The following is a 57,671-nucleotide window of genomic DNA, read 5'->3' on the forward strand; positions in this document are numbered from 1 at the left end:
GCCCGCCTTTCATCATAAGCGTATCGCGGCCTTTGCGGAGCTGATGGTTGAGGAAACTGTCAAGATGCTTGCGGCGTGGGCGCAAAAAGATCAAGAGGAAGAGGAAGCGGCGTTTGATGTGGCAGCGGAAATGGGACACTTGACAGCCCGCACTGTCAGCACAACCCTCTTTGGGGTAGACGTTGAAGAGCAAGCCGAGGCGATTTATCGCCAAACCTTGCTCATTAATTCTGAGATTGGCGAACGATTCCGGGCACTTTTGCCCTTGCCGCCCGTGCTGCCCACGCCGCGTGACCGTCGTTTCCGAGCGGCACAAAAAAAACTGAATGACGCCGTGGAACAAATGATCAGCAGGCATCGCCAAGACAATACAGAGCGCGGCAACTTGCTCTCGATGCTGATGCACGCCCGTGATGAAGAGACGAACGAACAGATGACCGATCAGCAACTACGCGACGAAGTGCTGATTTTTTTTACCGCTGGGACTGAGACGACAGCCAATGCCCTGGCGTGGTGCTTCTATCTGCTTTCAACACATCCCATCGTGCGCCGCCGTCTTTGGGCTGAGATAGATGAAGTTTTAGGGGGGCGACGTGCCACGATGGATGATTTGCCGAAGCTTAGTTACACGCGCATGGTCTTTCTCGAAGCGATGCGCCTCTTTCCACCCGCCTGGCTCATCTCGCGCCGCGCCGTCGCCGATGATGAAATCGCGGGCTACCACATCCCCGCCGACACGATGATCTTCACCAGTCCCTACGTGACGCACCGCCATGCCAGCTTTTGGCCAAACCCTGAAGGCTTTGAGCCAGAGCGCTTTGAAAAAGAACGCGAAATCAAACGCTTTGCTTACTTTCCCTTTGGCGGCGGCCCACGTCAGTGCATTGGCAACCAGATGGCCATGATGGAAGGCAGCCTCATCCTCGCCACCCTCTGCCAACAATACCGCCTTGACCTCGTAGCTGGCCATCCCATTGCTCTCGAGCCCCTGATCACCCTCGCCCCACGGCATGGCATTATGATGACGCGCCATCGACGGTAAAGATGACGCGAATCCCTGACCACAAATCAAGAGTATGACGGGAATCTTTGACCACCAATGAATATGCCAGATCGATTACCTACTCTATTAATGGCCAGTCTGCTGTTTTTTTCTGTCCAGGTTTTTAGCGGGCAATTCGCACCCGGCTACTCGTCGGCATACCGCTACTTCCCGGAGCTGGCAGGCGCACTTGATAAAGACTCTGATGGTCTGCTCTCCTACGATGAACTGATTGAGGGCTACCATGCCCCGTATCTGCACAAAGACCTTTACCAAACCATCAGGCTTTACCTTGTTAATTTCGAGTCATGGCAAAACCCTGTTACTGCTTCATTAAGCAGGAAGAGCATTGAACTGGCTGAACTGTCGGGGCAAGTCGCAAAGTATCATCACGAGCAGGACAACACCTTCTGGGATACCTGGCTAGCAAAGCCGAAACAAAAAGCGTTTGCAGACGTTTATAGACGACTTTTCCCCCATGGTCTTACCAGTATCACCCCGGATAACCTCCTGCAGAATGATTTTCCAGATTGTGTTCTGATCGCTACGCTGGCCTCAATAGCCAGCTCTGAAACCGGAAAAAGGTTAATATTCAATTACTTCTATCCCATTAATGAACAGACATTTAGTATTCTTTTTGAAGGTATTAGTGAGAGCATCCAGATTGAATTCAGAGAATTTAAGCACCACTCATACTTTGCCAAAACACGAGATGGTGGTATCTGGCTGGCTGTGCTGGAAGCCGCATACGCTGGCCTGTCGAAAAGTTTCATTAATAAAAATCGACATAATGACCGGGCACAATCCAAGTATCAACAATATTCAGAACTGGACGGAATCAAGGAGTCAGATGCTTTTCACACACTAATGGGATCGCATAGCAATTTAATCAACCCGCAATCTGTGACTCAGGGGCGATTAAAGGAACTACTCAACTCGTTTGTCGATAATGAAAAAGCAGCAACTGTTGCTATTAGCCCATGTAATTCAGCTCCCCTCGGGCTAAAGCCGTTCGCAAAAATTGAAAACGATCATTCCTACAGCCTGATTGGCTATGTCAAGGAAAAAGATGTTGTTTATATTCGTGACCCTTTTGGTAAGTCTGCTGCGGTTGTAAATCTCATTACCATTATTCCACATAATCAGCATCTTTCCGAAGGAGATAGCGTAATATTTGAAGCCATGGTGAACGATCCCAACCACCCTGACTACGGAGTCGCCCATATAATGACGGAGTCTGGAGTAAACAACCTCCTTAATCGACTTGACCAAAGGATTATTCACATGGAGAAAGAGACAATCAATATTAATGTTGAAAGATTCAGGCCTGCTTCTGAAAGAAGCCCTGCCAATACCGGCATCATCGAAATGAGCGTAGAGCAGCTCATTAGCACCTTTAATACCATGCATATTAGTCAGGACGGGCCGTATCAATGCCCTATAAACAATAACTAAGTACCTGGCCAGTTGGTCATTCTGCTAACAGGGATCTCCATTTCTCTGACCTGTAAATGAACTTTTTGAACTTCCTGTCATCTAAGTACCTAACCAGTTGGTTTCGCATATTCTGGTCGGCGGCTTTTTCCACCCTTCTGCGTTCCAACTCTGGTTGCGTAGCTATGGCTACGCGCCCGTCGTTGCGCCTTGAAGGATGAAAAAATCCACTCGCCAGAATATGCGAAACCAACTGGCCAGGTACTTAATGGTTAAGAAGCCGTGTCACAACCCATGACAAAACCAGAGGGCATGGCTTAACAGCAGGATGCTTATTACAGGAATTAACAGGATGGACCATTTACGTACTTTATTACTAACCAGTCTGCTCTTTTTTACTGTCCAGGTATTTAGTGGCGAATTTTCACCCGGTTACCCGTCGGCGTACCACCACTTCCCGGAGCTGGCAGGCGCACTTGATAAAGACTCTGATGGCCTGCTCTCCCACGATGAGCTGATTGAGGGCTATCATGCTCCCTATTTGAACAAAGACCTTTACCAGACCATCAGGCTTTACCTTGTTAATTTCGAGCCATGGCAAAACCCTGTTACCGCTTTATTAAGCAGGGATAGTATTGAGCTGGCTGAACTGTCAGGGCAGGTCGCAAAATATCACTACGAGCAGGACAACGGATTCTGGAACGCCTGGCTTGCCAGGCCCGAACGGCAAGCGTTTGCCAATGCCTATAGACGGCTTTTCCCCCACAGCCTGACCAGTATTACTCCCGACAATCTCCTGCAGAAACATTTTCCAGATTGTGTTCTGATTGCCTCACTGGCCTCAATTGCCAGTTCTGAAACCGGAAAAAGACTAATATTCAATTACTTCCATACGACGACGGATGAACGAACATTTGACATTGTTTTTCCGGGGATTGATGATGGCACGCTGATCCAATTCAGAGAAGTTGAGCGCTACTCACACTTTGCCGAAACACGTGATGGTGGTGTTTGGCTGGCTATGCTGGAAGCCGCTTACGCCCACCTGTCGAAACGTTTCATTAATGCAAATCGATATAATCGCCCGGCAAGATTCAAGTATCATCAATACTCAGAACTGGACGGGTTAGATGAAGAATCAGTTTTGACTGTACTGATGGGATCGCTTACCGATTTCGTCAACCCGCAACTTCAAACTCAGGAGCGATTGAAGAAGCAACTTAATTCTTTTGTCGATAATGAAAAAGCAGCCACTGTTTCCATTAGCCCACCCCATTCAGCTCCCTTGGGGCTGAGACCGTTCGCAGAAATTAGAACCGAACACGCCTACAGCCTGATTGGCTATGACAAAGAAAAAGATATTGTTTACATCCGAGACCCTGAAGGTGAGTCTGATGCAGTTGAAAATCTGATTACCATTAATCAACATACTCAGCCTCTTTCCTCAGAAAATAGCGTAATATTTGAAGTCATGAGGAGTAATCCGAGGCATTTCAGCTATGGAGTCGCTTATGGCCTGACAAAGCCGCAAGTAAAGGACCTCCTGAAACATGCTGTACCGTACATATTCGACATAACCAAAGACACAATCCCACTTAACATCGAAGGATTCAGGTCTACTTCTGAGAGAAGCCCTGCCAGTACCGGCATCATTGAAATGAACATAGGGCAGTTCATTGAAACGTTTAATGACATGTTCATTAGCCAGTGCGGGCCGTACCATTGCCCAAACAACGACAATTGACATTCCGTCTGCAGCCTTCCTGGTTCTGCCCGTCACTTCCTGACTAGAATGTCAAAGGTATCTGAAGAAACCAAGGCGTTGGAGTCTCCGCAGGGCGTTGCAAATGATGTTTTACAGACTTTGCCCTCCTTAAAATACTGGCCGAAGGTTTTGAAACCGTTATTCATAAAACGACAAAAATATACCGGTACCCTGTCTATTCTTCTGCTAAAACCTGCAACGCTGTAACCGGCAATAATAGCCTCGTCAGGCAGATTATCCTCAAAAGCCTTCCAGCCAATCCTACCATTAATCACAGGTTTCAGGTAATCAGTAGCAATACTGCCATCCTGATTGGTAGCGACGTAGCCATTTTTTCCACTGGTACCTATATATCCACAATACTTATTAGATCCCTGCCCAGCCAGTGAGCCCAGGATAAACTCTTTGTAAGGCCTTCTGGGGGAGCAAAAGTATTCATAAACATCAAGGTTGTCTCCTCTGATATCTTGTTCTGATTCCATTGCTTGCCATACAACAGGAGACTGCTTGACTGGATGGGCCTTCTTTCGTATAGGGACAAAATGGAGCATAGAGCCTGATGGGTTAGCGCCAGCTATCAGTCCTGCACATCCATATCCGCTTTTACGAACCCCATCGCTGTAATCGCTGTACCATTGGGTTCCGGGGCTGGCATCATTTTTACACAAAGCTTCATGACGCAGACGCCCAGACAGGAGTACTGTCGATGCAAAGAGTACCGGATGCCTGAGCTCTTTCCGAAATCGGTAGGAGACTCTGCCATAAGCAACATTGATCTGATAATATTTTTCGTCAGTGACCAGAATGTCTCTAGGTAGCAGAGCTTGGTCCCCCAAAGATTCCAGGAAATAATCTTTTTCTCGACTCGATAAAAGACATCCGCTGAAATTATCGTGTGTGTTGGCCAGCATACCAACGAGGGTATAGACCCCTCCGTCCCGCTCTAACTTGACTCGACAGAATCCGGTCGCTTGCCGATCATTGCAGCGGCGCTTTTTGGTTAAAGGTGCTGGCAGTGGGGAACCACACTCTACGACCGCAGTCCCGAAGGGATTGGCCCGGTTATAGGCAGTGTTTAATGGAAATAGTGCCGGCCGGAGATCACCTTCTTTAAGGTGATGGGGGTGCTTTTTTTTAAGAAAAGTCGCCCTTGCCCAAAGAAGCGTTGGCTTTTTCTTAGCGTCAGTGTAGTCATCCTCATCAACACCAAAAGGAATCAGGTTGTTCTCATCGATGATCGCTTTCTGATAATCCACTGGATCCTGTGTGCCCTGCAATGGCGCACCGGAGCTGTTGTTAATATCACTTTGACTTGATGAGGAATCCACAGGACTGCTTCTCCCAGCTTTTGACTCGCCCGACGGAAATGTCGGAGCCAAAACGGATGGAAGAAGCGTTTCATTTTTTGATTGCTTTGAATCTGAGTGCGCAAGCCCTCCCTGGCGCTGCTCAACGGCAAAAGCAATTGCACCGTGAGTCACAGCGATGGATAAGACCAGCACGGGTAGAGCCCCTAAAACTCGTTTCATGCTTAAGCTCCTCGACCATAGTTACGGTAAAACCCAGTTAAAAGCCTGTTCGTAACACTCAACAAGACGACAGTATAGTTTTTATTTCAATGATAAATAGAATATAAATGACTTATAAAAACCGATTCTTATGAGATCTGGCTCTGAGTTTGTGGGTTTAATAGCAAATTATATAAATGATTTATAAAAACTGGTTCTAATGAAGTCTGGCTTACAGCTTGGGAGTTCAGCGATTTAGCGGTGTGATAGGGAGATAATAAAACAGGGGCCACTGGCTCCTGTTTTATTAGAAAGTTACGCACTCAAGATCAGCCCTGCTGTTCTCTCGCACGCTCAACTTCTTTAATGCTCAGCTTAATACGACCACGGGAGTCAATATCCAGCACCACAACGTCGACAGCCTGGCCAACTTTCAAGTAGTCGGTCACATTCTCAACACGCTCATTGGCGATTTGAGAAATGTGCACAAGACCGTCTTTACCGGGCAAAACACTGACGAATGCACCAAAGTCAAGAATACGAGTTACTTCACCGGTGTAGATCTTGCCAATCTCGGCTTCGGCAGTAATGCCATAGACCATGTCATAAGCAGCCTTGGCTTTCTCGCTGTTCTCAGCAAAGATCTGTACCATACCGCTGTCGTCGATATCAACGGACGCACCCGTTTTATCACAGATGCTGCGAATAGTAGAACCCCCTTTACCGATCACGTCACGAATCTTGTCCGGGTCAATTTTCAGAGACATGGTCATAGGCGCATTCGGGTTCAGTTCCGTACGAGCAGAACTGATGACCTTGTTCATCTCGCCCAGGATGTGCAGGCGGGCGTGCATCGCCTGTTCCAGGGCAATCTCCATGATCTCTTCGGTAATACCGGCAATCTTGATATCCATCTGCAGGGCAGTGATACCTTCAGAAGTACCCGCTACTTTAAAGTCCATGTCACCCAGGTGGTCTTCATCACCCAGGATGTCGGTCAGAACAGCGAACTGATCACCCTCTTTAACCAGACCCATGGCGATACCGGCTACCGGCGCTTTAAGAGGCACACCTGCATCCATCAGAGCCAGGGAAGAACCACAGACTGAAGCCATGGAGCTGGAACCGTTGGATTCCGTGATCTCGGAAACAACACGGATGGTGTAAGGGAACTCTTCCTGAGCAGGCAGAACCGCCTGAACACCACGACGAGCAAGACGACCATGACCAATTTCACGACGACCAGGCGCTCCCATACGACCACACTCGCCTACAGAGTAGGAAGGAAAGTTGTAGTGCAGCATGAATGGATCTTTGACTTCACCTTCCAGATTGTCAACGATCTGAGCGTCGCGAGTCGTCCCCAGAGTGGCGGTAACGATGGCCTGGGTTTCACCGCGGGTGAACAGGGAAGAACCATGAGTCTTCTGCAGAACGCCGATCTCGACACCAATGTTACGAACCGTCCTGGTATCACGGCCATCGATACGAGGCATACCGCTGATGATGTTGCCACGTACAACATTTTTCTCCAGCTTGCCGAAGGCTTTTTCAACATCAGAAGCGTCGAAAGCACTGTTTTCTCCAGCAATCGCTTCCAGCACTTCCTGGCGCAGCGATTTAACGGCAGCAGTACGATCCTGCTTGATGGTGATCTGGTAAGCTTCACGCATTTTGCCTTCGAAGGACGCTACTTTTTCTTTCAGCTCAATGTTCTCAGCTGGCGCTTCCCACTCCCAGCGAGGCTTGCCAGCTTCCGCAGCCAGCTCTTTAACGGCCTGGATGACGGTCTGGTATTCCTGATGAGCAAATAAGACTGCTCCCAGCATTTCGTCTTCTGTCAGCTCCTGGGCTTCAGATTCAACCATCAGAACAGCGTCGTTGGTACCCGCTACTACCATGTCCAGCTCTGAAGTTTTTAGTTCTTCATAGCTTGGGTTCAGCAGATAACCTTTTTCTTCGTTGAAACCAACACGGGCAGCGCCGATAGGGCCATCGAAAGGAATACCTGATACAGCCAGAGCCGCAGAGGTAGCGACCATGGCCAGAATGTCCGGGTCGTTCTTTTTGTCAGTAGACATGACAGTACAGACAACCTGCACTTCATTCATGAACCCCTTAGGGAACAGAGGACGAATAGGACGATCGATCAAACGGGAGGTCAGAGTTTCTTTTTCGCTTGGACGGGATTCGCGCTTCAGGAAACCACCCGGTATTTTACCAGCAGCGTATGTTTTTTCCTGATAGTGCACAGAAAGCGGAAAGAAATCCTGACCTTCGTTTGCCTGCTTGGCACCCACTACGGTTGCCAAAACAGCAATATCGCCCATCTTGGCCAGGACGGCACCTGAAGCCTGACGAGCAACACGGCCAGTTTCCAGAGTGATGGTCTGATCACCGAACTGAAATGTTTTAATTACCGGATTCACAACGTTTTCCTATTGAGTGTGAATGAACCAATACAGTACCCGGTCATAGTGGCGTGACAGATGCAATTCTAAACCTTCTGGATAATGTACAGACCCCGCCTATCCAGACAGACTTGGAATTGCACCCTCTACTGACGACCAGAGTGCTGACATGCAATACCAATCGAACTTTCTAACTCCCTATTGCGCTGAAGATTTGAGCCTTAATCCTGCGTTGGCGATCGTCGCCATAGCTAAGGCTATGACTCCTCACGCCGCCTTGTCTTAAGGCTCAAATCTCCATGCTCATTGCGGGAGTTAGAAAATACGATTGGTATAAGTACCTGGTCAGGCACTTGAGAGGGGTAATCCCTCTCTTTAAAACCGTAAAAGCAATGTCGTCTTTATGGTTTTTTTAACCACAAGAAAAGTCAGAACCTTATTATACACTTATTTGCAATAAAGATTTCACAGCTTATCAGCAACACCTTGCTGCTTTTTACAACACACTGATTTTTCTTTTTTCCTGTGATCAAAAATGCAAAAACACCGCCTGCCTCACAACGGAAGCCGGCGGTGCTTTAGCTGCACAGAAATACATTTATCAGACACAAAACTGTTCAATGTATCCTGTTCAACCCTGAGTTGAACATGACAGAACAACCCAAAGTAGAATCCCGAATCCAGGTCAATAGCGAGACAGGCGCTATTAGCGACGCAGACCCAGACGCTCGATCAGGGAACGGTAACGCTCAACGTCTTTACCCTTCAGATAGTTCAGCATGCTGCGACGCTGGTTTACCATGCGAATCAGACCACGACGGGAGTGGTGATCCTTGTGGTTTGCCTTGAAGTGCCCCTGCAGACCTTCGATGTTTGCAGTCAGCAGAGCAACCTGAACTTCAGGGCTACCGCTGTCGCCTTCAGTGCGACCGAATTTCTTGATGATTTCCGCTTTCTTTTTGGCAGTCAAAGCCATTGTTTTGTACTCCAGTTAATATGCATTCACAATCAGGCAAGACCGTGCATATTTACAGCCAGCCTTCAAAGTTTAACAGCACCTGCTGTCAACCAAGCGGGGCATTCTAACACCAACTTCCAACCGGAAGCCAGTCTGTTAAAACCACCACGCCAGAAAATCTGCCTCAGTTTCCAGAATTGATCAGCCGCCTGGGAGCGACACGACCGTCTTCATCAATCTCACCAATCCCCAGGAATCGAAAGACTTCCTGCCCTTCAACCTCTTCCTGGCCATAAATACGGACATTCCCTTTGGTTGGTGCCTGAGGTACCTGAACAGGCTGCCCCTGACTGATGTAGTAGCTGCTGGTTGCCCCCAGACGGATCTGAGGCCAGTCACTGACGGAAGTATCCAACGGTAATAAGAGCTCATCCAGAGCCCTGTGACCACCGCCGTCACGAATGTCTTCGAGCTCTTCCAAAGTGTGAGACTGGTGTTCAGTATATGGACCGGCTTTAATTCTGTGAAGTTCGGCAACATGCCCCAGACAACCAAGAGCCGCACCAACATCTTCAGCCAGTGTACGGATATAGGTGCCCTTGGAACAGTCCACTTCAAGGATTAACCTGTCACCTTCAAAATCCAGCAGTTCAAGACGATAGATAGTGATTCGGCGAGACGGACGCTCAACAACAATCCCCTGACGAGCCAGCTTATAAAGGGGCTCACCATTGTACTTCAACGCTGAATACATACTGGGAACCTGATCAACCTCACCACGGAAACGATCAAGGACAGTCTCGATATCAGAGCGGGTAACATTCACCGCACGCTGCTCAACAATCTCACCTTCACGGTCACCGGTCTCCGTCTGGATACCCAGCTTTACTTCCGTCCTGTAGGACTTATCGGACTCCAGCAGATACTGTGAAAACTTGGTCGCCTCACCCAGACAGATCGGCAAAACGCCTGTGGCCAGAGGGTCAAGACTGCCGGTATGACCGGCCTTGGCTGCACCATAAAGCCGCTTGACGCGTTGCAGAACGTCATTGGAACTGGCACCTTTGGGCTTATTCACAACAACAATACCGTCCACCCTGCGGCCACGGCTACGTCTGCGTTTAGACATCCATTACTCCTCAGACTCACCCTGATGATCACTGTCACCAGAACGAGCTTTTGCAATCAGCTCACTCATATACGCCCCACGCCTCAGGCTATTGTCATAGCGGAAACGCAACTGGGGAATGCTACGTAACTTGATGGAACGGGCCAGCTGGCTGCGCAGGAATCCGGCAGCACTCTGCAGCACCTCAAGGTCCTCATCAGCGCTTTTCTGGTTACTGACGCTTTTCTGGTCGTCTACACCCAGGAAAGAAACAAAAACATCGGCAAAGGCCAGGTCGCGGGAAACTTCTACCGCACTGACAGTGACCATACCCAGACGGGGATCTTTCATCTCCAGCTGGATCAGCTGTGCCAGTTCTTTCTGAATCTGGTCCGCCACCCGCTGGGTTCGACTGTATTCTTTAGCCATTGGGGATTCAATCCTGCTGATATGAGAAAGCCCGCAATCATTTCTGCGGGCTTCTTTGACGGGCAACCGAATGAGATCGGCCGAGCCTGATTAAAGAGTACGCTTGACCTCAACAGTCTTGTACACTTCGATCTTATCGCCTGGCTTAACGTCGTTGTAGGACTTAACCGCGATACCACACTCCATGCCTTCGCGCACATCCTGCACGTCATCCTTGAAGCGACGCAGGGATTCCAGTTCGCCTTCAAAGATAACCACGTTGTCACGCAGAACACGGATACGGTCGTTGCGGTAAACAGTACCTTCAATAACCATACAGCCAGCCACCGCACCGAACTTCGGAGAACGGAAGACGTCACGCACTTCTGCGGTACCAACAATCTGCTCACGGGTGTCGGAGCCCAGCATACCGCCCAGAGCCTTCTTAACATCTTCGATGATGTCGTAGATGACGCTGTAGTAGCGGAGATCCAGTTCTTCTGCCTCAATCACCCTGCGGGCAGAGGCATCAGCACGAACATTAAAGCCGACAATAACAGCGTTGGAAGCCAGAGCGAGGTTAGCGTCGGTTTCAGTGATACCACCTACGCCGCCAGAAATAACCTTAACCTGTACTTCATCGTTACCCTGCTCTTCCAGAGAAGTCGTCAGAGCTTCCAGAGAACCTCGTACGTCTGCTTTCAGAACGATATTGAGAGTTTTCTTCTCTTCAGAGCCCATGCTGGAGAAGATATTTTCCAGCTTGGAAGCCTGCTGACGAGCCAGTTTGACTTCACGGTATTTACCCTGACGGAACAGTGCGATTTCACGAGCCTTACGCTCATCCTTAACCACAATCAGCTCATCACCGGCATCAGGCGTACCGTCCAAGCCCAGAATTTCAACCGGGATGGAAGGACCTGCATCCTTGATCGCCTTACCGTCTTCATCCAGCATCGCACGAACACGACCGTACTGCTGACCTACCAGAATGTTGTCACCCTGTTGCAGGTTACCGGACTGAACCAGAACCGTAGCGACAGGGCCACGACCTTTATCCAGACGGGATTCAACCACCACGCCTTTAGCCGGACCTTCGTCAGCAGCAGAAAGCTCAAGAACCTCAGCCTGAAGAAGCACCGCTTCCAGCAGCTCGTCAATACCCTGACCGGTCAGAGCCGATACATGAATAAACTGGGTGTCACCACCCCACTCTTCAGGAATGACTTCCCTCGCAGCCAGTTCATTCTTCACACGATCAGGATCTGCAGCTTCCTTATCGATCTTGTTCACAGCAACAACCACAGGAACACCGGCAGCCTTGGCGTGCTGAACCGCTTCTTCGGTCTGAGGCATAACACCATCGTCAGCTGCAACCACCAGAATGACGATATCCGTTGCCTTGGCACCACGAGCACGCATAGCGGTAAAGGCCGCGTGTCCAGGAGTATCCAGGAAGGACACCATACCGCGTGGAGTATCTACATGATAAGCACCAATGTGTTGAGTAATACCACCGGCCTCGCCAGCTTGCACACGACTCTTGCGGATATAGTCCAGCAGGGAGGTCTTACCGTGGTCAACGTGACCCATTACCGTGACAACCGGTGCACGAGGCCTCTCTTCAAACTCGGTTACGCTACCTTCCTGATTTTCAGTCAGGGAGTCTTCAATGCTGTCAGCCTTAGCCAACTTGAAGGTGTGACCCATCTCTTCAACCACGATGGACGCTGTATCCTGGTCGATCACCTGGTTGATGGTCACCATGGAGCCCATCTTGAACATTGCCTTGATGACGTCAGCGGCCTTCACGGCCATTTTTTGCGCCAGTTCAGCAACAGTGATGGTCTCAGGAATTGAGACTTCACGTATCACCGGAGCGGTTGGCTTGGTGAAGCCGTGAGCGGCCATGGATTCAGGCGTGATAGTTCGAGCTGCCTTACGGCCGCCACGACGATCGTCTTTACGACCGGCGCTACGTCCGCCACGCTTCTCACCACGACGACCGCGCTCTTCACGGGGCTCATCACGGCGATCTTTGGCTTTACGATTACGACCTCGCTTATCACCTTCCGGAGTCGGCATTGGCGCTGCTGCTGGATCAAAGCCAGGTGCAGAAGGACCATCACGACGAGCCGGACGATCTCCGTCACGGCGCGGTGGGCGGTCGCCATCACGACGTGGTGGGCGATCACCATCACGACGTGGTGGGCGATCACCATCACGACGCTGAGGACGATCACCATCACGACGCGGTGGGCGATCGCCGTCACGACGCTGCTGAGGACGATCGCCGTCACGACGCTGAGGACGGTCACCATCACGGCGTGAGTCACCACGAGCCCGCTTTTCTTCCGGCTTCTGCTCTTCCGCTTTTTCGTTCTTGACGTAGGTACGCTTCTTGCGAACTTCTACATTGACAACTTTTTTCTTACCAGCGCCACCACCGCCAGATACTTTCATCTGACTGACAGTTTTGCGCTTGAGGGTGATCTTGGTTGGCTCAGCAGTACCTGTATGATCACCGTGAATGCTTTTCAGGTGAGCCAGCAACTGCTTCTTTTCTGCATCCGACACGGCTTCCGAAGCCTTTGTCTGCTTCAGGCCCGCATCCTGCATCTGCTGCAGCAACCTTTCGACCGGAGCGCCGACCACCTTCGCGAGTTGTTCTACGGTTACTTCTGCCATTAACACTTCTCCTCTCAGTGGCCCGCTCAGTTACCAGCTTCCTCGAACCAGGGAGCACGCGCCGTCATAATCAATTCACCCGCACGCGTCTCGTCCATACCTTCAATTTCGAGAAGGTCGTCAATGGACTGCTCCGCCAGATCTTCCATAGTAATGACACCCAGGCTGGCCAGCTCCAGTGCCAGCTCCTCATCCATACCGTCCATAGTCAGAAGGTCTTCAGCTGGCTGTGCGCCATCTAGCTTTTCTTCTCGAGCAATGGCCTGGGTCAGCAGCTTGTCTTTCGCACGAGTGCGAAGCTCTTCCACGATGTCTTCATCCATGCCTTCAATTGCCACCATCTCTTCCAGTGGGACATAGGCAATTTCTTCAACGGTGGTGAATCCTTCGTCGACCAGCAGCTGCGCCAGTTCTTCATCAATGTCGAGCAGATCAATAAAACTCTGTTTAAACCTGTCCGCTTCCTTTTCCTGTTTGGCAGCGGCTTCAGCTTCTGTCATAACGTTCAATTTCCAGCCAGTCAGCTCACTGGCCAGTCGAACATTCTGACCACTACGACCAATGGCCTGGGCCAGATTATCTTCACTGACTGCGATATCCATAGTTCCGGAATCTTCGTCAACGATGATGGAGGCAACCTCTGCAGGCTGCATTGCATTAATCACATACTGGACAGGGTTTTCGTCGAACAGAACAATGTCGATACGTTCATTACCCAACTCGCCGGATACCGCCTGTACACGAGCACCGCGCATACCTACGCAAGCACCTACCGGATCAATGCGACCGTCATTGGTTTTAACGGCAATCTTTGCCCTTGAGCCCGGGTCACGGGCAGCCGCCCTGATCTCCAGAACCTCTTCAGCAATTTCTGGCACTTCAATGCGGAACAATTCAATCAGCATTTCAGGCGCAGTTCGGGACAGCATCAGCTGCGGTCCACGACCTTCCGTGGAAATTTCACTGAGCAGTGCCCTTACATGACTTCCCATACGGAAGTTCTCACGTGGCAAGACGCTATCCTTACGCATGACTGCTTCAGCATTGTTGCCAAGGTCAACAATAATACTGTCACGAGTCGTTTTCTTTACGGTTCCATTAATCAGATCGCCCAGCTTGTCACGATATTGCTCAACCATTTGGGCACGTTCAGCTTCACGCACTTTCTGAACAATAACCTGTTTGGCAGTCTGGGCTGCTATCCGTCCAAATGCTACAGACTCAACCTGCTCTTCCCAGACACCACCGATTTCCAGTGACTCATCCTTTTCCTTACCCTCATCCAGGGTAAAGTGCATGCCAGGAAACTCGAAATCTTCGTCAGCAACTACAGTCCAACGACGGAAGGTATCGTATTCACCACTGCTGCGGTCAATCGCCACCCGGATATCAACTTCGGTTTCGTAACGCTTTTTGGTCGCGGTCGCCAGAGCAATTTCCATAGCCTCGAAGATCACTTCGGGTGGAACGCCCTTCTCGTTGGAAACGGACTCAACGACCAACAGAATTTCTTTACTCATGCTCTGCCTCGCCTATGCTGAACCAGTCCATGCCTTTGCCAACACTTCCCTGGCCGTTAACCGGGAAGACCCCTGCCTGTAATCAACTTTGTTATTGCAGACAACGGCTAACAACCCGGCCTGAACCTTGTTCTCAATCTTTTATCTGGTCATTACCAGTTTTGAGTCTGAAGTTAGTTGAATCTCGGTATCACCTGAGCCTTGTCTATGCTCTCAATGGGAAGAAGCAGTTCGTGATCATCGACAACTAACACCACGTCCTGATCTTCAACCCCTCTTACAATACCCCTGTACTTGCGACGCCCTTCAAAAGGCACCCTCAAACGCACATTAACTTCTGCCCCCGCCCAGGCTACAAAGTGCTCAAGAGTAAACAGCTGCCTGTCCACTCCGGGCGATGAGACTTCGAGGGTATATTCTTCCGTAATGGGATCTTCCACATCGAGAACCCCACTGACCTGGCGACTGACGACCTCACAGTCATCCAGTTGAATTCCCTTTTCTTTATCAAGGGAATCAATATAAATGCGAAGCATTGACTGCTTACCCTGAGATTTGAACTCAACTCCCCAAAGCTGATAGCCAAGGGATTCAACCACGGGTCCAATCAATGCTTCCAGCTGCGACTGCTTGCCTGCCACGTTGGAAACACCTGTCTGCAAAAACAAAAAAAGGGCTTAAAAGCCCTGTCTCTTCTATGCACCCAGTTTTCCAGCTGGACGCAACTAATTAGCCTACCAAAGTCACGCCATCAGACATGAATTCAATAGACTCCCAGAGCCCTGTCGAGACCGACACCTCAAGCCCAACAAAAGACTCTGACGCACCTAATAAAAAACCCCATAATGGGGTTTAATTATTTGGTAGCGGGGGCCAGATTCGAACTGACGACCTTCGGGTTATGAGCCCGACGAGCTACCAGGCTGCTCCACCCCGCATCAAACCTACTCCAGTATACTGCCAGCTAAAAACCTGCTTCACAAGCCATAACTGTAGATACGCCTTTTAATCATTACAACACTAAACCAAATTCTTTTCTTCCATTTACTGAAAAAGTTAATGGCAATTTGGTGCCCAGGGCGGGACTTGAACCCGCACGACCGTTAGGCCACCGCCCCCTCAAGACGGCGTGTCTACCAATTCCACCACCTGGGCAAACACCACCACTACATCCTGCTTAAAGCTAGTCCTTACTGGACTGGAGGCAGAGACAGCTCTTTATTCTGCTCGTCGCTTTCGACGGGTTGTGATTCTATCACAGGAGCATCGCTCTCGACACTCTTTTCTGAGCCTATACCTGAGCTCGTTTCTGAAGCGGCTTCCGGAGCGATCGGTGCATCACCGGCCGGAACGGACTCCTCAACAACTACAGCTGACACACCTGCATCACCGATACTATCTGCCTTTTGCCTGGCCACCATAGCCAGAGCAAAACTGGTCACAAAAAACACCGTTGCCAGAATCGCCGTAGTACGACTCATAAAGTTGCCAGTACCCTGACTACCAAACACTGTTTGTGACGCACCGGACCCAAAACTGGCACCGGCTTCCGCACCCTTACCCTGCTGCAACAAAATCAGACCGACTACGGCAGCAGAGGCAAGAACATGAACAATAAGAATTATGGTTTCCATCACTATCCTGCAGCGCGACAGATCGCCTGGAACTCTTCAGCAACCAATGAGGCTCCCCCCACAAGACCACCGTCAACATCCGGCAAAGCGATCAGGTCTGCAGCATTAGCTGCTTTCATGCTACCACCGTACAGAATACGAGTTCTGTCAGCCATAGCCTGATCATGTTCTGCCAGCAAGCTGCGAATCACAGCATGCACTTCCTGCGCCTGTTCCGGTGTTGCAGTCAGCCCGGTTCCAATAGCCCATACGGGCTCATAAGCGATCACAAAATTTGCCAAACGCTCCGGACCAGCAGTCCGCAGCACAGCTTCGACCTGAGCTGTCACCACCTTCATGGTGCTGCCAGCTTCTCGCTCTTGCAGAGTTTCACCCACACAAAGGATAGGCACCAAACCCTGATCAGCCAGAGCACAGAATTTCGCAGCAACTTCCTCATCACCCTCTCCGAACAGAGAGCGACGCTCAGAATGACCAATGATCACGTATTCAATACCAAGATCTTTGACCATCAGAGGCGAAACCTCGCCAGTATAAGCGCCAGATGTCTTGTCAGAGACATTCTGCAAGCCAACTTTTATAGCACTAACAGCCAATATTTCGCAAATGCCTTGAGCATAAATCGAAGGAGGACAAACCAGGACTTCAGCTTTAGTATCAAGACCGGAAACAAGTTTACCCAGTAACTGACGGTTCTCTTCGAGAGATCCATTCATCTTCCAATTACCGGCAACCAGTGGCTGGCGCATACTGCTCACCTCAACATTCGCGAGGTCGGCATACTAACCCAAGTTCCTTTGTTATACAACTGTGCTGACACCTTTCACTGGCAATTTTCCAACAGCGGATGAAAATCAATAAACTCATAACCAGTCAAGCACTTAGAGAATCACTCCTGCTCATTCAAGGCCAGTGCATGAATAGCCTTCAAGAACGTTAACTTTATATCAGAGTACTGCACATTAGCTGATGAATGAGAGCGCGACCGGCCCATATCACTCAACTCGAATGAGAACGCAACACAGCCCCAATTGCTCGCCACTGCATTAACAACAGCATCATTACAAGAAAAATACCCAAAAAGCCTAAACCCGCAGGATTAAACAGTAGAACTGGTAAACTGCTGAAGGCCAAACCTCTTTCCAACAGGCTTAATCTTCTAATCAGGTAACCTTCGACAACAACAGCCATGCTAATAATGATGGCTATTGTCCGGGCAACCGCGATAACCAATCCGGCAAAATCCTCTCCAGTATTAATTAAACCGGTATAGGCCATCATAATCGGAATCAAAAATAAGCCCGCCGCCAACTTGAACGCCTCAACGGAAGATTTAATTGGACTGGCATTAGCAACCCCCGCTCCCGCAAACGCTGCCAGAGCGATAGGAGGCGTTACATTGGAAGTCTGAGACAACCAGAAAACCATCAGATGCGATGTCAACAGAGGCAATCCAAAATCACCCAACAAAGGTACAGCCATTACCGCCAATACTATATAGGCAGCAGTGACAGGCAATCCCATTCCAAGCACCAGGGCAACAAGACTGATGAGAATCAGCGCAGTAAACATATACCCGCCGGAAAGCGCCATAACGAACTGCGTAAACTGCAACCCAATACCGGTCTGCCCTACTACACCAACAATAATTCCTGCCGCTGCACAGGCAACAGAGATAGGCAAGGCCAGCAGCGCACCCGACTTGAGCCCTTCAATGATCTTTCTGACACCTATACGACTATGACTTCTCAGTGACGCTGCCACCAGAATAGCCGCACAACCTGCCACCCCAACCAGGAGCGGCGAGTACCCGATCATCAGTAGAGCAGTAATCAGGGCCAGAGGAAGAAGGAAGTGGGCCCCCTGTTTCATGACACTCCGTACCGCTTCAGTCCGACTGACTGTTGGCAATTCCAGCTTGCAGGCCATAATATGGACATACAACAGTGTACAGAAGAAGTAGAGCAGTGCAGGCGCAATGGAGGCAATCATAATGTCGCTATAGGGCACACCGGTAAATTGCGCCATCACAAAAGCACCTGCCCCCATAATAGGTGGCATTACTTGCCCACCGGTTGATGCGGCGGCTTCAATACCTGCAGCCTGTTCTGGCTTGTAACCCAGTTTTTTCATCATCGGTATGGTGATGGCGCCAGTGGTCACCGTATTGGCAATGGCAGATCCGGAAATAGAACCCAGACCAGCGGAAGCAATAACGGCAGCCTTGGCAGGCCCTCCCCGGTATTTACCGGCAATAGCAAAAGCCAGATCAATAAAAAACTTGCCTGCGCCCGTTACCTCGAGGAAAGCTCCAAACAGAACAAAGATAAAGACAGTGGTGGCGGCAATACCCAGCGCAGAACCAAACACACCATTACTGGAAAAGATCTGAAACTGCACCCATTCCTGAACACTGTAACTCTTGGTTGCCAGAGCACCTGGCAGCATATCGCCAAAACCACTATAAGCCAGAAACAACAATGCTATAAACACCATCACACAGCCTACAGCCCGACGACAGGCCTCCATCATCAGCACCACATAGACGACACCAGCATAAAGGTCATAATCGGAAAGACCGTACAGAAGATAGTTAATATCGTTGTAGTCAAAGTTAACGATTCGAAAGCCCGCCACCACAGTAGCCAGGGCCAGAATCAAATCAAACAGCCTGACTGGTACAAAAAAACGACTCTCTTCGTTTTTCAGCAAAGGATAATGAAGAAATATCAGCACCATGACCCAGGCCAGATGAACTGGCCTGAAATAGGTGGCAGAAATCGTCGAGGTAATCCCCTGCCAGACCTGAAACACAGACAAAAGAACCGCACAGACAAGAACCAGATAACCCAGCGTTTTGATCACGACTTTATTCATTCAGCCACCCGAAAACTCAATTAATGGAATTCAGGTATTTTTCAGCACCCGGATGCAACGGCACGCCGGACAGGCGAGTGGCATTGCCTTTGGTAGTGGCTTCGGCCACTTTTACCACCTTGCGAACATCATCCATGTTTTCAAAAGCTGCTTTAGTAAGGCTGAAAGCCATGTCGTCAGACATATCAGCTCGCACGACGAGGACATTCCAGATACTCAGGGTATCAACCGCCTCAACGCCGTTGTATACATCACCCGGAATGGTATAACTGCTGTAAGCAGGGTTTTCAGCAATGAATTTCTCACGCTCTTTTTCAGAGACTGGCAGGACACGAATCGGGTGAGTCAGAGCGACCTGGGTTACAGCGCCTACTCCCTGACCACCGACAATAAAGCCCGCATCAACCTGACCATTAGCCAGTGCATTGGTGGTTTCAGAATAATTCAGGTAAACAGCGCGGATATCTTTTTTGGGATCAACACCCACACTCTCCAACAGTGCAGCAGAGGTAACGGCGGTCCCGGAACCCGGTGCACCCAGGGAAACCCGCTTGCCTTTGAGGTCAGACAGTTTGGCGATGTCCGAGCTTTGAAGGGTCAAAGCATGAACCAGATTTGGATAGAGGGCAAACAACACTTTTACCGGCATCTCACCGGGAAACTTGCCTTCACCCCTGTATGCATCGAGAACAACATTCCCCATGGCAATGCCAGCCAGCATATCGCCCCGAACAACCTTGATAGTATTTTCAACGGAAGCGGCAGTAACTTCTGCTTTTACATTAACCCCATGAACCTTATCAGACCAAACTTTTGCCAGTGCACCACCGAGCGGATAATAAATACCACTTTGACCACCGGTACCAATGGAGTAGTTCTGTGCAAAAGAGAACGCTGGCAGGATCAGCATAAAGAGGGCAGCGACAAAACGCATGATATTTCCCCTGTAAAATATTTTTTATTTTTCTTTCGAGCAACAGCAGTCAAGTCCGGGTAGACTGACCCGTACAAATTTGACACGCCGGTTTTTTATCCTACCTAAGGAAAGTAATTCAGAGAAGCAAGAGGTTGCTTAAAACTGTCGTAGATCAATAATAAACTTCAAAAGCAACAGACTGACTGGAAATCATCCAGCCAGCCTGTAAAATGAGAATCAGGACATTTCCCGTTCAACCACCATGGCCAGTCTTTCGGTGTGAGCACGAACTTCTTCGGCATTCTCACCCTCTACCATGACACGGATAACAGGCTCAGTGCCGGAAGGCCTCAAGAGCACACGACCACGACCTGTCAGTTCAGTTTCAGACTGTTGCACAGCGGCAACAATACCCGGTACTTTATCAGTGTCTTTTTTCTCTTTTACCCGGACATTAATCATGGTCTGCGGGTACTTGCTCATTCCTCTACGCAGCTCAGACAGTTTTTTACCTGAACGAACTACGGCCTTCAAAACTTGCAGCGCAGAGACAATACCATCACCGGTGGTGGACACATCTCTACAGATGATATGACCGGAGGACTCACCACCTATCTGCCAATCATGCTCCAGCAGTAACTCATTGACATAACGATCGCCGACTTTGGCTCGGGCAAAAGGAATATTGTTAGCTTCCAGAGCTTTCTCCATTCCCAGGTTTGTCATCAGAGTGCCGACAACCCCTCCCTTCAGCTCATTATGTTGAAGACGATCCAGAGCAATAGCGAACAGCAGCTCATCACCATCAACAATCTCACCATTGTCATCCACCATGATGACTCGATCGCCATCACCATCAAAAGCAATTCCCAGATCAGCTTCACGTTCTTTGACAATTTCAGCCAGATTGTCAGGCTGGGTAGAACCACAACCCTCATTGATATTCAAACCGTTCGGGTTAATTCCAATGGCTTGAACATTGGCACCCAGCTCTCTGAAAACAGCAGGACCCACCTGATAGGTAGCACCATGACCGGCATCAATCACGATATTCATGCCACGCAAGTCGAGAGGGTAGACAGTACTGGCTTTGCAATATTCGATATAACGACCGGAAGCATCATCCAGTCGGGTCACTTTACCCAGCTCACCAGAGTCAACGACCTCAATAACACCTTCTATCAGAGCCTCGATTTTTGCTTCAACATCGTCTGGCAATTTGCTGCCATTACCGGTAAAGAACTTGATACCGTTGTCGTAGAAAGGATTATGAGAGGCACTGATTACAATTCCGGCCTGACCATTAAAAGTGCGGGTCAGATAAGCGATAGCAGGTGTCGGCATAGGGCCGGTCAAACATACGTCAATACCCGCCGCAGACAGACCGGCCTCCAGAGCAGACTCAAACATGTAGCCGGAGATACGGGTATCCTTACCAATAACGACTTTACCCTCACCCTCTGCTGCCAGAACCTTACCCGCAGCCCAGCCCAGCTTGAGAACAAAATCCGGGGTAATAGGAAACTCACCCACCTTGCCACGAATACCATCGGTGCCGAAAAATTTGCGACCCATAAAGCAACCCTTATGCAATAATCTGGCGCCTGAATCCGCTGTCAGACAGCACTCTCAAATGGCTAGACAAAAAGGAGTGACAGGTGAAAACAGGCGATATTCTGCTTTGCCATGATGGCGTCGCAGAACAAAAAATACTGAAGATATACTCTGAATTATGACATGACTGTCATACAGACTTAATAGAAATGATTGTCTTACAAATGACAAAATTCCCCCTACCTGCGCTCAGAGCAAACGCCAGGCAAAAAGGAAGAAATAAAAAAAGAACCAGAGCCAATGCCTGCCCAAAAGAACAGGCGATTTAAACACCTCAGGCGTTCCTGACTGCATCCACCATGCGAACAGCATCAACGGTCTCAGCAACATCATGAACTCGAATAATTTGAGCCCCTGCCCGGGCAGCCAGAGTAGCAACGGCCAGACTTGCACTTAACCTCTGCTCTGTAGGCTTATTCAACACAGCACCAAGGAATGACTTTCTGGACATTCCTGCCAACACCGGGAAGCCAAGAGCAAGCACACGATCCAGATGTTTGAGTAACTGCAGATCATGGGCAGGTGTTTTTCCAAACATGCCCCCACCAAATCCCGGATCAAGTATCAGTCGATCTCTGGTAATACCGGCCGTTTCACAGGCACTGACACGCTGAAGCAGATACTCATTAACTTTGCTGACCACATCATCGTATTGAGGCACAAACCCCGTTTCTGGCTGTTCAACCAGCGAGTGCATCAAAACGACAGGAAGACTGGTTGCCGCTGCCGCCTCAAGAGCTCCGGGCCTCAGCAAAGCACGCACATCATTAATCATCCCTGCACCGGCTTTGCTGGCTTCAGAAATAACCAGGGCAGAACTGGTATCCACAGAGACCACTTGATCAAAGTTCGTTCTCAAAGCCTCTACAACAGGCACAACCCTCTCAAGCTCCTGCTCACTGGAGACCATCCCGTCAGCTCCCGGCCTTGTGGATTCACCACCCACATCCAGAATATCGACCCCATCGCGAACCATTTGCTCAGCAGTACTCAGCACCTGATCCAGACTCTGATAACGACTGCTTTCATAAAAGGAATCCGGGGTAATATTCAATACTCCCATGACCAGCGTTCGGTCAAAAGTCAGAGACTTTCCGGCACAATTTAACGTCTTCATTTTTTTCATATACCCAATCTACGAATACCACTAAAAATCATCCAGACTCAGCTACTGCCTGATTTTACAGGCCAATTGTTGAGACTCTCTTTCATTCTGCCCATCAATCAGGCTTTACAGCGCCCGTCTGGAAACCCTCAAACACCTGAGAATAGAAGCTTATAGCCGAAGCGAAGATTTTCCACAACAGACCGTTTCCACACTCAAACCTCAGGCCATTAATCCACAAATACAGCCTGGCAAGGTTAATATTTCCACCACTGCATTCAACCTCCAGGCCAAGGGTGGCGCAGATGTGGTATTCACCATAACCGGAGGGGATCCCTGCACACTGGGCAGCTTCTCACTCCATTTTGAATCATCGCCTCGATGCATTCCGTATGGACTCTGTGGGAGCAGGGCAGTATCTGGCAGCCGCCGAAAGAGTCTTCCAGACAGATACAGCATTCATCGTGCCCTGAATCGGGTCGGCATATGTGATCACCTTTTAACTTTTTATTCAGGCAGATGTTGCAAACATCACAGTGATAGTTTTTCTCCTCATATACTCGACAAATGCCGCATTTATCACAGTGGTACGGATTTAGTTCTGCACTGATGAAGTGTTTACACTTTGCACAGAAAAAGTCAGACATCCGCTCGTTGCATCCCGGGCATGTCTGGGAACCATCCGTAATTTCACCTTCATATTCACAGACTGTACATTGAAGGTGTGTTGCGTCAGAAGCCTTGCAATTTTCAGCTTGACAGCGGGGGCTTGCGTTATGACATCTATGGCAGGGGAAATAAAGGCCACAGCACTTGAATTTCACAAGGCAGCGCCTGTGGTAATGTTCGCACATTGGCTTTATGGTTTCTTGTTGAGATAGCGGCAACACCTCAACCGAACGATTTGCCTTCACATCAGGTAGGCTCGACTGCTGGCAAGAAGCAGAACTCTTCGGGTCACTGGCTGACATCGCCGGGCTGGCCGCTGCCGCCTGTTGGAGGGCTTGCTGGATCATTAAGTCTGTTAATTCTTGTTGTTTCCCGAGCTCAGCCTCCAACTTTTCGATATTTTCCCTCAAGCGTTGGTTTTCAGTGTCTGAATGGGTCACCCGTTCCCAGAGCCTTTGAGCTACTGCAGTAAGATTTTGATTCTTTATAGCCAACTCCTGATTCTCTGCTCTTACCCCCTGAACCTCCTGTGTTAATTCTTGATTTTCTACTGTTAACCTTTGAAACTCTACCGTTAACTTTTCAGTCTGTTCTCTTTCTATCTGTTGTCTTTTTTGCTCTTCTTTTTCCTTAGCGATTCTTTTCAGATCAATTTCTTTTCTAAGCCTGAGGTAATTCCATACAACACTTTCTAACTTTTTCAAATCACGTTTCAAATTTTCAGACCGTTGATCGTTGGAGCTATTGTCAGCATTCACTGCATTTACCGGAGTAATCGTCGGGAGGTCTGAAGGTTGTCCAAGGCTGGCTCTCTTTCGGGAAGAGTCATTTTGCTGATCAGCAAACCCGGGCTGTTTTGGCCTTGCTCCCTGCTGTAAGTATTTGTCAGCTGTCAGATTAGAGGAACTGCCCGCAAAGCCAGAGGCACTCGCGTAGCTAACAATCTGCTGGATGGGATCTGTGAATGTATTTGCATTGCTGGCAATTATTTCGTTGGCAATATTATCACTGCTACAGATCACAGGCTCTTGTGCTGAAGAGCAAGATTGCAACTGCATGTACAGTTTCTCTGAAAGGCGTATTAATTCACGGGATGATGGGTGCTGATCAAATCGTATAAGGGTATCCAGAAAAGAGGTGGAAAATGTAAATGATTGTGCATAAATCATGATATCGTGACTTATAGCGACATCTGATATTTTCCCTAACAGATTACGAATAAGTTCAATGGGGTTTGAATAGATCAGGAACAAATGAACGAAGTACTCAGTAAAGCAACATTTTTCAAATTGTCCTATAGGTGGCTGTTGATCAGGTTGATTGACCCTATGAATCACGTCCTGAACAATCTTATGCAAAATCATCAGGTTGTTTTCGCCGACTTTGAGCAGTGTCTCGTCAGTTGGAATGATCGGTTGCAGTGAAGACAGAATACCAAGGTCATTCAAAGTCTGTTTTGTATCGCTCGTGGCTTCTATCAGATGCTCGATAAAACGGTTGCGCAATGAATTCTCTTTGCAAGAACGCCGCAGTTCCAGTACCGCCTCAAGAGGAGTGACAGTATTCCCCCTGATGTTCGTGCCTTTTGTTTCCAAAACCTGTAAACGTTGAGGCCTGTCCAGTTCATCCAGTATTTGTCTCAGCTTATAAACTGCATTGCGATCGCTGCCTTCAATAATGGCAATAAGCTGGTCAGCAAGTTCCTGAAGGTCTTGAGTCGTCGCATTTTTTTCACTCTTGTCACCATCATCGTCTTTTCTGTTATTTTCATTTCCGCTACCATCACTGTCTTCTCCAGATGATTGGCCCTCCTGATCTTCAGGTTCTTCTCTTTCCTCCTCTTGATGGTCGTTATTTCCGTTCTCAGGTCCTGCATCGGATACGCTATAAGAGGGTTGTCCATCCCCATTACCAGCCTTCAAGACAGCACTCTCAAGAAATAGTTTGAAACAGCCAAGCTGCCACTGAAGACTTTCGCTGGCAGGACAGGTATTGGCTGCACGCCGGAGAAGAGTATTCCAGAAATCAACATCGATCAATTGTTCAATATCGAGAAAGTCAAGCCAGCTAACGGGTATAGCGACTTCGCTGGAAGTACCATCGCTATTAACGCGTGTAATTTTCAGGTGTGCCGGGGATGACTGCTGGTCAAACGAAATAGAATCCTTGCCAATGGACATCAACCATGTGATGACGGGTTTCAGGATAAGCAGGTCTATTTCGAATAATCCCGACGGCCTGCCGCCGCCTCCGGGCGGAGGCGGGGGTGGGAGCGAATAGAAAAAGCCACCACCCCCGTCACTGGAAAAATCAGCAGTGCCAGTGAGCTTGCCTCCTGTCAATGTCATTGTGTTATTCAGAGCTTGCTGCGTTTCCAGCTCACTGACAGTCATGTTGTCGGAATAGGCCAGAAGAATAAGTGAGGTAGCATGGGGTTTGTTATTCAGAAGCGGATCGGTGTTTACAGAAGTAAGCTCAGGTCTGTCTGCCGTCGTGGATTTTAAACGAACAGTTATGCCATTTTCCGAGACACCTTTTGATACATGCTGGAAAATGGATATTTGCCCCTCTGACAGTATCAGTAGCTGATAGCAATAGTTGCTCAAGTCGTTCGTGATTGATATTGCGATACTGTTCGAATTTGCTGGCGCCACAGGTGCATTAAAGCAAAGAATACTGTTTCGGTCATTGAAACCCTCCGGGAGCAGCAAAATCAATTGCCACTGAATCTTATCCTGCGGATCTGCATCATCATTGATTTCAATCCGAAGCTTGTAACCATCAGGAGTATGCCGATCAATGACGGTTGAGGAATAGCATAACTGCACAACCACCGTTGTTATTAATGAAAAAACAAACGCTATTAAGGCTACCAATGAGCGGTAAAAATGCACTAAAGTCTCTCTGTACAATTTGGTCAATAATACCAACTCCGCCCTCTTTGTCTGATAGAAAACCAATTCAATCTATGTTGACTTTCTGCTCTGGAAAAATAAAGGAACGCCATTGGCCAATTTCATTATTCGAAGTACAGAGAGAGAATAGCCAAGAATTTCTGAATCGCTATATGGACTGGTTGTCTTGTGCCACAGAGCTTTCCACAGGATCAACCTCTTCACCGGAAAAGTACTTATCCATTACAAACCAGCCCAACAAACTTAGCCTCTTCTCAAGCCATACAAAAAAGGCAGGATAACAATCCTGCCTTTTTTGTTTCATAAGAAGGGATCAATGTTCGCCAGCCGGCCCACCAATAGGTCCTTTCTTATCATCATTGTCGCTGTTGGCATTATTATCACCGTCAGCACCTTTTGACTTGGATGCTTCAGGAGTCTCTTCTGCCTTGATACCCGCACCACCATCACCGTTGGATGAAGAGCCGGAAGATTCCTTGGGTGGCCGAGGCTTCTTGCCTTCCATAATGTCATCAATCTGATCAGTATCAATGGTTTCGTATTGCATCAATGCATCAGACATCAGATCCAGCTTGTCGCGGTTTTCCTTTAGAAGTCTCTCAGCAGTGTCATAGCACTCATCAATGATGCTGCGCACTTCTTCGTCGATCATCTTGGCAGTTTCGCCAGACACATTCATGCGTCCGCCACCACTGCCGTAGTTCTTGCCCAGAAACACTTCTCCTTCTTCATCATCATACTGAAGAGGACCCAGCTTCTCTGACAGACCCCACTTGGTCACCATATTCCTGGCAATCTGGGTTGCACGCTGAATGTCATTGGAAGCACCAGTGGTGACACCCGATTTACCCAGCGTCATTTCTTCGGCAATACGACCACCGAACAGTGAACAGATCTGACTCATCAGAGCCTCTTTGCTCTGACTGTAACGGTCTTCCTCGGGCAGGAACATGGTGACACCCAGTGCTCGACCACGAGGAATAATGCTGACCTTGTATACAGGATCATGATCAGGCACCAGACGGCCAACAATAGCGTGACCGGCTTCATGATAGGCCGTATTTCGTTTCTCTTTCTCACTCATCACCATGGATTTGCGCTCGGCACCCATCATGATTTTATCTTTGGCAAGATCGAACTCATGCATACCTACCGTGCGCTTGTCGGCGCGGGCAGAGAAAAGTGCCGCTTCATTGACCAGATTGGAAAGATCTGCACCGGAGAAACCGGGAGTACCACGGGCAATCACTGCCGGCTCAACGTCATCTCCAATAGGCACCTTGCGCATATGAACTTTCAGGATCTGTTCACGACCACGGATGTCTGGCAGACCTACCACAACCTGACGGTCAAAACGGCCGGGACGCAGCAGCGCCGGATCCAGTACGTCGGGACGGTTCGTTGCCGCAATTACGATAATACCGTCGTTTGCTTCGAAGCCATCCATTTCTACCAGTAACTGGTTAAGTGTTTGCTCACGCTCATCATGACCACCACCCATACCAGCACCACGGTGACGACCTACAGCATCAATCTCATCGATGAAGATAATGCAGGGTGCCTGCTTTTTAGCTTGTTCGAACATGTCACGGACACGGGAAGCACCCACACCCACGAACATTTCAACAAAATCAGAACCAGAGATGGTGAAGAACGGAACCTTGGCTTCACCTGCAATAGCCTTGGCCAGCAGAGTTTTACCAGTACCCGGAGGACCTACCATCAGGACACCACGGGGAATGCGGCCACCCAGACGCTGGAACTTGCCCGGGTCTTTCAGGAAATCCACCAGTTCCTGTACGTCTTCCTTGGCTTCTTCAACACCCGCTACATCAGCAAAAGTCGTCTTGATCTGATCTTCCGACAACAATCGGGCTTTGCTCTTGCCAAAGCTCATTGGGCCACCACGGCCACCGCCGCCGCCCTGCATCTGTCGCATAAAGAACATGAAGACGGCAAGAATCACCAGAATCGGGAAACTGGCAACCAGCAACTGTGTCCAGATGCTCTGCTTTTCAATAGGTTTGGACTCAATTTGAACATTACCGCGCAATAGCTCGTCCATCAGCTGATTATCGGGCACTGCCGGGGGCAGGTTGGTCTCAAAACGCTCACTGTTGTTCATGAGTCCAGTAATGGAAAACCCGTCAATCACTACCTTGCTGACCTGACGGTTTTCTACTGCACTGATGAAATCTGAATAACTGAGCTTCTGAGTAGAAGACTGCATGCCATCGAAGTTTTTGAATACGGTCAACAGCACCAAGGCAATGATGACCCATAAAATCAAGTTTTTTGCCATATCATTCAAAGGGCTACCCTCACTTGAGCGTACTGAAGCCTGTGGCTAACGGTTTTAAAGGGCATAATTACCGGCTCTGCTCTCTCTTATGGTTAATCCGCAGCTTCTACCATACACGAATGGCAGTGAGGGTGACAGTCATCAGCTGGCTATTGGGCAGATAGAAAAAATCTATAATGCCGACAGGTCTGCTTGAAACTGCGCTGCGACAAGGTTTTTCGCGTTTACCTAACGCGTTGTCAGGTTTCTGTCAAGATTCGATAGCGTTTAACCATCACCCTTGAACAGACAAAACATTGCAACGTCCAGGTTAAAGCAATGTTCTCAAGATACAAAATTTCTGGCCAGCAGAAACACCTCTCTGGATCGTGCTCTTGAGGAGCCCGGTTTTCGGGTAATCACTTTTTGGAATGAGGTTTTCATATCCTTGTGATACTCCTGATACCCTTCACCCTGAAATGTTTTGGTCAGAAAAGAGCCATTTTTCTTCAGCACCTGTCTGGCCAGATCCAGAGCCAGCTCAGCCAGATACATAGCTCTGGGCTGATCAACCGCCAGTGTACCACTCATATTGGGGGCCATATCTGAAATTACAAGGTCTACTTTATCACTTCCGATCGTCTCGAGGATTTTTTCCAGTACAGCGTCCTCGGTAAAATCGCCCTGAATAAAATCGACTCCGGCAATGGGGTTCATGGGAAGAATGTCTGAAGCCACCACACGACCGTTATCCCCTACCATTTCGATAGCCACCTGAGACCAGCCGCCAGGAGCCGCCCCCAGATCAACGACCTTCATCCCCGGCCTGATCAGCTTGTCCTTCTCCTGGATTTCAATCAGCTTATAGCTGGCCCTGGATCGATAGCCGTCTTCCTGTGAACGCTTTACGTATTTGTCTTCAAAGTGCTCCTGCAGCCAGCGGGCACTGCTTTTGGATCTGGCCATTTCTACCTTACATTACCTAGCTTAAAAAGCATTATTCATGACTACTGGACTTGTGAGCCACAGAGAATAAAGTACAATGATGAACTTTTGATCAACAGTTTCCAACCCGGTTTTTCCCAATCTTATAAAAACCGGGAAACGAGCCCCGATTCAGGTCTGTAAAATACAACCTTGTTTAATCGCTCATCAGGAATCTGTTGCCCGATTGCCATGGCTGTAGGCAATCGGCTTACTGGATAAGCAGCCTCAGGATTCTGAAATCATGAGCATTAGTTCTGAAAAAAAGAGACACTACCGTTCCCTCGGCCATAAACTGAAGCCTGTTGTCATGGTAGCGGGCAACGGTTTGAGTGACGGCGTTATTGAAGAAACACAGCGCGCCCTGCACGATCACGAGCTGATCAAGGTGAAGTTTGCAGTAGGTGACCGTGAAGTCAAGAAAGAAGCTATTGACGAGCTGTGCAACCAGACTCAGGCAGAACTGATTCAGACCATTGGTAACATTGCTCTTATCTTCAAAGAGAATAAAGACGCCAAGCCCAACCTGTCTAATATCAAAAGCTTCTGACTTTTGAGGGTGCCTGTATGTTTCAGGCGCCCTGATCAGTTCTTTTTCGTATAACTTTCAAAATGAGCTTTAGCTTTTAGATATTCCATACCTCCAGGGAAGCCTTTGTTTTTGTCTGGGGGTAATAGTAAAAGCTCTCGTAAAACTTCATTGTTTTTTCTTTTCCACTTAATTTCATACCTTGGCAATATAAGTGACAAGAAGTCCCCTGACTCCTTTGTAAATCCAAACCAACGGCCTGTAGCCCAGTACAAATCATCATCCAAGAACACGTATATTGAACATTTTAAACATTCATGTTTTATTTTATTGAATATAGGGAAGGAACCAAAGAATCCGGTCAAATAAAGATTTTCAGGCAAATCAAAACTAAAAAACAGGCAATCTCCTCCGTATGCAGAATTTATTTCTGAGACAGAATTAACCCCCATATAGCTATATTGAAAAAAGTCGCTAGATAATTCTTCAGGCAACTGCTTTATAAAGTGAAGATCTATTCTGTTTCCTGCATCATCTTCCAGATAAATTTTATTCTCAGATTTATTACCTTGTTGTATGATTTCTTGTTTTGTCATTTCGCCTAGCTTTAAAATCAGATAACCTTTTTCACATTGATCAGGAGAAGCCTTAACTGCGCTGACCACTGCAAAAAATAATAAAAAGAAAAAGTAATACATTGTTGATACCTTTCTGAATCAATATAACGGGCCTGTAGAAAAAAAATTTCTAAGGCTACTCTCTCCAAGACACTCACTTTGAATATTAATTTAATCCTTTTGCAGTCATCCAATTATATCAAAGCCGCTCTATCAGATTTAGCACTTGTAAACTTCTCTCTCAGAAAACCGTATGCCCATCAAGTGGATCTGGAAGTATTGAAAGCAGAGTACGGTGTGAGGGATTATCAGGGTTTCCTGACTTCTGAGAGAGAGTGTTTCAAACGCAAAATCCGTTTCAGCCTCTCTTGAAGATAACAGCTTTTATGGTGATTTTTTCTAAGAATTCGTAATATTGCCAAATCAGGGAAAACAGCTAATCTTGAAATTTTGCAAGTTGATGGATTGATTTTTCATGAAAGCAGCGTGTAAAATTTTTGTCCTTGTAGCTCTTTCATCAATTTTACAGGCTCAGGGAATTGTAAAAAGGTACTCTCATACAAGTATTAAAGTACCAATTAATAAATACCCTTGGATAATTCAGACAATCAATCAAAGGGGTCGTCAGTCCAGCGGGTTTTTAATCAACAAACGATATGTATTAACAGCGGCACATGTTGTTGATAATATTGAGAAAAGGAGGTGCTTATCTGTACACTTTCTTAATTATCAAAACCCATTTTTCATACAGATAAATAGAATCGCATTATCCCCTCTATATAATTACAAAAAAAATATATTTAATGACATCGCTGTTCTTGAATTATCAACCCCTGTTGAAGAAAAACTAATACTATCATCAACGCCTGCTATTGACTTTCAACCCTATACATGTAAAGAGCTATACAGTTTTCAGAGTCTCATTGGTTCAGGATATGCAATGCGAACTTCTCTGAGAGAAGCTAATTTAACATGGGAAACAAATCAAGAATGTGCTGAGCCTAATGGTCCTTATAAATACTATTTATCCTATGATGGCTACTCTGAAAGAGGCGATTCAGGCTCGCCATTATTCTATTGGGGAAATAATTCTTACCATGTTTTAGGCGTAGCAATTCAAAGTTTGTTTTGCAATAACTGTGGTAACATTTATGAAACTATGATGCATAATGTTGATTTCATACAAAATTCAACAAGCCACTTCCAAAACTCTGAAGATTCAGCTCAATTTCAACCCCAAATTGAGTGGATTTCTTTAGAATGCCCACCGGCTTCAACTGCCTCATCAACATCAAAGGCTTCAACGACTATGCTTTTTTTAGTTGTGTTTTTAACACATTCTACATGGCATTTACGATAGTAAGTACTCAGCCATACGGAATCGAATATTTCTGGCTTATTGGGCAGGTGCTCTGCAAGGCGCAACGACGGGAACATAGCAAGCTATGTGACCAGAGTTGCAACGCATCACGACTGCATGGATGCAGGAGCTAGAGCAACGCAGGAGCAGTTGCCGCGAGTGCCTGAAGAATAAGTCAGAAAATATGATTTCGTATGGTTGAGTACTTAACTATCTTGCTTTCACAAGCGTCAGTTGCCTTTTATCTTTTAAGGTAGGGTCTCAGAACAAGCCAGATAAGATTGTGTGTGGCATGACAGGTGATTACAGCGATTGGACCATGATGGTTATATATATATGAAAAGTAAAAACCTGCTACTGTAGCACTAAAAGCTTGGACAGGTGACCAGCTTGGACCTAATAAATGACAAAATCCAAAAAAAATGTTGCTAAAACATAAAGAGAGATCACTGGCAATACAACGTTGGCTGACAAATAAAGTATCAATGAATGATCGGGGACGGCACAATCTTCGGCACAGGACATAATTCAGCATTGGCTGCAAATAAAAGCGAAAAAAGACTTCTTCCATGGCTGACCCAACAACAAGCGCTAAACCCCTGATAAAAACAGGCCGACTGGTTGCACAATCATCGCATATCCTTTGACCTTCAGGAAGGAATATAGAAGCTATCGGGACTATAATGCAAGTTGAAAAAGTAAATTCAATGGTACCACAGATCACACCAATCATTATCTGTCTGCTTATGATCCTTAATGAAGACTCTGGTTTCTCTTCATAGACAGAGCTTGCGATTAATGGGCACAGCAAAAGTGTAATAAGTAGAAAAGTTTTCATTGGCAGCTATTCATATACAAATCAGGAAGTTTAGCATCTAAAAAAAAATTCCGGCATTAAATCCAACTGAAACGAGAGCCATATTCCTAAAGCTCGTCAGAAACGCTGAAATGGTCCTCTTCTTCGAAACCTTGAAGGTGAAGCTCGTGTTCGTAAAGACGTTACGGATAATCCAGCATCTTTGAGATGCTATAGCGGGATACAGACAGCATTTTTATAATCGAGTTCAATGTCATTCAAGCTTCAATAAGCAATCGCCGGTAGAATACGAGCTGACAACTTAGCTATAGACCTATGTCGATTTTTTCGGGGTCTATTTTATCGGGGAAGATGATAGTTCATTGTATTCGCCTCCTTTGCTGCAAGTCTTAGACACAAGATAACGCTTACAACTTTGAACTAAAGAATAAAAAAATTGTCTAAATGATAAATGAATAACAGGGATGTTAATAAAATGAACCATATTTCGTCTTTATCATTATCAACAGAGAACATACAAGCAAGTTATAATCTGGAGCCTGAAACCAGGCCTCCTTGTAAGTTTGCTGGGTTTAATGTTTCCAGAGTTGCTGACAGACTTGCAAACCGATTTCCAATTTCAAAATTAGAAAATCATTCCCTGAAAAGTCATTTCTGGTTTACAAATGAAATTTCATCAGTTTATGCATGCGAACATGTTTCGTTAGCATCAACTATTGCTGGGATTCGTAACTCACCCACAGTAAATGAAAGAAGAGTATCCATTGTAACGGGTGAGTCAGGTTTACTATCTTGTATACCAGAGCTTTCAAGAATATCAAAATTGATCATACAAGTTGACTGCGACCCTGTTCTTTTAAAATTCATTGAAAAAATATTGGAAAAATTGACCTTCTTAACTTTAATCAATCCCGAAATTTTTGATGAGTTAGTCCAGTCATCTTTAGAGCTTTTAAAGAAATCAGGATGTATAGCAGACGAAGTAGAATCAGAAATTTTAGAATCAGCGGCAATGTATAAAGAAGCAATGGGAGAGCTACACTGTCTCTCATCGCAAAGCAGATTAGAGGAATTCAAATCAGCTTTAAGTGAATGCCGTATACAAGCCATAGAGGCAAACTATTTCTCAAAAGATGACATGGATAGTCTAATTAAAATACTGGTAGAGGAAAATCTAGAAGTCTCTTATTTTAACATATCTAATGTAATAGAATACTTTGGTAACTTCTATTCGATGAACCCTTTCAATGGTTTAGTTCAAGGCGTGGAAAACACTAGATACATTAGAGCTATTCCACTGGCTGAAGATGCAATTTGTGCTTATTCATCTCTCATTTCAAGCCAAGATCACACCGGGACTTGCACAAGAAACGAATTATTTGAGCGTTTGTATCAATTAAATAAATCCAAGACTTTTCGTAAAATTGCACGCTATGCTCGTCAATCCAGATCAGATGTAAAAGATACAATCTCTGCTTGTGAACATTTAACCAAAGTCAGATTGATAAATGCTGAGACAGCCATAGATTTTTTAAGGTTGATTTTGGCACACATTACTAAGGAGGAATCTATAATTCTATCTTCCCGATCCAGTGATATTGATCGCAGCTTGAGTGAAAATACTGTTTATAATGATCAAGACAGAATAAAATTTATGCAGATAATCAGAGCCGCAGAGAGTTAATAGTTTTGATCTTAAATGACAGGCCTCCAGTAGAACACGAGATGGACAACTTTGCTAGTAAACCCATGTCCATTTTAACTCGAGAAAATCATTACGTTCGACACTAGCGCTTTAAAGGTTTATGCTTCAAAGCTTATCACCAACGAGAACAGCCCCCATAGATGATAACTCATCAGGTGTGAATCGATGAAAGTCTTTAGGTGTTAAATTTTTTGTCAATTCCTTTAGCAAAACGGGGTAACCAAGAGTTTCTCTTAAATCATTGAGCATTAATTGCTGGTCACTAAATTCACTTCCTGGTTGGCCCTGTTCAATAGTATCTGACTTCCAACCGTGCGCTTCTAATATTGCTCCACTGTGAAAAAATTTGTTTGCACCTGAGAAAAACAATGTAACCCCGCCAGAATAAACGAGACTGTCTTTTCCTATGTATGTGTCTAAAGAGAAATATCGTACAAGCAAAGCTGCCTCGAACACATGAACTAAGTAGTTAGTACCGGATATTTTATCTAAATGCAACTGTTCGATATCAGGAAAATATTGTCGCAACAAGGGAATAATATAAGGTGTATTCTTATGCAGTTTTCCAGAAAGCGATGCTACTTTTTCAGAAGTATCAACCTTTACTCTAATTCTCGATAAATACTTTGAAAATCTATTTTTTATAAAAACTTGATCCATAGGAATGCCAAGTTCTGAAAGGACTTCTGGAAAAGCCATTGCCAAATGCTTATTCTTTAATTTATCTTCGAGCTTATTAATATATGAGTTTGAAAATCCTGAATCTTTCATTACAAGAATAAGATCAAAAACATCTGGGAACACGATCAATCCATCATTAAAGACTATAACTGAATACTCAGTTATATCTTTTGAAAACGTTCTATTTTGATCACGCACGACTACAAATAATCTTTCTGTAGATTTGCCATTACTTAGCCTTTTGGACAAAGATCTAATCTCTAAAAAAGATGATTTTATAGAGGCGTTTATTTTCTTCTCTTTCAATGGGCGTTTTTCGATATTGGACAGAATCTTTTTAGCTTTTTCTTCGATAGACAGAGGTTCCTTAGTACAAATGGCCTCTGACCTGTAGCCTTTGTAATTATCACTTACAAGACACGGGTATGAATAACTTGAGAACGCCAGAGAAAGAATTAATAATAAGTAAGTTTTATTTTTCATAGGTAAACATCCTTTTAATTTTGATCATATATCTTTGATTATGTGTGTTGCAATGACCGACCTAAAGTAGAACACGAGATGGTTAACTTAGCTATTAAACCTATGTCCATTTATCCTGAGAAAATCATTACATTTCGTCAACCTGCGTTTTAAAGGTTTATGCCTCAAAGCTCATCATTAACGAGAACAGCCCCCATAGATGATAACTCATCAGGTGTAAATCGATGAAAGATGTCAGGTGTTAAACTTTTTGTCAATTCCTTAAGCAAAACAGGGTAACCAAGCGTTTCTGTTAAATCGTTGAGCATTAATTGTACATCACTAAATTCACTCCCAGGTTGACCCTGTTCAATAGTATTTGCCTGCCAACCGTGAAATTTTAATATTGCTCGACTGTGAAAAAAATTGTTCGCACCTGAGAAAAACAATATAACACCCCCAGAATAAACGTGACTGTCTTTTCCTATGTGTGTGTCTAAAGAGAAATAACGTACAAGTAAAGCTGCTTCGTACACAAAAACCGCGTTATTAGTACCGGGTATTATATCCAAATGTAGTTGTTTGATATCAGGAAAATGACATCGCAATAAAGCAATAACATGAGGCGTATTCCTATGCAACATTCCAGAAAGCGATGCTTCTTTTTTAGAAGCGTCAATCATTACTTTAATTCTCGATATATACTTTGAAAATCCATCTTTTATAAAAATTTGATCCATAGGAATACCAAGATCTGAAAGGACTTCTGGAAAAGCCATTGTCAAATGCTTATTCTTTAATCTATCATTAATTTTATTAATATATGAAATTGAAAATCCTGAATCTTCCATTACATGCATAAGATCATATGCATTCGGGAACAGGAGCATCCCATCATTAAAGAGTACGAGTGAATACTCAGTTATATCCTTTGAAAACGTTCTATTTTGATCGCGTACAACTAAAAATAACCTTTCTGTAGATTTGCCATTACTTAGCCTATTGGTCAATGATCTGATCTCTAAGTAAGCTGATTTTATAGAGGCGTTTATTTTCTTCTGTTTCAATGGACGTTTTTCGATATTAGCCAGAATCTTTTTAGCTTTTTCTTCGATAGACAGAGGTTCCTCAGTACAAACGGCCTCTGACCTGTAGCCTTTGTAATTATCACTTACAAGACACGGGTATGAATAACGTGAGAACGCCAGAGAAAGAAATAATAATAAGTAAGCTTTATTTTTCATGGATTAGCATCCTTTCAATTTCTTTGATCATACATCCTTTGACCAAACCTCTTGTAAAAAGTTCCCTTGTTTAATATATCAATAAGATAATAGAATCCTTGTGAACTACCTCAAGATACATGCCACCTGACAATGAATCCGGCATTACCTGTCCCCATAAACTGACTCAATAGGTTAACTGCTTGAATTGACTGCGCATTCGTATGTTATTTTCACACTATTTGAAGGCGCCGTATCATCCACAACTGTCAGGGTAAGTGCATTATTTTCGATAATAAATGTTATTGAGTAAGTCATTTCATTGTTTACTTTAATAGTCGAACGGTAGGTTCTATCCGGAACTGTTGTTGTAAATCCCGCTTCGCAAGCTGGGTTACTGCATGTACAAATAGCATTCTTACCTTGTATCCAGTCTTTAAAATTTTCAAAAACACCTGCACTCATTTCAGAACCAGTTAAATAAAGCAACCCTTTGTTCAATTCAATTTCATTTCTTAAGAAAACTTTAACCATTCGGCCAAAATCAGACTGCCAGCCATCTTTGTTTGCAATATAAAATGTGCGCCCCTCACTCGTTTGAACTTTTTCTCCACCTTCATAATCAAGAAAATTGATCCATTCAGGAATATTGAATTCAAGCCAACCAGATTTATATACAAGCTTGGGGTTTATAAACCGTTCATTTGAAAGTGCGACATGACAAAAACATAGAGCAAAAAAAAAGAAGTAATGTTTTTTCATATTCAATACTCTACTACTTGGAAAATCATCAGTTCTGCAGCTTTACCGATTTTCATGAGCATATTCCCTGCAGCTCTACAGCATTTAAAAGTTGCATAAGCATTGTTGTTGCCAGTAAGGCTTAAATTGGCAAAATCCATAACCAGAAAAGAGCAAAGAAAACGATATCTGCAAGTTCTGTGTATCAATCAACCTTGTCCAAGCCGACAGGGCTTCGAAGTTAGTAAATGGGTAGCTCATTTCGCTCTCCACCCCGTCTGCCAGCGTTAGCTGACTCTAAAAGATACTTGCGTTAATTTGCAAACTTTCTTACTTCTTCTGAGTCGATAAGGCCTGGATATACAGTTTTAGGAATATTTTCGCCAAAATATATCAGTTTAGAGTTGTTATTTCTCCAAAACGCCTCTGCCTGTTTTAGCTCAACATATAAATGTGTAATGAGCCTTTCATTGGCTATTGCTTCTTGCAGCGTAGCATTGGCACGAGCTTCACCACTAACTTGTATTACATAGGCTTCAGCTTCACCCTTTTGCCTGAGTATAAAGGCTTCTGCTTCAGCGTCTTCACGTAATTGATGGATTCTAACAGCCACTCGAATCTTCTCTAATTCCATTTTATTTTTTTCTTCAGCAAGTTTTTTTTCATTCTCTATTTCAGCTACCATTTTATCTGTTTGAGCCTTTTTGGATCGTCCCAATTGTTCGGTTTCAGCTTCCTTTAATTTCCTGGCTTGAATTTGTGAAACAGCTACAAGCTTGCTTTTCTCTTCCACAATAACTTCGTAGTTTTTTCTTATGTTTCCTGGAAGAACGGGCTTAGAAACAACCACTTTATTTATTTTTAATCTAGAATTACTTTTTGCTTGCTCTTCAACCAGGTGTTGTAACAAAAAATCGTTTATAGTAGGAAACTTATCAATATATATTTCCTGTGCTGTCATGGTCGTACACAGCTCTGTTACAGCCTGAATTGTAGGCTCTGTTATTAAGTAATGATCATAATCTTCTCCAAAATTTGAGACAATATTTAATACTTCGTCTTTATGGAGCTGATTATAAACGGCAATTCTAGGAAAATGTATTGTGAGACCGTCCATAGTACCACATGCTATATCCTCAATAATATCTATCTGTGGTCTTACATTTATTCGCATTCCTTTGGTAACAGGCCATGTGAATAATCTGTGTATTCCCGGCTCATAAACCTCCTTATAAAATCCACCTCTGAAAAAAATACCAACACTTCCTTCTGGTACCGTATATGTAAAAGGCATCCAACTGTATAACCAGTGAACTGAAATTTCATCAGAAAGGGCAGATTCAACACAAAGTAATGAAAATATCAAGGCAGCTATTTTTCTCATAATCCAAGTTTCCAAAAATTTTGAATTTTCAGCTACAAGATAGCAAAGCTGACATGAGGTATCGGATTATTTTAAAAATAAAAAAGTACGCTTCTGACTGTCTTCACTTTACAAATACACCGAATTCAAAGCCAACAGTATAGACATAACTCTAACTTCTGATTATTTATCGGAAGTCGAAGAAAGAATGTTGCAATATCAGTTAAAGGAAAAGCCTGATTTCGTTGATGTTATTCGTGGCAGCAGCAGTGTCCTGAAGGTGCTTTGAACTATTGAAGCAATAAAAGCTTTTGAGCCCGCTCAAGGATAAGGTTCCACAAGAGCTATTCAGAGAAATGAGAGAAGACTTATCAGTCAAATATTCGATACTCTTACCGTTATGAAACTGGAGAATTTGAAGGTGTGAGTAGCAGATCATCTCACACCTTCAAGTTCTGAGTGTCAATCAGAGCAAGCAGGCCAGAAGGGTGATGCCGACAACGGCAAGCACAATACCTAAAACAATCTTCAGTTTACGAGCTTTTTTAGCGGACTTTTGCGCTGAATCCAGAGAATCCCCGGCATCTTTGACATTCTCACTGCTTCGAGTGATATTATCTTCAATCCGGCTCACCCCCTCACCCTGTTCACGAACCAGACCTTGCAGTGTATGCACCATCCCGCACACTTCAGCAACATCTTTTTCTATTTGAAGCATTTCCTGATGTCGATTGCGTAGCTGGCTCAATTCATCAAATTTAATGTCCAGCAACACCTTCTGAAGACTGTTGGCAGCCTCGTGGACATGGTTATCAGCCGCAGATGACGCATCAAGCAGATTGGCCGCTGTGTTCAGTTTCTCAAGAATTTTGCCCGCCTCTGGATGATCCTGAAGCTTTTTTCTGGCATCGTTTAGCAGATCTGTGGTTTTCTGCTTCATAGCCACCAGATCCTGCCCGGAATGTGCCCGAGAGCAGTCACTTTTGAGACTCTCAAGTCTGACTGCCAGATCGTTGCCATTGTCACTGCCCGACTGGGCAGGTTTTGAAACCGGCCTGATAACACCTCTTTCTGAAGGCGGTCTGGCAATAGCGCGCTCTGAAACCTGTATGGTGCCGTCTGAGCTACTTGAGCTTTGCTCAGAGTAGTGGGTGTGCGAAAAGTCGCCGCTCTTCATATGGCCATAAGCGTTTTTGAGCTTACCGACCGTATGGCGTCCAAGCTTGGAGACAGCGCTTCCAAATTGCTCCAATTTTACGGCAATCGTTTTCTTACTGAATGGCACTGAGCCTGTTTCCAGAAAATTCATCATAACACTCCCTCCATGAATCCTTGTTGTATTGTTTTTCTGGACACAAGAATGCAATCAATGGCAGGAAAGGTCACTAACAGGCATGTCAGTTATGCTGACATAGCTATGAAAACCCACTGGCCAGGTACTTATACACAGAGGATGAGAGCTTCAGGGAGCTCAGAGGGGGAAACCAGCTTCTCTGCACAGGCCATTGACCCATGCAGAGAATCGAGATCTTCAGATGTGCTTAACCTCATCGATCTCATATTCAACATTGCCAGATGGTGTATTCACAACCACCACGTCACCTTCTTCTTTACCAACCAGGGCACGGGCAATCGGTGAGTTTACAGAAATCTTGTTATCCTTGATCTCTGCTTCATCATCACCCACGATCTTGTACTCGACTTCATCGTCCGTATCCAGATTAACCAGTACAACCGTAGTACCAAAGACAACCTTACCGGTTTTCTTGATCGTAGTAATATCGATAACCTGAGCGTTGGATAACTTGCCCTCAATATCGTTAATACGACCCTCAGTAAAACTCTGCTGTTCACGGGCTGCGTGATATTCAGCGTTCTCTTTCAAGTCCCCCAATTCCCGGGCCTCGGCAATTGCCTGGGAAATGCGTGGTCTTTCCACGGTTTTCAGTTGAGCCAACTCTTCTCGGAGAGCTTTTTCGCCCTCCACTGTCATTGGATATCGATTCATCCAGTCTTACCTTCGTGTAAATCCTGAAGTCTTCTGACTGTTTTCTCCGAACCAAAGGCAATGGCCCGGGCAATGGCTTCCGCACCTGCCATGGTAGTGGTGTAGAGAACCTTATTGGTCAGGGAAGATCGGCGGATTTTATAGGAGTCTGCAATGGCCTGACGACCTTCGGTAGTATTGACCACAAAGGCTATATCACCATTGACGATGCTGTCCACCATATTTGGTCGACCTTCCATCACCTTTTTGACCCGGGTCACGGGCAGACCGGCATCTTCGATCACCTGGGCAGTACCACTGGTAGCCACCAGTTCAAAACCGGTATCCATTAACAGACGGGCGATACCAGGCACCATGGGCTTGTCCTGATCACGGACACTGATGATGACACGGCCACCTTCCGGCAGTGCCATATTTTCAGCCAGCTGAGCCTTGTAATAGGCTTCCGGGAAAGAAGCACCAACACCCATCACTTCTCCAGTAGACTTCATTTCAGGGCCAAGAATCGGGTCCACACCCGGGAACTTGTTGAATGGGAAGATGGCTTCTTTCACGCAGAAGTATGGAGGCACGATCTCTTTGGTAAACTCCAGCTCTTCCAGAGTCTTGCCCATCATGACACGAGCGGCAATCTTGGCCAGGGAGTGACCAATGCACTTGGACACAAAAGGCACTGTACGGGATGCACGAGGGTTAACCTCGATCACATAGAGTTCACCGTCCTGCAACGCCATCTGAACATTCATCAGACCAACAACACCCAGTTCCATAGCCATGGCTTTCACCTGCCCACGGATCTTGTTCTGGATACGGGGACTCAGACTGTAGGGAGGCAGAGAGCAACCGGAATCACCCGAGTGAATACCTGCCTGCTCAATGTGTTGCATGATGGCACCAATGACCACACGCTCGCCGTCGCATACTGCATCGACATCCACCTCTACGGCACGGCTCAGGAACAGGTCCAGCAGTACCGGACTGTCATTGGAAACCTGAACGGCTTCCTTCATGTACTTTTGAAGTTCATCTTCGCCTGCCACGATTTCCATGGCACGACCACCCAGGACGTAAGACGGACGCACAACCAGCGGATAACCAATTTCCTTGGCTTTAGTTACAGCTTCTTCAGCACTGCGCACGGTAGCGTTTGCAGGCTGCAGCAGACCCAGCTTCTGGATCATGCCCTGGAAACGTTCACGGTCTTCGGCACGGTCAATTGCGTCCGGACTGGTACCGATAATTGGCACACCCTCAGCTTCCAGAGCACGAGCCAGCTTCAGAGGAGTCTGACCACCGTAGTGAACAATCACACCCTTGGGCTTTTCAACATCAATAATGGCGAGAACGTCTTCCAGAGTAACTGGCTCAAAGTACAGTCGGTCAGAAGTGTCATAGTCTGTAGAAACCGTTTCGGGGTTACAGTTAACCATGATGGTTTCGTAACCGTCTTCACGGGCAGCCATGGCGGCATGCACACAGCAATAATCGAATTCGATACCCTGACCGATACGGTTTGGACCACCACCGATAACCATGATCTTTTCATTATCGGTTGGCACAGCTTCACACTCTTCCTCGTAGGTGGAGTACATGTAAGCTGTCGTGGAGGCAAACTCGGCCGCACAGGTGTCCACACGTTTGAATACCGGCTTTATGTTCAGCTGACGACGATGGTTACGCACTTCTGTTTCAGCGACGGCCATCACTTCAGCCAGACGTGCATCACTGAAACCCTTGCGCTTGAGTCTGAACAGAGTGTCGGCATCCAGTGCAGACAGATCTTTACCAACCAGGTTTTGCTCTTCTTTAACAATGTCTTCAATCTGGACAAGGAACCAATGATCGATCATGCAGCTGTTAAAGACTTCCTCACGTGTCATACCGGCACGAAAAGCATCTGCCACGTAGTAAGGTCGATCCGCTTTTGGAACAACCAGCTCTGCCTTGATCTTGTCGATAGCACCTTCATCAGAAACATCCAGCATTGGATTGAAACCAGTAGCTCCGGTTTCCAGACCACGAAGGGCTTTTTGCATGGACTCCTGGAAAGTACGACCAATAGCCATGACCTCACCCACCGATTTCATCTGGGTAGTGAGGCGGTCGTCAGCCTGAGGGAATTTTTCAAAAGCAAAACGGGGAATCTTGGTAACGACGTAATCGATGGTAGGCTCGAAAGAAGCCGGGACCACGCCACCGGTAATTTCGTTTCGCAGTTCATCCAGGGTATACCCTACGGCCAACTTGGCGGCCACTTTGGCAATGGGGAAGCCAGTCGCTTTGGAAGCCAGAGCGGAAGAACGGGATACCCGGGGGTTCATCTCGATTACGACCATACGGCCGGTGTCCGGGCAAATACCGAACTGAACATTGGAACCACCGGTTTCAACGCCAATCTCTCGCAGCACAGCAACAGAGGCATTACGCATGATCTGATATTCTTTATCGGTCAGCGTCTGGGAAGGAGCGACTGTGATCGAGTCGCCGGTGTGAACGCCCATTGGGTCAAAGTTCTCGATAGAGCAGACAATGATGCAGTTGTCATTACGGTCACGGACCACTTCCATCTCATACTCTTTCCAGCCAATCAGGGATTCATCGATCAATAGCTCACTGGTGGGTGACAAATCCAGACCACGCTTGCAGATCTCTTCAAATTCATCCTTGTTATAAGCAATGCCACCACCGGATCCACCCATAGTGAAAGAAGGACGGATAATACAGGGGAAGCCCACCTGATCCAGCACAGCCTGAGCTTCTTCCATGGTGTGAGCAATGCCGGAACGAGGTGTTTCCAGACCAATGTTCTTCATTGCCCTGTCAAACATTTCGCGATCTTCAGCCTTATCGATGGCATCACGGCTGGCGCCGATCATCTGGACATTATATTTTTCCAGAACGCCCTTATGGAACAGATCCAGGGCACAGTTCAGAGCGGTCTGACCGCCCATGGTAGGCAGTACCGCATCCGGACGTTCTTTCTCAATGATCTTGGCGACGGTTTCCCAGCGAATGGGTTCAATGTAAGTCGCGTCTGCCATACTGGGGTCGGTCATGATGGTGGCCGGGTTAGAGTTCACCAGAATGACACGATAACCCTCTTCTTTGAGGGCTTTACAGGCCTGGGCTCCGGAATAGTCAAATTCACAGGCCTGACCGATGATGATAGGACCCGCACCCAGGATCAGGATGCTTTCAATATCTGTACGTTTCGGCATCGTTGCTCTCGTAACTTGTCTCAGGCTTGCGGAGTTCTTCGCTCACGAAAGCCTGTTGAGTCTGTACTGTATGTCTCTCTTTCAAGCGACCTGATCAGGATTTGGAAGCGGCTGTGTGCTTTTCCAGCATAGTGATAAACCGGTCAAACAGCACTGCGACATCATGCGGCCCCGGGCTGGCTTCAGGGTGTCCCTGGAAACTGAAGGCGGGCCGGTCTGTCAGCTCAATACCCTGAAGACTGCGATCAAACAGGGATTTGTGAGTGACCCGGATATTTTCAGGCAGATTCTCTTCAGCCACGGCAAAACCGTGATTCTGACTGGTAATCATTACGACACCGGAATCCAGATCCTGCACCGGATGGTTGGCCCCGTGGTGTCCAAACTTCATCTTTATGGTGGCAGCACCACTGGCCAAACCCAGCAGCTGATGACCCAGACAGATACCAAAGACCGGGATACGGGTTGCCAGAATATCCTGAATGGCCTTGATGGCATAATCACAGGGCTCCGGATCACCAGGACCGTTGGACAGGAAAACACCGTCCGGGTTCATGGCCAGAACCTCTTGTGCAGGAGTTTCAGCGGGCACAACCGTCAAACGACAACCACGCTGGGCCAGCATTCTGAGTATGTTGCGCTTGACACCAAAATCATAAGCCACAACGTGGAAGGGCTGCTCATCAACAGTCTGGTGATCATCGGACTCCAGAGACCAGACACCTTCTTTCCATTCGTAAGACTCCGAAACTGTCACCTCTCTGGCAAGGTCCATACCTTTCAGGCCGGGGAATGCCCGAGCCTTTTCCAAAGCTGCCGCTTCATCAATATGACCGTTTTCATCGGCCACCAGGATACAACCATTCTGGGCACCCTTCTCTCGCAGGATACGAGTCAGGCGACGGGTATCAATATCAGCAATGGCTACGATTTGATTAGTACGAAGGTACTCATCAAGAGGCATCCTGTTCCGCCAGTTGCTGGCGAGAAGAGGAAGATCACGGATAACAAGGCCAGCGGCATGAATTTCAGTAGACTCTTCGTCTATGGGAGTAATGCCGGTATTACCAATATGGGGGTAGGTGAGAGTCACAATTTGACGAGAATAAGAAGGATCGGTGAGTATTTCCTGATAGCCAGTCATGGCTGTATTGAAAACGACCTCACCACTGGTCTCTCCGTCGGATCCAATGGCAATGCCCCGAAAAAGACTTCCGTCTTCCAGAGCCAGTACGGCTGACTTAGTCAATGATTCCTCCCACATTCACCTCATGAAAATCATCTTATTCATGGGCAAAATGATTTTCTACGCTTAAGGCTGTTCGACCTGTTCCCAATCAGGTCAGCAAGGGTAAAACCTGATGGGTGAAGTACGCAAGACAGCAATGTTATAACCCTGTTTCCTTAGAGAGCACGCTCAAAAAAAGCGAGAGGTAAATTGAATCACCGTCTCGCTTTTTTTATCCGACTTTTATAAGGAGTCTCGGGGGCACGCCAACTGCCTCAACAAATCTAATGCAAATTTTTCGCATTCAAACACAATATTTATAAAAAGACAATATTTTTCTTCCAAAAAACACCTGAATTCAGGGCATTTCTGAACCGGTTTTCTTATGAGAGATCAAGAGCCAATGAATCGAAAAGAAAAGCAGTTAAGTACTCAGCCGTAGGGAATCAAATATTTCTGGCTTATTGGGCAGGTGCTCTGCAAGGCGCAACGACGGAAACATAGCAAGCTATGTGACCAGAATTGCAACGCATCACGACTGCATGGATGCAGGAGCTAGAGCAACGCAGGAGCAGTTGCCGCGAGTGCCTGAACAATAAGTCAGAAAATATGATTTCGTATGGTTGAGTACTTATGAACCAGGATCAGTCAAAAATCAGAATGATGTAGCAGAAAAACAGTGTCAGATGAGTCACTCCCTGGAAAAGGTTACTTTTACCTGAGGAAAAGTTCACAATGGAAACCAGTAGCGTCAGAACCAGCAATAGTGCATCGACATTGTTCAAACCCAGAACAATGATTTTGGAGGTCAGAACCCCGATCAGTAGCACGGCAGGTATGGTCATACCTATAGTGGCCAGAGCCGACCCCAGACAAATATTGATAGAGCGCTGAAGATTATTAGCTCTTGCTGCTTTGATCGCCGCCATCCCTTCCGGCGACAGCACCAGAATTGCCACAATCATTCCGCCCAGGTCTGTGGGTGCTCCCAGTTCAGAAATCCCATAATCCACAATCACTGCCAGCTTCTTCGACAGCAAAACAATGGGAACCATGTAGCAGAGCAAAAGCAGGGTATGTGACGGGACAGACAACCTCTTTTCATCACTGTGATCAGAACCCTCATTGTCACCCACAAAATAGTGCCGGTGTCTCATGGCCTGCATTCCCAGAAAAGCCAGGTAGAGGACAACATTCATAACAACAAGAAAGACTATTTGCTCAAGGGAGAAAGTACCTATGGACGTTGATTCTGTAAAATTCGGCAGAATCAAACCCAGCACAGAGAGAGGAACAAGAATTCCCAGAAAGGAGTTGGCTCCCTGCAAATTAAACGTCTGCTCAACATGTCTGACCCCTCCCAGAAGCAGCGACAGCCCGACCAATCCATTCAGTACAATCATCAGGACAGAAAACATCACATCCCGACCCAGCGTTGGATTATGACTTCCGGTGAGCATCACGGCTGAAATCACAATGACTTCGATACTGATCACTGACAGGGTCAATATCAGAGTGCCGTATGGCTCACCCAACTGTTCAGCCAGACCATCAGCATGGCGAACCACGCCGAAGGAAGACCAGAGCATAACAACGAACAAAATCAGAAACAGAGCCGCACTGACCCAGTTGGGAGATCCTGTCGTCAAAAAGCAGTTGCACAACGAATAGAATAATATTGATGCAGCAAAACCTGAATAAAGGCCAGGCTCGGATTTTAACACCAAAGGTAGTTTCATCACTGCTCAAGCTACCCGCAAAAAATGTTTTTTGAATGTTATTAACACGACAAAAGCAGTCACTTAGCCGTACATGAAGAATAGATGAGCGGTAAAAATCTCCCCACTCTTTCCCGGCTTATTTTGCTGTAACTGTTTTATATTTCTCTTGGGGGAACTACAGGCTCTCCCGAAACTCCATTCTCCAGCGAGCTATTAAACCTGACAGGAAAGGAGCATGCCCTTGAACGTTTCAAGCTGCATTCGAACAAGGGCTATCGACAGAGCAACTGTCCAGATACAAAGTACCTAGTGTAGTGCGACCTAATTAACAGTACATAAAGACTCCTAACGGTCTACTATGGATGTTATTCCAACCACTGCCTGTTTTTACTATGCGAGTTGCCACAGAGATAATACTTGATGCTTCTGAAGAAATACGACTCAGAAAGATTACTTCATCAAATACTTGCCCTCTTCGCTTGGCCCGCCGTGCCCAGATTGTTCTTCTCTCTGCAGAAGGAAAAAGCAATCTTGAGATTGCGCAAATACTGAAGATCGGTCGTCATCAGGTCAGCCGCTGGCGTGACCGATATGCTCAGGAAGGCTTCTCCGGGATTGAACAGGATCGAGCTCGCAGTGGCCGTAAAAAGAAGATTGATGCTGCTGAGATTGTGAGTCTGACCACAAACACCCTTCCGGAAAATGCCACTCACTGGAGCACCCGAACTATGGCTGCTGTTAGCGGTATCAGTGAGAGAAGTGTTCGCCGGATATGGCATGCATATGGCCTCAAGCCTCACCTGGAAAAGACATTCAAGGTGTCCCGAGACCCGAAATTTGTGGAGAAGCTTGAAGATATTGTCGGACTCTATCTGTCTCCTCCTGAACATGCGTTGGTGCTGTGCTGTGATGAAAAAAGTCAGGTTCAGGCACTCGATCGAACACAGCCTGGCTTACCGTTGAAGAAAGGGCGTGCCGCAACAATGACTCATGATTATAAACGACATGGTACAACCACTCTCTTTGCAGCACTGAATGTACTTGATGGTGCTGTCATCGGTCAGTGCCAGCAGCGTCATACCCATGTGGAATGGTTGAAGTTTCTTAAACAGATAAATAGGGAAACGGCAAAAGACAAAGAGCTGCACCTGATTTGCGACAACTATGCGACTCACAAACACCCGAAGGTGCGAGAATGGCTGGAAAAACATCCTCGTTTTCATATGCACTTTACGCCAACGTCAGCATCATGGTTAAACATGGTTGAGAGATTTTTTCGGGATCTCACGAGTCAGCGTTTACGCCGTGGTGTGTTTGTCAGTGTGCCACAGCTAGTCAGTGCGATTGATGAATATATTGAAAAGCATAATCAAAATCCAAAGCCGTTTATCTGGACTGCTAAGGCAAATGATATCTTAGAAAAAGTCGTTCGGGCTAATCGCCGGTTAAGTTGCAAAAAGAACGACGCACTACACTAGGAGCCTTATATGGTCCGCCCCGTTTTGCAAGAGCCTGTTTTGTTAATTAGCAAACAAAGATAACTGCAATCATATATACGGCCTATTCATGAGGTCTAACCCTCTGGCCCTGATGGGTATCCGCGCAACCTGGCCTTATCAGTCCGACGGCCTCAAGGGTCAAGGCTCCTATCAGGTTTCAGGTTGCCGGTTTTTACCTGTTTGCCATCAACTGTACATGCTCATCGCAATCTGCGGGGGGGTCCCCTTTGATTAAGCTTATGCTTTACTTTGCCGCTGCCGCCTTTACTTCATTATGCAGCCTTGTAAACTTCATTTCGGGTCATGATGACCCAGACAATCCGAGCCATTTTATTAGCCAGACCAACGGCGGCAACGTTGTGATTGCTGCGCTCATTAAGTTGGCTAACCCATTTTTTACAGCGGTCATCCTTATTTTTGAGGCAGTGGAGTACCGAACGTGCGCCGTGTATCAATAATGTGCGCAGGTATTTATCACCCCGTTTACTGATGCCCAGCAGGACTGACTTACCGCCTGTGGAATGCTGTCTTGGAACTAATCCCATCCATGCGGCAAGGTGTCGACCAGATTTAAAATACGTCGCATCACCAATGGCTGCCTTCAATGCTGTGGCAGTGATGGCTCCGATACCCGGCATAGTCATCATTCGACGACATTCGTCGTCGTTTTTTGCTAGCTCCTGAATTTTCTGGTCATACTGTTGAATACGCTTGTCAAGACTGGCCAACTCTTCTGATAAACCATGTAGCAGCTCACGAGTCAGCGAATGGAGTCCATTTTCAGCATCTTCCAGAATTCGTGGAAGCTGTGCACGAACTTTACCAATACCCTGGGCAACTACAATACCTTCTTCCAATAGTGACCCCCGGATCTGGTTAACCAGGGCAGTTCTCTGATCAACCGCTTGTTGACGATAGCGGTGCAGAAGTTGCCAGGCCTGCTGCTCTGACGTTTTAACAGGTACAAAACGCATGCTGGGCCGTGAAGCTGCTTCTGCAATCGCTTCAGCATCGTTGTAGTCATTTTTGTTGGTCTTGACATAAGGCTTGACAAATTGAGGTGAAATCAGCTTGACAGTATGCTCATAGTTCTTGAATAACCGAGCCAAATAGTGAGCACCACCACAAGCTTCCATAGCGATAATGCATGGCTCCAGATTTGCCACGTACTCTAGAAGGTTCTTCCTGGACGACTTCTTTCTGATGACTTTGCTACCCTGCTCATCAACACCAAACAGGTGAAAGTTGTTCTTGCCAATATCGATACCAAGTACTGAAATAGTCATGGGTGGTTCGCTCCGGTTAATCCTGTTTAAATGGTTAACTCCATTTTGGCTCATTTGAAGCCGTTTAGGAGGGGCGGACCATCCCATTAGACCGAGAATAGACTGCCCTACTGCGGCGGCAGCAAATTGGTCTGAAAATCCGCTTTTGTTCGTCAAATAGCTCGCTATTCTCCTCACAAAACCGAATTTTCATCCTCAATTTTCTGACGTCCTCGCTACGGGCGCTATTCTCGGTCAGGCTCCTATGTCATCGTTTCCAAAGTAGCATGCTTTTTCTTCTCTTCGCATTCTTTGAGATCTTTTTGAAGCCATTCACAAGAAGCTTCTTCTCCGGGTTCTGGTAACAACTCACCGCCTTCCATCACCCAGGATGCTGGCACTTCAAACAGGGTTACTGATACCCCGGAAACATCGATCCCAAAAAAATCAGCAATATTATTCTGCATTTCCAGACTAAGTCGGTCGTTGACGTCTGATGTCCTGCCTTTGCGGACGTTAGCTTGTACGTGAATGGCAATACCTTTTTGCAATGGAATATTTTGATTAAAGAGCACATTTACAAGACTCTCAGGAGCACTCGTTAAACCACAGTGGGTATCCATAATGAGTTTTGACAAGGGTTGTCTTTTTGACATCTCTACCGCACCCGGGGTTGAAACATTGTACAGGGGCATGGCTGTTCTCCTGCGGGCTAAGGTTTAAAAGTTAATGGACGTGGAAAAGTGTCGTGTAATGATTTTCGACTTTGCCAATCGGCCCAACATCTGAAGTGTAACCAGAGGTCTTCTGGAGGGACGGATTCGGGTCTGAGTCAGCTTCAATAAATCTTGTTGTGCCTGAAAATCCATCGCCGTCAGCATGATCTCGTTTTTATTGCACCCGGTATAGTTCATCCAAAGTTCACTGAATTCACTCATAAATGCATGACGAATGTCGTTGGGAAGATCGTTTTCCACGCCAATGGAAATGGTGGTCGCATTGCTCGGCCGAGCTGCTAAAAAAGCCTGTGAACGCGGCACTTCCACCCAGATCGGAAAGAGCTTGTAATGTTTGCCGAAGTGATTCTGGTAAAGCCTGGTACAATCCTTTTCAAGGGTCTTCCTGAGTGTTGTGGCAATAGATCCATTCAATACCAGAATTGCCATTAAGACTCGTTGTTGAGACATAATTTTCTCCGGTTAACTTCTTCCTGCCCTCGAACCCGTTTGATTTTTCGCCAGCGTTGCTAAAAACGGTATAGCACACCTGCTGCGGAAATGGTGCCCCAAAGGAAGATCAAAGTATGATAACGAGCAGCACATAAAAAGGAATCCGAGCCTTGACTGCAAGACTGATGAAATACTGACAGAAGCCTATGGAATAGCCAAAAAGGGCTGAATTGAACGGAGACTGAAGAGAGTAGGCGAATGGTCAGGCCCCCCACTGCGAATAAAGCGGCACCCCCACCTAGCATTCCGGGCAGAGCCTGCTGCTTGTAATCTCTCCCGGCTTCTTTACCCGTAATTCTTCTATATTTCTCTCCCGGTGGAACTAATCACTCTCCCGAGACTCTAAGTTCTATGGACTATTGAGCCCGAGAGTAGAGGATTACGCCAATGAACATTACAAGCCATGCCATCAAGCTGATATTTGCATTACTCATAACGATGAGTTTTTGTGTCAACGCTGATATTACAGAACAAGAAGAACATTGCCTGAACGACGCACTGGCCGGTTATGATATTGAGCGCCTCACAGAGACAGGTACCACGGCAGAAGAAGTCTTTCTTTTTTCTCAAAAAGCCCCAATGGTCAGCCCGTATGACATTCACCGTTTTACCCGGCGCAACATTACTCCGGAAGTCGTTGCATCGTTTCATCCTGAAGTGGCTGGTGAACCGGCTTTTATAGATAAAATTCTACAGGCAGGGTTAAGCCCCCAAAAGGCGAATAGCTACCTCGAAGCCGGCGTTGATCAGGCCAACATTTTGACCAGTTACTTCAAAAATGGAATAGCTCCTGATCTTGCAGGCGCCTTATACAAAAGTGGCTACTATTTCTACACTGACTCTGACTATTCGAAGGTTTGGCTTCAAGAAACAATGGAAAAGGGGCTAACCATGGAAGATCTGCCCAGATACAAGGGACTCGCCTCAACAACCAATGAATTAAAAAGACTCTACGTTTCAAAAGTACCTACTGATTTTCTTCATAGAGTCCTGAGTATGGATATAACCCTGGACACGGAAGATGCAAAATCTCTTTACTTTCGTGGCATTGACCTGGACACCTATCCATCTCTAATCTCTGACGAACGGACCTGCACAGCATATCCCACAACCCATCTTGAGTTTGAACACCTTGGTAATCTTGCGGGCTACCAGAGCAAAAAAGAGCCTATTCCTCTACCAAAAGCTTTATTTTTCCGGCTTAACACAGTATTTTCTGGCAGAGATTTTACGCAAGAATTTATGGGACATTTTTCAACCGACGATCAGGAAGAGATTTTCAAGTACGTTGAAAACAAAGCCAAACGTCTAAAAAACCCAACGATCTATAATTTACTCTACCTGACAGCGGAGATTGTTTCTGAAAAGCTTCACTACGAATTAGTGGATGAAGGAGAACTGGAGCAGACTTTCCCGATAGATTGTTCAATAGCTGAATATTGGCGAAGGGGAATTGGCGACTGTGATAAATACTCGGCATTGGGAACGGTTGTTTTTGCTCAACTGAAACAATTGTTTCCTGACGTAATGGCAAATGTTTACCTAATCAATGAACTGTTTGCAAAATACAACAGACATTCCTGGAATACCGTCGTCATTGCAGAAGAAGATCACCTGATATTCAGCTACATTGACATAACAAACTACGACCCCGGAGATTACTATTATCTAAAGCTTATTTATCGGTTTTATCTACAACTGTATGAAGTTCTTGAGAATCTGCGTGAGGCAGCTGGCTACACCCCGAATCCATACAGAAACAAAAACGAAGCCTTGGGAGCGATGTACCCCGAGAACTTCAACAAGGAATACTTTCTTAGCGAATACAAGAAATATTTCTGTCCACACGATCAGAGCAATCCGGACATAACAACTGCTCAGACACATGAATGATAGATGAGCTGAGAAAATCCCCCCAATCTTTTCCGGCTTCTTTACCTGTAACGCTACTATATTTCCCTCCCGGGGGAACTAATCACTCTCCCGAGGCTCTAAAGTCACATTGACAATTGAAGCTGAGAGTAAAGGATTACGCCAATGTACATTAACATCAAGCTGATGGCTGTATTACTCATAACGATGAGTTTCTGTGTCAACGCTGATATTACAGAACAAGAAAAAGAACGCTTCCTGAACGCCTCGTTGGCCAATTATGATATTGGCCGCCACATAGAGGTGGAGACCACGGCAGATATTGCAGGCACCTTAAAAAGAAACGGCTTTAGTACAATCACTGACTTTGAATGGACCGACCTTCATGACGCATTTAAACTGGAGCTTAGAGCAGGAGACCTACCCAAATACAAAGGACTCACCCATTCAATGCTAAGTAGTTGGCCGTATGGAATCGTATATTTCTGGCTAATTGGACAGTTATCAACACGACAGATCGAAATACACCTATTCACGCTTTCTCAGCCAGTAACGGGAAATTGGTTCGGAGGTACATTATGATTAATAGTCATTTTCCAGTTCAGCCCATACTTACCAGTGAACTGTCAACACAAGAAAAAACAATTAATGTAGAAAAAGGTGACCAGACTACTACTGATACCTTTGCCAGTCAGGAACACCATAATATAAACAAAATCTTTAAGAATGATGTTTGTGCAACTTCTGCCATAAACCAAGTACACAAACCGGAAAATACCTTGGAAAAATCTTTTCCTGAGCCCCCGACTAAACTGGAGCATTATTATGTTTCAAACAATGAAGGAATTACCTGGCATGATGAAAAAAGAACAGCTTGTGAAAGTTCGTCCGAAGAGGTACTTCCAAAAAAGATAAAAAACAGTAAAGAGTCTTCTATTATCGAAAGTAGTGATCTCCAACAAGTTGGTTGTTTGATACCAAAAGACAAGCAATGGATATCTTTTCTTCAGGATTTTTTCAGGCAGATACCGATTCATACATCATCTATGAATAGAATCACCTCTTTGCAAAGTAAAGCTGGGAAAGTTAAAGAAATAGTTTTTCTGGTAGAAGCTAGCTCCCCCACTCAGGGCTATGGCAATTTAAACCTGTATATAGAATTCTTAAGGAATTTTATCAGACTTTCTCCTGGCACTTTAAATCTGGTTCGCTTTTCTGGCTATGAACCTACTCTTAGCAACAAATTACCAAATCTTCTTTCTGGTTTACCTGCGCGTGACATTGATGAGTCTATCATTCACGGGGATCACAAATTATCGTCACCAAAAATAAGACCAGATAAAATATTTGGTATTCCATACATCATAGAACAGACAATACCTACCCATCTTTTATCAAAAAACACACTACAAATTTACACCGTTTGGGACTCGTTTAGAACATCAACAAAAGCTCCATTATTTCAAATAACTAACTATAGATGGTTCCCTGAATCTCCAAGGGAAATGACCCTGAAAAACCAAGAAAATCATCTACCCATTTATCCGTACGAGGTCAATAAAGATACGTCAACACCAGAGCTAATGAAAAAGGATATAGCTAACAGCTTACAAAACCCATTAACACAAGGTCATGATACTGAAAAATTAGCTCAGTTTTTTACCGAATTATTGCAATCGGCCAAAGAAAATAAAATATATTTAGCCCTTTCTTATCATGCCTGGGGAATGTTAAAGCATGAGTATTACAATTACACAAATGCCGCTAAAGCGTGTTTTGGCGATAAGCCTATCATTATTATTGCACCACACAGCGAGAATATCAGCCTGTCTGAAAAAGGCAAAAAAGAGCTCAGTGACACTGGCAATATACAGTTTTCAACTAATTACTCCCTGGACTTTACCACTGAGAAATCACTTATAGATAAGGTCACCGTATTTGAATTTACTTTTTTACCGAAGCGACTGTTTGAGTTGGTTTGTTATTTTTCCAACATCCCCATTTATGCACCGGGAGCCAGCACCGCTAATATTGCACAATGCTTAAATAAACCCTACCTTGGACTGGGCAGATGTGGTCATGAAATACCAGCAACAGGCAACCCGAAACTCTTAGGCCGCTGGAAAGTAGCTAATGGTGCATTTCATTTGAATACATGCCTTCTGCAAGAGGTTAAATCGACTCTGCTAACAATGAGCAAAGAGCAAATAGAGTTATGTGACAGAAAAACTAAACATGATTTCTGGTATGACCCTGAGAATGCCCATTTAGAACTCAATAAGATATGTAATGCAATCACCGACGATATCCTGAGATATACTGGGCTAATCCCAACGTTAATTCCGCATTTTTTTAATGGCACGGATACCTCAAAAATCCATGAATATACTGATCTCTCAGCTGACGATCGGCAAAGTTACTTTACCCGGTTATTAGACGAAGGTAGATTACCCGAGTTTTGCCAGTACGTCTGTGATAAATCAAATGAAATAATGCTTGATTATATGTCTCAAACAACTAAGCCAGGAGATAGTTTTTATGAACTGGCCAGAGAATTACAAAAAAAGGCATTGCATCCTGATAACAACATGATGTTGGAAGTATTAGAAAGTAATCTTCCGGATAACTGAAACCCGGCAATAAAGGAGTATGCCAATGTACATTACAAATGCCATCAAACTGATCTCTGCATTACTCATATTGATGAGTTTTAGTGCCGACGCTGATATTACAGAACAAGAAGGACATTGCCTGAAAGACGCGCTGGCCGGTTATGATATTGAGTACCTTACAGAGGTGGGTACTACGGCAGAAGAAGTCTTTCTTTTTTCTCAAAAAGCCCCAATGGTCAGCCCGTATGACATTCACAGTTTTACACGGCGCAATATTACTCCGGAAGTCGTTGCATCATTTCGTCCTGAAGTGGCCAATGATTCGTTTTTTATAGATAAGGTTCTACGGGCAGGGTTAAGCCCCCAAACGGCAAATAGCTACCTCGACGTCGGCATTAATGCGGCCTTCTTTATCATCGGGTACGCCAAAAAACGAATATCCCCTGATCTTGCAAATTCTCTATACAAAAACCTCTTTTTCGTAATCATGAGCAGTGATCGTATCCCTATTCAAGATGAATTTAAACAGTGGATAACGGCAGAAAACCTGTCTAAATACAGAGGGCTCACCATGTCAATCAATCAGTTACAAGATCTCTACTTTTCCAAAGTGCCCCCAGATTTTCTTCATGAAGCTAAAAGTAAGGGTATAAAACTGTATGATGCAATGTCTCTTTACTTTCTCAGCATTGACTTGGACACCTACCCGTCTTTAATCTCTGACCAAAATACCTGCACTGTGTATCCCATTTCTCATCTTAAATTTGAACACTTGGGTAATCTTGTAAACTACCAGAGTAAAAAAGAGCCCATTCCTCTACCAAAAGCTCTATTTTCCGAGCTAAATTCCATATATATCCAATACGATATGTACCACTTTTCAACAGACGATCAAGCGGAAATTTTCAAGTACGTTGAAAAGGCTGCAAAAGATGTAAAAAACCCCACAATCTATAGTTTGCTCTACCTGACCGCAAAAATTGTTTCAGACAAGCTTCACTACGCATTAGTGGATGGCGAGCTGAGTCTTACCTTCCCGGAAGGCTGTTCAATAGCTGAATATTGGCGAAGGGGCATGGGTGACTGTGATAAATATATGGCATTGGGTGCGGTTGTTTTGCCCAACTAAAACAACTGTTTCCTGACGTACTGACCAATGTTTACCTAAGCAAGAAATGGTTTTCGACATACAAAAGACATTCCTGGAATACCGTCGTCATTGCAGAAGAGAATCACCTGATTGTTACGTACATTGACATCATAAGATACGACACTGATTCCAATGTTCTGCGCCTTATTCTTCAGTTTCTTATACAACTGCATGACGCCTTGCACAATCTGTATGAGGCAGCTGGCTGCATCCCGAGCCCACTCAGAAACAAAAATGAAGAACTGGGAGCAATGTACCCAGAGTACTTCGAGATGCGAAACTTTCTTAGCAAATATGAAGAATACTTCTGTACGACGCAATCGAAGTAGGCTGGGCGTCAAACCAGGAGCCTGCAAGGTCGGCTTTACCTGTAAATCATCTATACCCCTGGGGGAACTTCTCGCTCTCCAGAAACTCTAATACATAGAGGACCATTAAATCTGCCAGTAAAGGAGTACGCCTATGAACATTGCAAAACGTGCCATAATACTGACAACTGCGCTGCTCATAACGACGAGCTTCTGCGCCGAAGCT

The 57,671-nt window shown here is 46.0% G+C and carries 43 protein-coding genes and 2 tRNA genes (2 of these 45 only partly in view); 12 read left to right on the forward strand and 33 right to left on the reverse strand.

Annotated elements, in window-relative coordinates; all coding sequences use genetic code 11:
- From ACOMHB_RS21945 to ACOMHB_RS21955, 3 genes are all read left to right on the forward strand, one after another.
- A protein-coding gene (locus ACOMHB_RS21945; RefSeq protein ID WP_448218207.1) for a cytochrome P450 crosses the window boundary here: on the forward strand, positions 1-1,042 show its 3' portion. The gene continues 347 nt to the left of window position 1, outside the view; 1,042 of the gene's 1,389 nt are visible here — the last part of the coding sequence; its start codon lies beyond the left edge, outside the window; its stop codon occupies positions 1,040-1,042.
- A gap of 57 nt (positions 1,043-1,099) precedes the next feature.
- Positions 1,100-2,497 carry a calpain family cysteine peptidase gene (locus ACOMHB_RS21950; protein ID WP_448218208.1) on the forward strand — a complete coding sequence of 466 codons (1,398 nt, stop codon included), beginning with the start codon at positions 1,100-1,102 and terminating at the stop codon, positions 2,495-2,497.
- Positions 2,498-2,828: 331 nt separating this feature from the next.
- Complete coding sequence (locus tag ACOMHB_RS21955) at positions 2,829-4,220, forward strand: calpain family cysteine peptidase (RefSeq protein ID WP_448218209.1); 1,392 nt, start codon at positions 2,829-2,831, stop codon at positions 4,218-4,220.
- A 32-nt stretch (positions 4,221-4,252) separates the two neighbouring features.
- Here ACOMHB_RS21955 and ACOMHB_RS21960 read toward each other — a convergent pair whose 3' ends face one another.
- The 19 genes from ACOMHB_RS21960 to rlmE form a co-directional block, all read right to left on the reverse strand.
- Complete coding sequence (locus tag ACOMHB_RS21960; protein WP_448218210.1) at positions 4,253-5,770, reverse strand: hypothetical protein; 1,518 nt, start codon at positions 5,768-5,770, stop codon at positions 4,253-4,255.
- 308 nt (positions 5,771-6,078) lie between these two features.
- Positions 6,079-8,178: a polyribonucleotide nucleotidyltransferase gene (pnp, locus tag ACOMHB_RS21965; RefSeq protein WP_448218211.1), complete on the reverse strand. Its 2,100-nt coding sequence runs from the start codon at positions 8,176-8,178 to the stop codon at positions 6,079-6,081.
- Between the two features lie 688 nt (positions 8,179-8,866).
- Positions 8,867-9,136 carry a 30S ribosomal protein S15 gene (rpsO, locus tag ACOMHB_RS21970; RefSeq protein WP_422135243.1) on the reverse strand — a complete coding sequence of 90 codons (270 nt, stop codon included), beginning with the start codon at positions 9,134-9,136 and terminating at the stop codon, positions 8,867-8,869.
- A gap of 166 nt (positions 9,137-9,302) precedes the next feature.
- Positions 9,303-10,247, reverse strand: coding sequence for a tRNA pseudouridine(55) synthase TruB (gene truB / locus ACOMHB_RS21975; protein WP_448218212.1), 945 nt, complete (start codon positions 10,245-10,247; stop codon positions 9,303-9,305).
- 3 nt (positions 10,248-10,250) lie between these two features.
- Positions 10,251-10,655 (reverse strand): 30S ribosome-binding factor RbfA, encoded by a 405-nt coding sequence (gene rbfA, locus ACOMHB_RS21980; protein ID WP_448218213.1) that lies wholly within the window; start codon positions 10,653-10,655, stop codon positions 10,251-10,253.
- A 90-nt stretch (positions 10,656-10,745) separates the two neighbouring features.
- Positions 10,746-13,322, reverse strand: a complete 2,577-nt coding sequence (infB, locus tag ACOMHB_RS21985; RefSeq protein WP_448218214.1) for a translation initiation factor IF-2 — start codon at positions 13,320-13,322, stop codon at positions 10,746-10,748.
- 26 nt (positions 13,323-13,348) lie between these two features.
- Positions 13,349-14,842: a transcription termination factor NusA gene (gene nusA / locus ACOMHB_RS21990; RefSeq protein ID WP_422135247.1), complete on the reverse strand. Its 1,494-nt coding sequence runs from the start codon at positions 14,840-14,842 to the stop codon at positions 13,349-13,351.
- A gap of 173 nt (positions 14,843-15,015) precedes the next feature.
- On the reverse strand, positions 15,016-15,483 hold the full coding sequence (rimP, locus tag ACOMHB_RS21995) for a ribosome maturation factor RimP (RefSeq protein ID WP_448218215.1): 468 nt from the start codon (positions 15,481-15,483) through the stop codon (positions 15,016-15,018).
- 220 nt (positions 15,484-15,703) lie between these two features.
- Positions 15,704-15,780: transfer RNA gene (locus ACOMHB_RS22000), tRNA-Met, on the reverse strand.
- Positions 15,781-15,910: 130 nt separating this feature from the next.
- Positions 15,911-15,997, reverse strand: a tRNA-Leu gene (locus tag ACOMHB_RS22005).
- Between the two features lie 35 nt (positions 15,998-16,032).
- Positions 16,033-16,476, reverse strand: a complete 444-nt coding sequence (gene secG / locus ACOMHB_RS22010; protein ID WP_448218216.1) for a preprotein translocase subunit SecG — start codon at positions 16,474-16,476, stop codon at positions 16,033-16,035.
- A 2-nt stretch (positions 16,477-16,478) separates the two neighbouring features.
- A complete protein-coding gene (gene tpiA, locus ACOMHB_RS22015) occupies positions 16,479-17,225 on the reverse strand; it encodes a triose-phosphate isomerase (protein ID WP_448218217.1) in 747 nt (248 codons plus the stop codon).
- Positions 17,226-17,475: 250 nt separating this feature from the next.
- Complete coding sequence (locus ACOMHB_RS22020; protein ID WP_448218218.1) at positions 17,476-19,353, reverse strand: TRAP transporter permease; 1,878 nt, start codon at positions 19,351-19,353, stop codon at positions 17,476-17,478.
- A gap of 16 nt (positions 19,354-19,369) precedes the next feature.
- Entirely contained in the window at positions 19,370-20,287 is a 918-nt protein-coding gene (locus tag ACOMHB_RS22025; protein ID WP_422135252.1) for a TAXI family TRAP transporter solute-binding subunit, read from the reverse strand.
- A 219-nt stretch (positions 20,288-20,506) separates the two neighbouring features.
- Positions 20,507-21,844: a phosphoglucosamine mutase gene (gene glmM, locus ACOMHB_RS22030; protein ID WP_448218219.1), complete on the reverse strand. Its 1,338-nt coding sequence runs from the start codon at positions 21,842-21,844 to the stop codon at positions 20,507-20,509.
- Between the two features lie 313 nt (positions 21,845-22,157).
- Positions 22,158-23,009, reverse strand: coding sequence for a dihydropteroate synthase (folP, locus tag ACOMHB_RS22035; RefSeq protein WP_448218220.1), 852 nt, complete (start codon positions 23,007-23,009; stop codon positions 22,158-22,160).
- Between the two features lie 293 nt (positions 23,010-23,302).
- Positions 23,303-26,551: a CHY zinc finger protein gene (locus ACOMHB_RS22040; protein WP_448218221.1), complete on the reverse strand. Its 3,249-nt coding sequence runs from the start codon at positions 26,549-26,551 to the stop codon at positions 23,303-23,305.
- Between the two features lie 334 nt (positions 26,552-26,885).
- Positions 26,886-28,874 (reverse strand): ATP-dependent zinc metalloprotease FtsH, encoded by a 1,989-nt coding sequence (gene ftsH / locus ACOMHB_RS22045; protein ID WP_448218222.1) that lies wholly within the window; start codon positions 28,872-28,874, stop codon positions 26,886-26,888.
- 324 nt (positions 28,875-29,198) lie between these two features.
- The gene (gene rlmE / locus ACOMHB_RS22050) at positions 29,199-29,819 is read right to left on the reverse strand and encodes a 23S rRNA (uridine(2552)-2'-O)-methyltransferase RlmE (protein WP_422135258.1); all 621 of its coding nucleotides are present in this window, start codon (positions 29,817-29,819) and stop codon (positions 29,199-29,201) included.
- Between the two features lie 262 nt (positions 29,820-30,081).
- Between rlmE and yhbY the strand changes: the two genes are divergently transcribed.
- Positions 30,082-30,387 carry a ribosome assembly RNA-binding protein YhbY gene (yhbY, locus tag ACOMHB_RS22055; RefSeq protein WP_448218223.1) on the forward strand — a complete coding sequence of 102 codons (306 nt, stop codon included), beginning with the start codon at positions 30,082-30,084 and terminating at the stop codon, positions 30,385-30,387.
- A gap of 35 nt (positions 30,388-30,422) precedes the next feature.
- Here the strand turns inward: yhbY and ACOMHB_RS22060 are convergent, their stop codons facing one another.
- Positions 30,423-31,064, reverse strand: a complete 642-nt coding sequence (locus tag ACOMHB_RS22060; protein WP_448218224.1) for a hypothetical protein — start codon at positions 31,062-31,064, stop codon at positions 30,423-30,425.
- Between the two features lie 394 nt (positions 31,065-31,458).
- Between ACOMHB_RS22060 and ACOMHB_RS22065 the strand changes: the two genes are divergently transcribed.
- Positions 31,459-32,343: a trypsin-like serine protease gene (locus ACOMHB_RS22065; protein WP_448218225.1), complete on the forward strand. Its 885-nt coding sequence runs from the start codon at positions 31,459-31,461 to the stop codon at positions 32,341-32,343.
- A 241-nt stretch (positions 32,344-32,584) separates the two neighbouring features.
- Here the strand turns inward: ACOMHB_RS22065 and ACOMHB_RS22070 are convergent, their stop codons facing one another.
- Entirely contained in the window at positions 32,585-33,181 is a 597-nt protein-coding gene (locus tag ACOMHB_RS22070) for a CPBP family intramembrane glutamic endopeptidase (RefSeq protein WP_448218226.1), read from the reverse strand.
- 454 nt (positions 33,182-33,635) lie between these two features.
- On the opposite strand from ACOMHB_RS22070, the gene ACOMHB_RS22075 reads away from it, so the two are divergent.
- The gene (locus ACOMHB_RS22075) at positions 33,636-34,844 is read left to right on the forward strand and encodes a hypothetical protein (protein WP_448218227.1); all 1,209 of its coding nucleotides are present in this window, start codon (positions 33,636-33,638) and stop codon (positions 34,842-34,844) included.
- 126 nt (positions 34,845-34,970) lie between these two features.
- Here ACOMHB_RS22075 and ACOMHB_RS22080 read toward each other — a convergent pair whose 3' ends face one another.
- The 9 genes from ACOMHB_RS22080 to ACOMHB_RS22120 form a co-directional block, all read right to left on the reverse strand.
- Entirely contained in the window at positions 34,971-36,029 is a 1,059-nt protein-coding gene (locus tag ACOMHB_RS22080; RefSeq protein WP_448218228.1) for a hypothetical protein, read from the reverse strand.
- A 164-nt stretch (positions 36,030-36,193) separates the two neighbouring features.
- The gene (locus tag ACOMHB_RS22085; protein ID WP_448218229.1) at positions 36,194-37,252 is read right to left on the reverse strand and encodes a hypothetical protein; all 1,059 of its coding nucleotides are present in this window, start codon (positions 37,250-37,252) and stop codon (positions 36,194-36,196) included.
- Between the two features lie 174 nt (positions 37,253-37,426).
- A complete protein-coding gene (locus ACOMHB_RS22090) occupies positions 37,427-37,993 on the reverse strand; it encodes a hypothetical protein (RefSeq protein ID WP_448218230.1) in 567 nt (188 codons plus the stop codon).
- A gap of 292 nt (positions 37,994-38,285) precedes the next feature.
- On the reverse strand, positions 38,286-39,356 hold the full coding sequence (locus ACOMHB_RS22095; RefSeq protein WP_448218231.1) for an SPFH domain-containing protein: 1,071 nt from the start codon (positions 39,354-39,356) through the stop codon (positions 38,286-38,288).
- A 445-nt stretch (positions 39,357-39,801) separates the two neighbouring features.
- Positions 39,802-40,647: a syntaxin family protein gene (locus tag ACOMHB_RS22100; RefSeq protein WP_448218232.1), complete on the reverse strand. Its 846-nt coding sequence runs from the start codon at positions 40,645-40,647 to the stop codon at positions 39,802-39,804.
- A 219-nt stretch (positions 40,648-40,866) separates the two neighbouring features.
- A complete protein-coding gene (gene greA / locus ACOMHB_RS22105) occupies positions 40,867-41,343 on the reverse strand; it encodes a transcription elongation factor GreA (RefSeq protein ID WP_422135269.1) in 477 nt (158 codons plus the stop codon).
- Positions 41,340-44,561: a carbamoyl-phosphate synthase large subunit gene (gene carB, locus ACOMHB_RS22110; RefSeq protein ID WP_448218233.1), complete on the reverse strand. Its 3,222-nt coding sequence runs from the start codon at positions 44,559-44,561 to the stop codon at positions 41,340-41,342. Before carB ends, greA begins: the two co-directional genes overlap by 4 nt.
- A 94-nt stretch (positions 44,562-44,655) precedes the next feature.
- Positions 44,656-45,810 carry a glutamine-hydrolyzing carbamoyl-phosphate synthase small subunit gene (gene carA / locus ACOMHB_RS22115; protein WP_448218234.1) on the reverse strand — a complete coding sequence of 385 codons (1,155 nt, stop codon included), beginning with the start codon at positions 45,808-45,810 and terminating at the stop codon, positions 44,656-44,658.
- 623 nt (positions 45,811-46,433) lie between these two features.
- A complete protein-coding gene (locus ACOMHB_RS22120) occupies positions 46,434-47,438 on the reverse strand; it encodes a calcium:cation antiporter (protein WP_422135272.1) in 1,005 nt (334 codons plus the stop codon).
- Between the two features lie 464 nt (positions 47,439-47,902).
- Here ACOMHB_RS22120 and ACOMHB_RS22125 point away from each other — a divergent pair, with 464 nt between their 5' ends.
- On the forward strand, positions 47,903-48,988 hold the full coding sequence (locus ACOMHB_RS22125; protein WP_448218589.1) for an IS630 family transposase: 1,086 nt from the start codon (positions 47,903-47,905) through the stop codon (positions 48,986-48,988).
- Positions 48,989-49,281: 293 nt separating this feature from the next.
- Here ACOMHB_RS22125 and ACOMHB_RS22130 read toward each other — a convergent pair whose 3' ends face one another.
- The 3 genes from ACOMHB_RS22130 to ACOMHB_RS22140 all read right to left on the reverse strand — a co-directional run bounded on the left by ACOMHB_RS22130 (position 49,282) and on the right by ACOMHB_RS22140 (position 51,461).
- Complete coding sequence (locus ACOMHB_RS22130) at positions 49,282-50,295, reverse strand: IS110 family RNA-guided transposase (protein ID WP_448215063.1); 1,014 nt, start codon at positions 50,293-50,295, stop codon at positions 49,282-49,284.
- A gap of 242 nt (positions 50,296-50,537) precedes the next feature.
- A complete protein-coding gene (locus tag ACOMHB_RS22135) occupies positions 50,538-50,969 on the reverse strand; it encodes a hypothetical protein (RefSeq protein ID WP_422135273.1) in 432 nt (143 codons plus the stop codon).
- Positions 50,970-50,993: 24 nt separating this feature from the next.
- Positions 50,994-51,461 carry a hypothetical protein gene (locus ACOMHB_RS22140; protein WP_422135274.1) on the reverse strand — a complete coding sequence of 156 codons (468 nt, stop codon included), beginning with the start codon at positions 51,459-51,461 and terminating at the stop codon, positions 50,994-50,996.
- 429 nt (positions 51,462-51,890) lie between these two features.
- On the opposite strand from ACOMHB_RS22140, the gene ACOMHB_RS22145 reads away from it, so the two are divergent.
- The 5 genes from ACOMHB_RS22145 to ACOMHB_RS22165 all read left to right on the forward strand — a co-directional run.
- Positions 51,891-53,396 carry a hypothetical protein gene (locus tag ACOMHB_RS22145; protein ID WP_448218235.1) on the forward strand — a complete coding sequence of 502 codons (1,506 nt, stop codon included), beginning with the start codon at positions 51,891-51,893 and terminating at the stop codon, positions 53,394-53,396.
- Between the two features lie 144 nt (positions 53,397-53,540).
- Positions 53,541-53,957, forward strand: coding sequence for a hypothetical protein (locus ACOMHB_RS22150; RefSeq protein ID WP_448218236.1), 417 nt, complete (start codon positions 53,541-53,543; stop codon positions 53,955-53,957).
- Positions 53,954-56,005, forward strand: coding sequence for a hypothetical protein (locus ACOMHB_RS22155; RefSeq protein WP_448218237.1), 2,052 nt, complete (start codon positions 53,954-53,956; stop codon positions 56,003-56,005). Before ACOMHB_RS22150 ends, ACOMHB_RS22155 begins: the two co-directional genes overlap by 4 nt.
- 25 nt (positions 56,006-56,030) lie before the next feature.
- On the forward strand, positions 56,031-57,116 hold the full coding sequence (locus tag ACOMHB_RS22160) for a hypothetical protein (protein WP_448218238.1): 1,086 nt from the start codon (positions 56,031-56,033) through the stop codon (positions 57,114-57,116).
- 483 nt (positions 57,117-57,599) lie between these two features.
- Positions 57,600-57,671, forward strand: the start of a protein-coding gene (locus tag ACOMHB_RS22165) for a hypothetical protein (protein WP_448218239.1). Its footprint extends 1,344 nt past the window's final position; the window shows 72 of its 1,416 coding nt (coding positions 1-72); its start codon is at positions 57,600-57,602; its stop codon lies beyond the right edge, outside the window.

The organism is Endozoicomonas sp. 2B-B, assembly GCF_053470045.1.

Excerpts from the sequence above, each read along its gene's own strand:
- ACOMHB_RS22070 (WP_448218226.1), bottom strand. The coding sequence starts at position 33,181 with ATGAAAACTTTTCTACTTATTACACTTTTGCTGTGCCCATTAATCGCA.
- ACOMHB_RS22075 (WP_448218227.1), top strand. The coding sequence starts at position 33,636 with ATGAACCATATTTCGTCTTTATCATTATCAACAGAGAACATACAAGCA.
- rbfA (WP_448218213.1), bottom strand. The coding sequence starts at position 10,655 with ATGGCTAAAGAATACAGTCGAACCCAGCGGGTGGCGGACCAGATTCAG.
- ACOMHB_RS22145 (WP_448218235.1), top strand. The coding sequence starts at position 51,891 with ATGAACATTACAAGCCATGCCATCAAGCTGATATTTGCATTACTCATA.
- infB (WP_448218214.1), bottom strand. The coding sequence starts at position 13,322 with ATGGCAGAAGTAACCGTAGAACAACTCGCGAAGGTGGTCGGCGCTCCG.
- rlmE (WP_422135258.1), bottom strand. The coding sequence starts at position 29,819 with ATGGCCAGATCCAAAAGCAGTGCCCGCTGGCTGCAGGAGCACTTTGAA.
- secG (WP_448218216.1), bottom strand. The coding sequence starts at position 16,476 with ATGGAAACCATAATTCTTATTGTTCATGTTCTTGCCTCTGCTGCCGTA.
- ftsH (WP_448218222.1), bottom strand. The coding sequence starts at position 28,874 with ATGGCAAAAAACTTGATTTTATGGGTCATCATTGCCTTGGTGCTGTTG.
- folP (WP_448218220.1), bottom strand. The coding sequence starts at position 23,009 with ATGAAAAAAATGAAGACGTTAAATTGTGCCGGAAAGTCTCTGACTTTT.
- ACOMHB_RS22065 (WP_448218225.1), top strand. The coding sequence starts at position 31,459 with ATGAAAGCAGCGTGTAAAATTTTTGTCCTTGTAGCTCTTTCATCAATT.
- ACOMHB_RS22155 (WP_448218237.1), top strand. The coding sequence starts at position 53,954 with ATGATTAATAGTCATTTTCCAGTTCAGCCCATACTTACCAGTGAACTG.
- greA (WP_422135269.1), bottom strand. The coding sequence starts at position 41,343 with ATGAATCGATATCCAATGACAGTGGAGGGCGAAAAAGCTCTCCGAGAA.
- ACOMHB_RS22085 (WP_448218229.1), bottom strand. The coding sequence starts at position 37,252 with ATGAAAAATAAAGCTTACTTATTATTATTTCTTTCTCTGGCGTTCTCA.
- ACOMHB_RS22160 (WP_448218238.1), top strand. The coding sequence starts at position 56,031 with ATGTACATTACAAATGCCATCAAACTGATCTCTGCATTACTCATATTG.
- ACOMHB_RS22130 (WP_448215063.1), bottom strand. The coding sequence starts at position 50,295 with ATGACTATTTCAGTACTTGGTATCGATATTGGCAAGAACAACTTTCAC.
- ACOMHB_RS21960 (WP_448218210.1), bottom strand. The coding sequence starts at position 5,770 with ATGAAACGAGTTTTAGGGGCTCTACCCGTGCTGGTCTTATCCATCGCT.
- ACOMHB_RS22150 (WP_448218236.1), top strand. The coding sequence starts at position 53,541 with ATGTACATTAACATCAAGCTGATGGCTGTATTACTCATAACGATGAGT.
- rpsO (WP_422135243.1), bottom strand. The coding sequence starts at position 9,136 with ATGGCTTTGACTGCCAAAAAGAAAGCGGAAATCATCAAGAAATTCGGT.
- tpiA (WP_448218217.1), bottom strand. The coding sequence starts at position 17,225 with ATGCGCCAGCCACTGGTTGCCGGTAATTGGAAGATGAATGGATCTCTC.
- ACOMHB_RS22060 (WP_448218224.1), bottom strand. The coding sequence starts at position 31,064 with ATGTATTACTTTTTCTTTTTATTATTTTTTGCAGTGGTCAGCGCAGTT.
- glmM (WP_448218219.1), bottom strand. The coding sequence starts at position 21,844 with ATGGGTCGCAAATTTTTCGGCACCGATGGTATTCGTGGCAAGGTGGGT.
- ACOMHB_RS22135 (WP_422135273.1), bottom strand. The coding sequence starts at position 50,969 with ATGCCCCTGTACAATGTTTCAACCCCGGGTGCGGTAGAGATGTCAAAA.
- ACOMHB_RS22125 (WP_448218589.1), top strand. The coding sequence starts at position 47,903 with ATGCGAGTTGCCACAGAGATAATACTTGATGCTTCTGAAGAAATACGA.
- ACOMHB_RS21955 (WP_448218209.1), top strand. The coding sequence starts at position 2,829 with ATGGACCATTTACGTACTTTATTACTAACCAGTCTGCTCTTTTTTACT.
- ACOMHB_RS22100 (WP_448218232.1), bottom strand. The coding sequence starts at position 40,647 with ATGATGAATTTTCTGGAAACAGGCTCAGTGCCATTCAGTAAGAAAACG.
- ACOMHB_RS22095 (WP_448218231.1), bottom strand. The coding sequence starts at position 39,356 with ATGAGAAAAATAGCTGCCTTGATATTTTCATTACTTTGTGTTGAATCT.
- yhbY (WP_448218223.1), top strand. The coding sequence starts at position 30,082 with ATGAGCATTAGTTCTGAAAAAAAGAGACACTACCGTTCCCTCGGCCAT.
- truB (WP_448218212.1), bottom strand. The coding sequence starts at position 10,247 with ATGTCTAAACGCAGACGTAGCCGTGGCCGCAGGGTGGACGGTATTGTT.
- ACOMHB_RS22025 (WP_422135252.1), bottom strand. The coding sequence starts at position 20,287 with ATGCGTTTTGTCGCTGCCCTCTTTATGCTGATCCTGCCAGCGTTCTCT.
- ACOMHB_RS22020 (WP_448218218.1), bottom strand. The coding sequence starts at position 19,353 with ATGAATAAAGTCGTGATCAAAACGCTGGGTTATCTGGTTCTTGTCTGT.
- ACOMHB_RS22140 (WP_422135274.1), bottom strand. The coding sequence starts at position 51,461 with ATGTCTCAACAACGAGTCTTAATGGCAATTCTGGTATTGAATGGATCT.
- ACOMHB_RS22090 (WP_448218230.1), bottom strand. The coding sequence starts at position 37,993 with ATGAAAAAACATTACTTCTTTTTTTTTGCTCTATGTTTTTGTCATGTC.
- ACOMHB_RS21950 (WP_448218208.1), top strand. The coding sequence starts at position 1,100 with ATGAATATGCCAGATCGATTACCTACTCTATTAATGGCCAGTCTGCTG.
- carB (WP_448218233.1), bottom strand. The coding sequence starts at position 44,561 with ATGCCGAAACGTACAGATATTGAAAGCATCCTGATCCTGGGTGCGGGT.
- ACOMHB_RS22080 (WP_448218228.1), bottom strand. The coding sequence starts at position 36,029 with ATGAAAAATAAAACTTACTTATTATTAATTCTTTCTCTGGCGTTCTCA.
- nusA (WP_422135247.1), bottom strand. The coding sequence starts at position 14,842 with ATGAGTAAAGAAATTCTGTTGGTCGTTGAGTCCGTTTCCAACGAGAAG.